The sequence below is a fragment of the Pseudomonas sp. NPDC088890 genome (genome assembly GCF_044900155.1).
Taxonomy (GTDB): domain Bacteria; phylum Pseudomonadota; class Gammaproteobacteria; order Pseudomonadales; family Pseudomonadaceae; genus Aquipseudomonas; species Aquipseudomonas urmiensis.
The window spans coordinates 1-55,192 of the sequence record NZ_JBJDNG010000004.1 but is presented as its reverse complement, the minus strand read 5'-3'; the positions used below and the strand labels follow the sequence as shown (position 1 = coordinate 55,192).

The window sequence follows — 55,192 nt, the reverse complement described above, 5'->3', positions numbered from 1 at the left end:
GAAAAACAAACTTAACAAATCAACCAATCCCGCCGATGCTGGTGGGAATGCGCCGCTGTCCTGGCGCCCCACCCTTCATGGAGAACAACAAAATGAATGAAGTCGTCATCGTCGCCGCCACCCGTACGGCCATTGGCAGTTTCCAGGGGGCGCTGGCCAGCGTGCCAGCGGTCGAGCTGGGCGCTGCGGTGATCAAGCGCCTGCTGGAGCAAGCCGGGCTGGACCCCGCCCAGGTCGATGAAGTGATCCTCGGCCAGGTGCTGACCGCCGGCGCCGGGCAGAACCCCGCGCGCCAGGCGGCGGTCAAGGCCGGCCTGCCGTTCGCAGTACCGGCGCTGACCCTGAACAAGGTCTGCGGCTCGGGCCTCAAAGCACTGCACCTGGCCACCCAGGCGATTCGCTGTGGCGATGCCGAGGTGGTGATTGCGGGCGGCCAGGAGAACATGAGCCTGTCGCCCTACGTCATGCCATCGGCGCGCAGCGGCCAACGCATGGGCCATGGGCAGTTGATCGACAGCATGATCAGCGATGGCCTGTGGGATGCGTTCAACGATTACCACATGGGCATCACGGCCGAGAACCTGGTGGACAAGTTCGACATCAGCCGCGAGCAGCAGGACGCCTTTGCCGCTGAATCCCAGCGCAAGGCGATTGCCGCCATCGAGGCTGGGCGCTTCAAAGATGAAATTACCCCGATCGTGCTGGCGCAGAAAAAAGGTGAGCCGAAAGTGGTCGACCGTGACGAACAACCGCGCGCTGACACCACGGCCGAGTCGCTGGCCAAACTGCGCCCGGCATTCAAGAAGGATGGCAGCGTGACGGCGGGCAATGCCTCCAGTCTCAACGATGGCGCTGCGGCGGTGCTGCTGATGAGTGCGGACAAAGCCAAGGCGCTGGGCCTGCCGGTGCTGGCGAAAATTGCCGGTTATGCCAGTGCCGGGGTCGATCCGGCGATCATGGGCATCGGGCCGGTATCGGCGACCCAGCGTTGCCTGGCCAAGGCCGGTTGGACGCTGGGCGATCTGGACTTGATCGAAGCCAACGAGGCGTTTGCCGCTCAGGCGCTGGCGGTGGGTAAATCGCTGGAGTGGGATGCTGCGCGGGTCAACGTCAACGGCGGCGCGATTGCCCTGGGGCATCCGATTGGGGCTTCGGGGTGCCGGGTGCTGGTCACGCTGTTGCACGAGATGATCAAGCGCGATGCCAAGAAGGGGCTGGCGACCTTGTGCATTGGCGGCGGGCAAGGCGTGGCGTTGGCGATCGAGCGCGAGTGATTTTTCGCCAGTGAGATTTTTGGGGCTGCGTTGCGGCCCCAACAACCCCCAGTTCAGAATCGATCTAAGCCCGCACAACGCAAAACGGGACGCAGTGCGTCCCGTTGTTTTGCTCAACTACCTGTTCAAGCCACCGCCGCACCACGCAGCTCGCGCGCAGCGGCGACCATGTTCACCAGCGCCGCCTCGGTCTCAGGCCAGCCACGGGTCTTCAGGCCGCAGTCGGGGTTGACCCACAGACGCTCAGCGGGAATGCGCTGCGCAGCCTTGCGCAGCAGCTTGACCATCTCCTCACGGCTCGGCACCCGCGGCGAGTGAATGTCGTACACGCCAGGGCCGATCTCGTTCGGGTAGTCGAACTTCTCGAACGCCTCCAGCAGCTCCATGTCCGAGCGCGAGGTTTCGATGGTGATTACGTCAGCGTCCATCGCCGCGATCGACTCGATCACATCGTTGAACTCGCTGTAGCACATGTGGGTGTGGATCTGGGTTTCATCACGCACCCCCGAGGCGCACAGGCGGAAGGCTTCGGTGGCCCACTCCAGGTAATTGGCCCAGGCGCTCTTGCGCAGCGGCAGGCCTTCGCGGAAAGCAGCTTCGTCGATCTGCACGATCTTGATGCCCGCCGCTTCCAGGTCCACCACCTCGTCACGAATCGCCAGCGCCAGCTGCCGGGCCTGCACTTCGCGGCTGACGTCTTCACGCGGGAACGACCACATCAGCATGGTGACCGGGCCAGTCAGCATGCCCTTCATGACCTTGCGGGTCAGGCCCTGGGCATACTTGATCCACTCTACGGTCATGGCTTGGGGGCGGCTCAAGTCACCGAAGATCACCGCCGGCTTGACGCAGCGCGAGCCGTAGCTCTGCACCCAGCCGAAGCGGGTGAACACATAGCCGTCGAGCTGCTCGGCGAAGTACTCGACCATGTCGTTGCGCTCGGCCTCGCCGTGCACCAGCACGTCCAGCCCCAGTTGCTCCTGGATTTGCACCGCGTGGCGGATTTCGCTGTGCATGGCCTCGACATACTCGGCCTCGGTCAACGTGCCCTGCTTGAACGACTGACGCGCCAGACGGATCGCCGAAGTCTGTGGGAACGAGCCAATGGTAGTGGTCGGATACGCCGGCAGGTCCAGCCCCGCCCGCTGCTTGACGATGCGCTGCTCAAAGGCCGACAGACGCTGGCTGTCGGCGGGCTTGATCGCCGCCAGACGGGCCTGCACAGCCGGTTTGTGAATGCGCGGCGAGGCAGCGCGGCTGGCCTGTACGGCGCGGCTGTCTTCCAGTGCGGCGTGCACGTCGGCGGCGCCTGGCTGGTTGATGGCCTTGGTCAGCACAGCGACTTCCTGGCACTTTTGCACGGCAAAGGCCAACCAGCTTCTCAGCTCGGCATCGAGCTGGTCTTCCCGGGCCAGGTCTACCGGGCTGTGCAGCAGCGAGCACGACGGCGCGACCCATAGCCGATCACCCAAACGCTCGGCAGCATGACGCAGCACGTCGAGGGCTTTTTCCAGATCGCAGCGCCAGACGTTGCGGCCATTGACCACGCCCAGCGACAGCACCTTGTAGGCCGGCAGGCGGTCGAGGATGGTCGGGTACTGCTCGGGGGCGCGCACCAGGTCGATGTGCAGGCCATCGACCGGCAGATTCGCCGCCAGGCCGAGGTTGTCTTCCAGGCCACCGAAGTAAGTCGCGACCAGCTTTTTCAGCGGCGCACGCTGAAGGATGTTGTAGACCCGCTCGTAGGCGTTTTTCCAGTTCTGTGGCAGATCCAGCACCAGGATCGGCTCATCGATCTGCACCCACTCCACGCCCTGCGCGGCCAGGCGGTTGAAGATCTCGTCGTACAGCGGCAGCAGGCGGTCGACCAGTTCCAGCTTGTCGAACTCAGTGCCCTTGGTCTTGCCCAGCCACAGGTAAGTCAGCGGACCGAGCACCATCGGCTTGACCGCATGGCCCAGCGCCTTGGCTTCGGCGACTTCCTCGAACAACTGCTCCCAGCTCAGTGTGAACTGTTGCTCGGCGGTGAATTCCGGGACCAGGTAGTGGTAGTTGGTGTCGAACCACTTGGTCATCTCCTGGGCGTGGGCGCCGCCGCAGCAGTTGTCGCTGCGGTCCGTCGCCACGGCGCCACGGGCCATGCTGAACAGGGTGTGCAGGGTCGGCTTGGCGCCGTTTTGGCCACGAAAGCGCTCCGGGATCACGCCGAAGGTCAGCGAGTGGGTCAGGACCTGGTCGTACCAGGCGAAGTCGCCGACCGGCAGCAGCTCGATGCCAGCGTCTTTTTGCGCCTGCCAGTGGGCGGCACGCAGCGCGCGGCCTACGGCGCGCAGGCCGGCTTCGTCGAGTTCGCCTTTCCAGAAAGCTTCCTGGGCTTTTTTCAGCTCACGATCGCGGCCGATGCGTGGAAAACCCAGGTTGTGTGCCAGTGCCATGTGCCTTGTCCCTTAGAGTGGAAATTCAATGAGGGAAGTTTGGCGGTACGGGCATCGTGAGACAAACTCATATAATTTAAGATGATCACGAGATTCATTCATGAGGCGGAGGTATTGGGGCTGCTGCGCAGCCCTTCGCGGGCAAGCCCGCTCCCACAGGTTCACCGCCAGCCGGAAGAACGGCGCGGTACCTGTGTGAGCGGGCTTGCCCGCGAACAGGCCAGACCATTCACCACACCTACCACAGCTACCGCGCCGTTCTTCCGGCTGGCAATGAGCCTGTGGGAGCGGGCTTGCCCGCGAACAGGCCAGACCATTCACCATAACTACCACAGCTACCGCGCCGTTCTTCCGGCTGGCAATGAGCCTGTGGGAGCGGGCCTGCCCGCGAAGAGGCCAGATCATCCACCACACCTACCACAGGTACCGCGCCGTTCTTCCGGCTGGTGGTGAGCCTGTGGGAGCGGGCTTGCCCGCGAAGAGGCCAGATCATCCACCACACCTACCCCAGGTACCGCGCCGTTCTTCCGGCTGGCGGTGAACCTGTGGGAGCGGGCTTGCCCGCGAAGAGGCCAGATCATCCACCACAGGTACCGCGCCGTTCTTCCGGCTGGCAATGAGCCTGCAGGCTTGTCGGGGCGCCGAACCGCCGCGAGGGGCCACAAAGCCGCCCCCGACAATCTCAATGTCTCAACCAAATCACTAAGCTGCGCATCCAGACAAGTACCCACCCCGCACATCGCGCAAAATGCCAGCCTACCCCAGCCAGGTACCCAGCCCGCCATGAGCCAGCTGAAAGACGCCCTGCACGAACACACCTTCGTCTGCGTCATGGAGTTCGTCCCCAAGCCCAGCGCCGAGCGCTTCGCCGCCCTCGAAGCGATCATGGCCCGCAAGCAGCTGTGCGGCTGGCCGCTGACCGTGGCCATCGGCGACCGGGTCGGCAGCCCGCTGGACATGTCGCCTTTGGACGCTTTCAGCTCCCTCGACACAGCCGTTCCCGCCCTGTTGCACTTCTCCGGCAAAGACCGCGAACGCCAAGACCTGCTCGCCCAGCTCAAACGCATGGACAACGCCGGCCTCGACCAGCTGCTGATCCTCACCGGCGACCGCCTCCCCGGCCACCAGCCCGGCCAACGCCCGGTGCGCTACCTCGAATCGGTCGCGGCGCTACAAATCACCCGCCAAGCCCGCCCCGACTGGCTGCTCGGCGCCGCACTCAACCCGTTCAAGTACCACGAGGAAGAAGGCGCCGCGCAATACTTCAAAGCCGAGAAAAAACTCAGCGCCGGAGCGGATTTTCTCACCCTGCAAATGGGCTATGACGACCGCAAGCACCAGGAAGCGCTGCACTGGATGCGCCGCCAGCGCACACCCAAGCCGCTGATCGCCTGCCTGATGGCCCTGACCCACGGCCGCGCCAAGATGCTCGAACACGTGGCAGGCGCGGTGGTCAGCCCCTCGATGCGCGACATCCTCGCGGCCGAGCTGGACGTGTCCAAGGCCTTCGCCCAGACCCGCAGCATCGAGCGCCTGGCGCTGCAGGTGATCGGCTTGAAGTTGATGGGCTATGCCGGCGTGCACCTCTCCGGCATCCATGACCTGGCCCAGTTCCAAGCGCTGGAGCAGGCGCTACACACCCAGCAAGGCGAAATCCACACCCTGGAGCAATGGGCACCCGCCTGGGCTGCCAGCTGGCAAATGCCCGGCTTGCCCGCAGTCACCTTCAACCCACCCGGCGCCCACTGGCGGTTGGGCGAGTCGCGCGTCAGCGCCAGCCGCACAGAGCAAGCCCGCTACCACGTGCTGTCTGGCTTGCACTCACTGTTGTTCGACCGCAGCAACTGGCTCAGCCGCAGCTTCGGCTGGGCCGTCACCCGCCCGGTTTGGCGCACAGCCCAAGGCGCGCGCCTGCTGCACCAGCTGGAACGCAGCATCAAACGCCCCCTGCTCGGCTGCGACACCTGCGGGCGTTGCCGCCTCGAAGACACCCTCTACATCTGCCCGGAAAGCTGCCCAAAAGGGCTGGCCAACGGCCCCTGCGGCGGCACCTCGCTCAACCGCTGCGAGTTCGGCGACCGCGAGTGCGTGCACAGCGTCAAATACCGCACCGCCAAATCCGTCCAGCAAACCGCAGTCCTCACCGACCGCCTGATCCCCTGCATCGAACTCCCCACCCGCCACCAAAGCTCCTGGCCAACCTGGTTCGACCCCACCCTTACAACCACCCCTGAACCCTGTGGGAGCGGCGGTGCGCCGCTGCGACTTGCCCGCGAAGAGGCCCGCCCAGCCAGCCCAAAACCCTCAGCCCATCATCTCAAGCCGGCCCACACCGAACGCCCCGCCGAAATCGACAGCTAACCCGCCCTCCCCCCATCAACGATAAACGGCCCCTGAAAAAGTTGCCGTTTATCCCAGCGCTCCTATATTCACTGAGTCCCTGCCAAGCGGCCCTTTCGAGCGTGAACATGGCCCATGCTGCCCAGTTCATCATTTGCGAGCACTGCGACTGCGTCTACGAAAAGGTCCCGCTCGCCAAGCACCAGAAAACCGTCTGCAGCCGCTGCGCCGGCGTGCTCCAGCGCTACAACGGCCTCACGGTGCAACAGCGCCTGGCGTTGAGCATCACCGCCGCCATGCTCTGGCTGTTCGCCAACTTCTACCCGGTGATGAGCATCAGCATGCAGGGCCTGAAAAACAGCGCAACCCTGTGGGATTCGGTCCTGGCCTTGAGCCAAGGCCCGATCACCTTCATGGCCATGGTCGCCGCCATCGCCATCATCATCGCCCCGGCCTTCCAGCTGGTTCTGCTGACCTGGGTGCTGACCTTCGCCCTCGCCCAGCGCCGCGCCCCCGGCTTCAAGCTGGCCATGCGCTGGCTGGAAACCCTTCGCCCCTGGAGCATGCTCGAAGTGTGCCTGCTCGGCGCCATGGTCGCGGTGTTCAAGCTGGCCGGCATGCTCGACGTACTGCCCGGTATCGGCCTGTTCGCCCTGGCCGCGCTGAGCCTGTTGCTGATCCGCATTGCCGGGCGCGATGTGCGCGACCTGTGGGACCTGCTATGAACCGCCCACCCACCGCCAGCGAACTCAACCTGTGCCTGTGCCACAGCTGCGGCCTGGCCTGCGATATGAGCAACGAGCCGCACCGCTGCCCACGCTGCGACGCGCCTCTACACCGACGCAAGACCAACTCGCTGACCCGCACCTGGGCCTACATGCTCGCCGCCCTGGCCTTCTACGTGCCAGCCAACCTGCTGCCAGTGATGAACACCACCCTGCTCGGCGACGGCGCCGACAGCACCATCATGAGCGGCGTGCTGGAGTTCTGGGAGCACGGCGCGTGGGACATCGCCCTGATCATCTTCATCGCCAGCATCGCCGTGCCCGGGGTCAAGTTCGTCGCCCTGTCGCTGCTGCTGATCACCGTCCAGCGCGGCAGCGACTGGGCGCGCAAGGAGCGCTCCAAGCTGTACCGCTTCGTCGAGCTGATCGGCTACTGGTCGATGCTCGACGTGCTGGTGGTGGCCCTGGTCGCCGCCCTCGTGCAATTCCAAGCGCTGGGCACCATCGAGCCACGCCCGGGCATTCTATTCTTCGGCTTGGTGGTGGTGTTCACCATGCTTTCGGCCATGAGCTTCGACCCCCGCCTGATCTGGGAACCACCCGCCACCAAGGAGCGCACGGATGTCGTCACCCACTGATCAAGCCCCCCGCGAGCCCGCCCGGCCAGAGGTGAAAACCCGCCGCTTCAGCGTCTCGCTGGTGTGGATCGTGCCCATCGTCGCGGTGCTGGTCGGCCTGTCGCTGGTGATCCACCGCACAATGCAGGAAGGCCCGACCATCACCCTCACCTTCAAGACCGGCGCCGGCCTCACCGCCAACAAGACCGAAGTCAAATACCGCAGCGTAGTCATCGGCCACGTATCGGAAGTGGCCCTGAGCGATGATCAGAAAAGCGTCAACGCCACGGTGAAACTGGACAAACAAGCCGAAGGTTTCACCCGCGAAGATTCGCAATTCTGGGTAGTCCGCCCGCGCATTGGCGCCGGGGGCGTGTCCGGCATCGACACCCTGCTGTCGGGCGACTACGTCGGCGCCGACATCGGCCAGTCCAACACCCGCGCCAAGCACTTCACCGGCCTGGAAAACCCACCCCCGATCACCTACGGCGAACCCGGCAAACGCTTCACCCTGCACGCGCCCGACTTGGGCTCGGTGGATATCGGCTCGCCGGTCTACTATCGCAAGATCCCGGTCGGCCAAGTGGTCGCCTACGCCCTGGATGCCGACGGCAAAGGGGTGAACATCGAAGTGTTCATCCACGCCCCCAACGATGCCTACGTGACCGAAAACACCCGTTTCTGGAACGCCAGCGGCGTCGATGTGAATGTCGGCGCCAATGGCGTCTCGGTGAAGACCGAATCGCTGTCCACCCTGATCGTCGGCGGCATCGCCTTCCGCGCCCCCGAGTACAGCCCCAACGACAGCCCCGCCGCCGAAGACAAGACCTACGAGCTGTTCGCCGACCAGCAAACCGCCCTCGCCCCGCCCAACGGCAAGGCTCAGTACTTCACCCTGCGCTTCGACCAGGCCCTGCGCGGCCTCAAGGTCGACGCCCCGGTGGAATTTCTCGGCGTCGAAATTGGCCGCGTGGTGTCGGTGAACCTCGACTTCGACGAAGTCAAACGCAGCTTCCCGGTCAACGTCGGTATCGTTATTTATCCGCAACGGCTCGGCCAGGCCCACGTGAAGATGCTCAAAGTGCTCAAGCACAACCCCGAAGACCTCAGTGCTTCGGTCAAGCTGTTCAGCACCTTCGTCGACAACGGCCTGCGCGCCCAAGCCCGCAGCGGCAATCTGCTCACCGGCCAGCTGTACATCGCCCTGGACTTCTTCCCCAAGGCACCGAAAGTCGCCTTCGACCTCAATGCCCGGCCCATCGCCATCCCAACCATCCCCGGCAGCCTGGAAGTGCTGCAGGAGCAATTGCAGGCCATGGTCGAGAAGATCAACAAACTGCCGGTCGAACGCATCGCCAGCAACCTCGACAGCAACCTGGTCGAGCTGCGCAAAAGCCTCGCCCAGTTCAACAGCAAGACCCTGCCCCGCGTGCAAGACACCCTCGCCCACGTCAGCCAGACCCTGCAATCGGCCAACTCGACCCTGGCCGAAGACTCGCCGCAGCGGGAAAAACTCACCGAAACCCTGGACGAACTCGCGCGCATGTCGCGCTCGCTGCGCGAGCTCTCCGACTACCTCGGACGCAACCCCGAATCGCTGATCCGCGGCCGCCCCGCCAACGCCGCGCCCCTGGACCTGCAAGGCCCACCGCGCAACTGACCGCAGGAGCGAAACCCATGACCCCACGGCACACCCTCCCGCTGCTCTGCACCCTGGCCCTGCTCGCCGCGTGCCGCAGCGACCCGATTGCCTTTCACACCCTGACCCCAGTGCACGCCCCCACCCAGGCCAGCAGCAACGCCGCCGAAGTGGTGATCGAAGGCATCAGCGTGCCGCCGCAGGTCGACCGGGCGCAGATCGTCATTCGCCAAGGCAGCAACGGCCTGGCCATTCTTGAAACCGAATGGTGGGGCGCGAGCCTCAGTGAAGAGCTGCGCAGTGCCCTGGTGGTGCAACTGGGCAACGGCAGCGCGGCGCGCAAAGTGGCGGTGAAGATCAACGTGCAGCGCTTTGACTCGATCCCCGGGCAGTACGCGCTGATCGATGCCCGCTGGCGCCTGCGCGGGGCTGAGGGTGGAGAGATGCTCAACTGCCACAGCCTGCTGCAAACGCCCGCCGGGCCGGAGATCGAGGACTTGGTCCGTGCGCAGCAGAACAACGTGCAAGGGCTGGCCACGCAGATTCGTCAGGCGGCTGGGAATCTGCGCGGGGGGTGCCCTGGCGAGCGTTGAGTCAGCTGCTGTCGGCTAGGGCGTTGTCGCCGGTATCGAGGAGTTTTCCACATTGCTCGCTGGCCAGGCGGCTGATGATGCGGATCGCCTGGTGGATGCCCGCGGTGTTGCGAAAGCTCAGGCGCGGGTTGTGTTCGCACTCGAGCATGTCGTCGTGCTGGACCAGGGCTTCGGCTAGGAGCTCTAGGGTCCAGGTGTAGCTTTGCAGGGTGGAGAGGCGTTCTTGGTCAGGCATGGGGGGCCTGCCTTGGGTTTGCGGTGGGTTGGGTGTGAATGGGATAGAAGCGAAGGCTTCGAGATGCCGGCCGCAGTGGACGGCGGAGAACGAATGCGAGGATTTTGCTCGGTATGCGAGTAGGCATGCATGAGACTCCAAGTTTGATTGGAGCTGCCACGCATCGTCGCCAAACAATTGGGTGGCAGCTGTACGCAGGTTGGCGAACCGGGAACTTGGAACCCGGCAGACCCGAAGGTCTCCCACGCACAGCCGCCATGGCACGAGGCTGCGGGCGCAAAAAAAGCGCCTGCAATCGTGTGGGGCGCTGTTGCGCCAAGTTATCCGAGTCGCCAAACCCGGTCGCGGAATTTGCCGCGACCTCGCCAATTTAGACCTTGAGGCTTGGCGGGGCAAGGGGCAGTGGAGACAGAATTCTCTTTCAATGACGAAGGAAAAAGGTGATCAGCCTTCCAACTATTAAGTCGCCACGTTTTCAGCGGACCAAGCTGCGAACCACCACCAATAGAACCGTTAGGCCCACGACCCCGGAAGCGATCAGCCAGCCTGAGGAAGCCATCGCGTGGAAAAAACTTGGGAAGAATGGAGTTTTCTCTAGCTTGACCAGCGCCAGGCACAGCCATGGCATCAGGACGATGTAAAGCAGAGGAATATAGACGACTGCCTGAAGGACTAGGGTCAGTCCGCCAGCCCAGTCGTTCCAGTGACGAGGGTTAGACATGGTGTGCTTCCTTTTCTTGACTAGGACTTGAGAATCGTCCGCTTCCTGAATGCCTCAGGGCCGATCAATGAGGCCGTGGCGTGAAGGGAAAACGAGCCTAGCAGAAACGGCAAGGGCGCTCAAAATGGGGTTTGGGGAGCATTGCCATTGGATTAGGATTTCTGAAAAGTATATGACTGGTGCGGAGACAGACGGACGGTTGTTGGTCTTGAGATCCCGGTTTTCGCGGGGCTGGAATTTAGTGGATTTTTTGGGTTACCCCATAGGCTATCCATAAAAAATCAGCGAGCTATGGCTTTCAGTGGAATCGAATCGGGAATTGCGTTGGACCCAATGAGGGCTCCGCCCACCTCGTTCAAATGCTAGGGTCTGCGTGAAAAGTCTTGAGACGAAGGTCAGGCACGGCGAAAGCAGCCGAGGAAGCGGAGTTTACGGGTTGTAAATGAGCATTCCGAAGCTGTTTTCAACGCAACATCACCGATGTATCAAGGATTTTCATACAGAGCCTAGCGTTGTACACCGACTGAGAGTGCTTTGGAAGGTCATGTCATCTCAGCGGCAAGTCAAGCGTGCCAATGGAGAATTGCCCGCAGAGATGAATGATGATAAAAGGCTATCACGCATATGTTATAACAACATTCAACTTCATATTCATGGATGAGGATTAGAATGCCTTTGCTCCCTCCGTCTTCCGGAATCCGTTGGAAAAATCATCAAGTTTCCACGCCGACTTTTGAGTTGTCGCCGGTTGAAAAGCCGGACATGTCGCCTTTTTTATTTCATATGACTGGGAAACGGGCGCTCTCTCTAATCCTTGCCGGGACTGGCGATGATGGCTGTGGCTTTTTGAAAGCAATGGTGCCGAAATCCGACCGACAGATCTACAAAGCCGCCGTCGTTTGCTTTACTGAGTCTCCTTCATTTGCGCTTGACTTTTTCAGGTACAGAACATTTGATCGGTGGCAGGGTGATCAGAGGTTCGGAATTGGGTTCGATAAAGGCGCGTTGGTTAAGCTTGGTGTTCGCCCCTGCGTTTACGCTGACCAGAAGCTGAATACCAATATTAATTACCTGCATCATCAGATGGGTGAAATTTCCGGCTCAAATATTGAACCCGAAGTAAAGGAGCGCTTATTGCAAGTCTTAAGGGAGCTTTATCCACTCACAACCCCTATCCTCGAGCACGAATCGCAGCAGGGGTATATGTGGGAGAGAGAGTGGCGTTATTTTGATGGCGATCGCGGTGGTATAAGGTTTCCTTATGAAGCTATAAAGGTAATCTGCTGTCCAGAGGAGGAACAGGAGGAAATTCAGCGGATTTTAGGGCGCGGTAGAAAAATAGCTTTTGTCCGGTCTTGGCTTGAATATGATGAGGTTACTGCCTATTTCAAACGAAGGCAGGGGGGATTGGTTATGCCTAAGCCGGATTATTATACCGACGATAAAGATTTCTATGACGCACTGGTGGAGCAGTTAGACGGTCACTCTGAACTTATTGATCAGCTCCAGGCGTATGATAATTTTGCCACTAGCATGGTAGAGAAAAAGTCAATCCTTGATTCGTTCTTGGGTGAACTGCAAGGCAGTGTGGAAACCATCAAGGCCCACATTCAAAAAATCAAAAATCGGATGGGTTAGGGTCTGTGTGAAAAGTCTTGAGACGAAGGTCAGGCAAGGCGAAAACAGCCGAGGAAGCGGAGTTTACGAGTTGTAAATGAGCATTCCGAGGCTGTTTTCAACGCAGCACCACCGAGTATCAAGGCTTTTCACACAGAGCCTAGGCGAGGAACGGCAGAAAACGACCCATAACTGCCGGTGGCGAAAGGCAACAATTGGCCACAAGTGGTTTAGCAACTGCGCTTCACACCTAAGTAGCCAAAGGGATTGCCCAACCATAAAATGCTGAATGAATGCGCTAAAGGGCGCAAAAGGGGACAGATTTATTTTATAGCGCTTTCACTTTTCTCTGAGTCGCAACAAATAATTCCGCCCCTTACGTTGCCTGACCTAGTCGCTTGATGCTGGCATAACCAGCCTACATCGAACGATGAAAAGTATTAACCCTCCCCCGGCAGGGGTAGATTTTTTGACGTCACCTACACCGTAACAAGTTGAGTTAGCACTCAACCCCTGGGTACAAATAAGCAATTAACGAAATCACATCTTGATTAATTGTAGGACCTAAAAAGGCAACGGTTTTTCTGGATCGTGATCTTTAATTTCCAAGGTGTTTACGTTCAACAACTTTACCGACTTTCCGCCCTGATGAGTATAGACCGCATCTTGATTAAACACGCCCGCCCGATGAGTTAGCTCATATCCTTCACTGATTAATTGATTCCTTACCGTGACAAGCTCTTCACCGCCATACGTATAGTCGAGCTTGTATCCCCCCATTGTTCCTTGGGTTTCAAATCGTTTGGTTGAGCCGAGCTCCTCAAAAAAGTCCTTCGCATCTTTTTGTGATTCCCTCAATTCGAATAGTGCCATCTCTAACAGATGGTGCAGATGAACGTCAGATTCCGCCTCAATAACGAGGGTTAACGTCCTCGCATCACTTTGCTTCATAAAAACTCCTAGAAAAAATGGAACAAATCTATTTTACAATAATATTTAATCACGGGCCGCCAAAGTAACCATTACGGGATCTGACGGATCCTGCAGATTATTTATGGCTGAGTTTTAGAAGCTAGCTGTAACCATCTAAGAGGTCAGCAATACCTTTCTTCTCAAAAAAACCGCACTTGCTGAATGGTTTCGTTATTTCCCATTGCGTGTGTAACTTAGCGATGCAGATCAAATAAATAATACATGCAGGTAGCATGCGTGTGGCAATTGATATGTACTTATTTTTCTCGCTAGCTGGCGCGTTCTCATCAATGAAGGCGAAGAGGTTTCCGAAGCTTTTTATGACGTTAAAACAAATATCCCCATATGTATCGTCAAGCTCTTGGAATGTTTCGCTGGGATCCTGTCCCTCTTCTCTCAGCTTGGAGAATTCTTCTTCAATGAATTCGAATGCCTTGAGACCCATCATGGTTTTTGATCCGTGCGTGACTTCGGCGCCTTTGCATGTATCTAGGCAAAGATTGATTAGGTTGAAAAAAGAGCTTTCGAAAATCTGAATTGCAGCTACTAACCTTTGATCTTCGAAGCTTTCTTTAGCGTCGTCCGCCTGCTTTACGGCAACCGCAGTGGCCTTCCTTTGAAGCGCTAGAGTTTCAATCAATAGTACGGTCGAAATAAAAGTCAGTATGGGGTTTATGTTGCCCCCGATGAAGTCACCCATCGTCCCCAAGCTGCCGCCGTTAAGTGGCTCATCTAAGAGATAGAAATAGATGAAGTATAGGCAACCTAGCAAGGTACTTACTACGACTGTTATATTAACCTTCATTGGCATGCTGGATTTTTTGAATCTGGTGAATGCGGAAATATTTAGTTGACTCATCGTTCAACGTCACGCGTGTCACTTCAGCCCGTAAAGGAATGAACTCGTTGTCGGCTACGCCCCTCAAACTAGCAATTATATCCCGTTTGACTGCCCGCGTGAGCGGCATCGATGGGACGAAGCTGTAGGAGTCCTCATCTAAATCAAAAATTAGCCTGCCTGTGCCTGTTCGCGCGTTGAATCGACTAATGCCGACCACCAGAACCTCTCTCTCCTCGCTTGGAATTTCTTCTTCCAAGTAACTGAGTGATCTTTGGTTGAACACTGCAAGCGGTGTTTGGCCCGCATAAAGTGTCGCCTTGTATCCCTGATTCTTTATCGGTGCGTGAACTTCTTTAAGCGAAGTGGTGAGGCGATGTGTGATATCTTCGCTGAAATACATCTTTCGCGCTTTGGCTTTCGCGGTGCGCCTGGTGATTTCTACATCATTTCCGGTTACTTGGTTGATCGTGTGCTGGAGCAATTGAAGATAGCTTTTTGCACCTAGAATTGTAATTTTTGAAATCGTTTCAGGGGAAGTAAAGGTAACTCTGAATCTTTGTTTGAAAGAGCCTTCGAAACTGGTTTTGAAACGATTCTTGAATCCCTTCGCTGCGGTGGACTTGCTGATGAAGCGCTCGTTGACAATGCCGTGTGTCGCAATAGCGATTGCCTCGGAGATTCCCTGCATAGAGCGGGCGCCGTAATACATGTCGAGACCGTCAAACTCATTTTCGTCTGAGTCATAGACGACCGAAAAATCAAAGTCCATTTAGCTTTATCTCTGTGCTGGCGGTGTTGCACGAAAAATACCTAAACCGTCAAACCCTGTCCAGCGATGGTTTTGGGCTTTCAATCCATTTTTCTAATAAGGATGCGTGTGTTCCTAGTGGCAAGTGTGGTTCCTACTTATCCCGCACAAGAGGATTTTCGTAAGTCTATCTAGCTGGTGTGGAAACACCTCAAGCTTCCGAACGCACTTCCGTTCAGTACTGCAACTGCATCGCTCGATACCATTCAACATGACCGCCGGCGATGCGTCATCGAAGCTTTCCAAGGCGTGGGCAAGTCATGAACCACAGCCGCATTCGTGTGCTGACTCCTGTGGCGACATCCCCAGTTCCGCTTGTGGCAGTGTCCGCCTCCAGCCCCTGCGCCGGTGTGTTCTCCACCTCCGTCAAACGCCTTATCCACGAAATGCCGTTGCTCCAGTACCTCAAACCGGACCCGATCAGATCGACAAGATGGTAGCGTTTGAGGTTGCCCTAACCAGCCCCCTTGGTTGAGTCCGTGAGCATCATGCACCAGATCACCGGCTTCCGTGCTGATATCAGCATTGCGGACGACTGAATCGCCCTTGGTTGCCTAGACACTCTCCAAGCTCAGAAAATAGCGTTTCTCATACTCTACTGGCGACAGCTGCATAGCACTGCTGTGTCGACGCTTGGGGTTATAGAACATCTCGATGTAATCGAAAATATCACTTCGGGCTTCGTCACGCGTTGCGTAGATCTTTCGTCGGATTCGCTCCCGCTTCAAAAGCTGGAAAAAGCTCTCGGCTACGGCATTGTCGTGGCAGTTCCCTCGTCGGCTCATGCTCTGAGCTACTGAACTGACTGCCTTGGTCTGAGTGAATCATCACTTGCTGCTGTGGCTTGCGTCGCCACACGGCCATCAGCATGGCGTCGATGGCCAGGTCGCTGCTCATCCTGGGCTTCATTGACCAACCAATGACCTGGCGGGAGAACAGATTCAGCACTACCGCCAGGTACAGCCACCCTTCATAGGTGCGGATGTAGGTGATATCGGTCACCCAGACTTTATTCGGCTCACTGACCTTGAACTGCCGGGCCAGATGGTTGGGGGATGCCACTGTTGGTTTTCCGCCATAAAACCCAGTACGACGGCGATAGCCCGTTTGCGAACGCAGCCCCTCTGCCTGCATTAAGCGACCGACTCGATTTCGCCCACAGATCTCTCCTAGCTCTCGCAGGTCATCGTGAATCTTGCGATAGCCATACACGCCGCCGCTTTCTAACCTGGCCTGCTTGATCAAGCCAAGCAGGCGCTGATCTTCTTTGGCTCGGGCAGATTGAGGTTCGGCCAACCAAGCGTAGTAGCCGCTAGGATGCACCTTGAAAGTTTGGCAAAGGCGCCGCACCGGGTAATGCGTCGAGTGCTTCTTGATGAAGGCGTACTTCAGTTGCACTCCTTGGCAAAGTACGCGGCGGCCTTTTTTAAGATGTCTCACTCTTCAGTCACGCGCTTGAGTTCAGCGCGAAGCTTGCGCAGTTCGGCTTGCTGGTCATCGTCCTGCTGACGCTGCTCTTGGGGTTTGCTGTAGAGCTTGATCCAGGCGTAGAGGCTGTGAACGGACATGCCCAGGCGCTGGGCAACATCGGCGACTGGCTTGCCTTTCTCGGTCACTTGCTTGACCGCTTCGATCTTGAATTCTTCAGGGTAACGCTGACGACTCATGGCACCTCCTATTTGGGCCTCATTATGAGGTTTGGAGGTGTCTACGAAACCAGGGGCGATTCAGTGGAGCTGGATGTGGTGCCGGAGACAGGAATCGAACCTGCGACCTTCGCGTTACGAGTGCGCTGCTCTACCGACTGAGCTACACCGGCGTGTTGCGCAACGTACCACTGCCGTGGCGGTTTCGCAAATTGCTGGTTTTTAGTCAGATCTTGCTGGGTGCTGAGGGCCTCATCGCGGGGCAAACCCGCTCCTACAGCGGGCTTGGTGGCCGGGGCTTAGCCGGCTTTGCAGCCGCTTGGGGCTAGGTCTTCTTCGATGTTGGTGGTGCAGGTCCAGCCGCTGGCGGCGCGGGTCAGGGTCAGGGTTTTGCCCATCACGCTGGCCGGGCCGTCGGCCAGGGTGCAGGTGATGGCGCCGGTGCCGTTCGCGGCTGTGCCTTGGGCGGTGATTGCGCAGTGCGCGGTGGCGGGTTGGCCGCCGAGGGCCGCGACATCCGTCACGTCCTTGCCTTCGTTCAGGCGCAGGTCCATCGCGGTCTTGAGGGCTGAAATCTCGAGCAGCCCGGCGGCGGCTTTGGTCCGCGATTGGTGGTTGGTGTACATCGGCACGGCGATGGTGGCGAGGATGCCGATGATCGCGACGACGATCATCAGTTCGATCAGGGTGATGCCTTGTTGGCCTTTCATGAACGCGTTTCCTTGTTGATTCGGCTGAGCCTTCATCCACTGTTGGACGCCAGGCTGGCAGGCGCGCAGTAGGCCTTATCAGACACCTTTTGTCACCCCTGCCCGGCTGGACGTCATGTTCGCTGAACTACTCTAGTGACCATCAGGGAAACCCGCCCACACAGGGGCACGGCAAGCTGTTACCGGGCTTGTCGCACGTGCAGCAAGGAGCTTAGCTATGCGCCAAACAACACGGCTTTACGCCTGGCAAGGCATCGATGCCAACGGCGCGCGGGTCACGGGCCAAAGTGAGGGGCGCAGCCCGGCGTTGGTGCGCGCGGGGTTGCTGCGCCAGGGCATCAGTAATGCGCGCTTGCGCCCGGCGGGCGGGCTTGGCTGGCGGTTGCCGGCGCGGCGGGAGAAGGCGGATGCGGCGGGGTTCAGTCGGCAGTTGGCGACCTTGCTCAAGGCGGGGGTGCCGCTGCTGCAGGCGTTCGAGGTGATGGGGCGCAGTGGCGGCGATGAGAGCCTGGGCAAGCTGCTGACGCGATTGAAACAGGATGTGGCGGCGGGCATGGGGCTGGCCGATGCGTTGCAGCGCCAGCCGGGGTGGTTCGATCGGCTGTACTGCAATCTGGTGCGGGTGGGTGAGCAGTCGGGCACGCTCGATGGCCAGCTGGAACAGCTGGCAGACATGCTGGAGCAGCGCCAGGCGCTGCAGCGGCGGGTGCGTAAGGCGATGCTCTATCCGGCGCTGCTGTTGCTGACGGGCTTGGGCGTGTCGGCGCTGTTGCTGCTGGAGGTAGTGCCGCGCTTTGAGGGGCTGTTTGCCAGTTTCGGCAAGGCGCTGCCGGCGTTTACCCAGTGGGTGATCGATTTATCCACAGGCTTTGGGCTGCATGGGCCTTGGCTGGTGGTGGTGTTGCTTTTGCTCGGTGTAGGTGGGCGCCAGCTGTATCGGCGCCATGCCGGGGCGCGCTTGTGGATATCTCGCCGGGCGCTGGGTATTCCGGTGCTTGGGCGGTTGCTCGGGCATGCGGCGATGGCGCGGTTTGCGCGCAGTTTGGGCACGGCGTATGCGGCGGGGGTGCCGCTGTTGGATGCGTTGGGCACGGTGGCGGCGGCGAGTGGCGCCAGCGTGCATGAGCAGGCGATTTTGCGGCTGCGCCAGGGCATGGCCAATGGGCAGGGGCTGCATCAGGCGATGGCAGGGGAGCGGTTATTTCCGCCGCTGTTGGTGCAGCTGACGATGATTGGTGAGTCGAGCGGTACGCTCGACCAGATGCTGGGCAAAGCGGCCAGCCATTATGAGGAACAGGTCAGCCAGGCGCTCGACCAGTTGACCGGCCTGCTGGAGCCAGCCATCGTGCTGATCCTTGGCCTCCTGGTGGGTGGCCTGGTGGTTGCCATGTACCTGCCAATCTTCCAGTTGGGTAGTTTGATCTGAACATGAATCTGTGGACTTTCCTGGCTGTGCAGCCGGTTTACTTCTTGGTGTTGGCTACGGTGCTGGGGCTGCTGGTGGGCAGCTTTCTGAATGTGCTGGTGCATCGTTTGCCGATCATGCTGGAGCGCCAGTGGCAGCGTGAGGCGCAGGAGGTGCTCGACCTGCCCTTGGTCGAGCACGAGCGCTTCAACCTGTCTTTGCCCGCCTCGCACTGCCCGCACTGTGGGCATCGGATTCGGCCGTGGGAGAACATTCCGCTGTTGAGCTACCTGTTGCTGCGCGGGCGCTGCTCGGCGTGCAAGGGGGCGATCAGTGCGCGTTATCCGTTGGTGGAGCTGGCGTGTGCGGGGCTTTCGCTGGTGGTGGCGTGGCACTTTGGGCCGGGGGTGCAGGCGCTGGCGGCGCTGCTGCTGACCTGGTGTTTGCTGGCGTTGAGCTTGATCGATGCTGAGCAGCAGATCCTGCCGGATGTGCTGGTGCTGCCCATGGTGTGGGTCGGACTGATCGTCAATGCCTTCGGCGTGTTTGTGACACTGGATGCGGCACTGTGGGGCGCGGTGCTGGGGTATCTGAGCCTGTGGAGCGTTTACTGGCTGTTCAAGCTGGTGACCGGCAAGGAGGGCATGGGCTATGGCGACTTCAAGCTGCTGGCGCTGATCGGCGCCTGGGGTGGCTGGCAGGTGTTGCCGGTTACGCTGGTGCTGTCGTCGGTGGTGGGGGCGCTGATTGGCCTGTGTTTGCTGCGTTGGCGTAAGGCTTCGTTGGGCACGGCGATGCCTTTTGGTCCGTATCTGGCGATTGCGGGGTGGATTGCCGTGCTCTGGGGTGATGAAATGTACGCCTCATACCTGCAACTGCTTGGATTCTGATGACCACTGCGGCATTTACCCCTTGGATACTGGGCCTGACCGGCGGCATCGGCAGTGGCAAGAGCGCCGCTGCCGAGCGCTTCGTGGAGCTGGGTGTGCACCTGGTCGACGCCGATCAGGCGGCGCGCTGGGTGGTCGAGCCGGGCCGGCCGGCGTTGGCCAGCATCGTCGAGCGCTTTGGCGCGGGCGTGTTGCTGGACGATGGGCAGCTGGATCGCTCGGCCTTGCGCCAGTTGATCTTTGCCGACCCAAGCCAGCGGCGCTGGCTTGAACAGCTGCTGCATCCGCTGATTGGCCAGGAGATCTTCAGTTACCTGGCCAAGGCCGAATCGCCGTATGCGGTGTATGTGTCGCCGCTGCTGATCGAGTCGGGGCAGTACCAGAAGACCCAGCGCGTGCTGGTGATCGATGCGCCGCCAGAATTGCAGGTGCAGCGTACCTTGCTGCGCGATAACACCAGCCCTGAACAGGTGCAGGCGATTCTGGCGGCGCAGTTGGCGCGCGAGGAACGTTTGCGCCATGCCGATGATGTGGTGGTCAATGACCGCGACCTGGCCGGGTTGCACGAGCAGATTGACCGCCTGCACCACTTTTACCTGACTTTACGAGGAGGCCAGCCATGAGCCAGCCGTTGTCCGTTGATTGCCCGACCTGTGGCGCACCTGTGGAATGGAGCGCGAAGAGCCCGAACCGGCCGTTTTGCTCGGACCGTTGCAAGCTGATCGACCTGGGGGCGTGGGCGGCTGAGGAGCATAAGATCCCGGTGGCGCCTGAGGCTGAGGATGACTTGTATTCGGGGGATCTGGAACCGCGGCATTGATGGGTGGTGGGTCAGTTATGGCCCTATCGCGGGGCAAGCCCGCTCCCACGCATTGCGCGCTTGGCTCATCGTGGGAGCCCCTCCCACGCATTGCGCGCTTGGCTCATCGTGGGAGCCCCTCCCACGCATTGCGCGCCTGGCTCATCGTGGGAGCGGGCTTGCCCCGCGATAGGGCCGGCACATCTCAGCTGTCATCCTTCCACGGCGCCTGCAGGTAACGAGTACGGTTAAAGGTCTCCAACCACTCAGGGCAAAACACCACCAAGGCGCTGACCACCATCCCATTGATAAACGCCTCGGGAAAAATGATCAGCCACAGGTAACCGACAAAGTCCGTGAGCCACTCGGGCATGGCAAACCGCCCATCCAGCCACAACAACCCCATCGCCGCCAGCAGGCACAGCAGCGCCGACAACGCCGCGGCAAAGAACCCCGAACAGAAGATATAAACGAACAGGTTACGCGGCTGCGCGCGCTCGACCAGGATGGCGCACACCTCGGTGATCAATACCGGCAGGCCAATGATCAACAGGCCGTTGACCCCAAGTGCCGCCAGATCCTGGCGCCCCAGCGCCATCAGCCCGAGCTGGGCGAAAAACCCTCCAAGCATCGCCAGCGGCCAATCCAGCAACAGGGTCACCGCCGTCATTCCGATAAAGTGATAAGACACGCCGGTATCGAAATCGCGCCTGACCAGCCACAAGGCAAACAGGGCGAACACCGTGCCGAACAGTAGATGCTGGCGGCGCCGATCGGTGAACAGCTCGACCCAGCGGGTACGCGATACCGCCCAGAGCAGTAGCGGAACGTAAGCCACCCAACCCAGGGTTAGGCTGGTGGTGGACAGGACTTGTGCGCTGATCACCTTGACCTCACTCCCCTTTCAGACAGCTTCGAGTCTACACCCTGGGCCGATTCCTACCGGCAAACAACACCTTACCGTCACAGATTAGCGGCTAAGCTTGTGCACATGGATGACTCAGACTACCTGCGCCTGCTTACCATCCAGGCCGAACAAGCCAATGCGTTCCTGTCCAATGCCCGCAAATGGGAACGCGAGCGTTGGGTATGCCAGCGCCTGCTGCAAGGGCTGAACATTCCCTACCGCAACGAAGACTTCACCCCGGCCGGGCAAGAGCCACCCGATGTGCTGTTTCGCGATGCGGCGTTCGAGGTGTTTTTCGTGCTCGATGAAGGCCGCCGGCTCAATGACGAATGGCGCGAGGAGCTGCAGCGCCGGCGTAGTGCGTTTTCCCTGAGCCAACTGGTGCGCCGCGAGGCGCGGCCCCGGCGAATCAGCGCCCAGGAGCTGCTGGTACGCCTGGCGCCAACCTTGCGCAAGAAGGCGCACAACTACCGGGAACGGGGCCTGGAGCTGAACGAGCTGGATATCATCGCTTTTGCCAGCCTCAAGCGCGAGGTGCTGGATTTGAACAGCCACTTTCCGCCGCCCACCGAATATCTGCGCCAGGGCTGGCGCTCGTTGTCGTTGGTCGGCCCGACCTTCGCCCGGGTGCTGTTCGCCCACCCGGATGCGCCGGATTTCCTGCGCGGCAATTTGGGGCGCAGTATTGTGTTCGATGTCGGTATCAGTCTTTGATCCAGTGCCGAGAGTCTTTGCAATGGCGTACACTCGGCGCCAGAGATAGAAAGCATTATCATTCGTTATCAAGACCCTGCGCGAACCCTGTAGCCTTTGCGCAGTCACATGCGTCTACCTGACGAGGCCCACCATGACCAGTCGCCTGAATCCTGAAGATCAGCGTCGCGTCGATGAGTATCTCAAAGCCCCTCAGCATCAAGTTGAGCGCAAGCCGTTTCGGCCCTTGCTGCTCCTGGCGCTGGTGGTTGGGGTGACCATTGGTCTGGGCCTGTTGAGCCGCCTGCTGAGTGGACTGGTGCTATGAGCTGCCTTGCGCTCGCCCTCCGCTCGCCGACGGCGCCGCCCCTTGGGGGCACGAATTCGTTAAACCTTATGAGATATTTCCATGACTCATCGCATCGTGATTGTCGGCGGCGGCGCCGGCGGCCTGGAACTGGCGACCCGCCTGGGTAAAAGCCTGGGCAAGCGCAACAAGGCCGAGATCACCCTGGTCGACGCCAACCTGACGCACATCTGGAAGCCGCTGCTGCACGAAGTGGCCGCCGGCTCGCTGAACTCCTCGGAAGACGAACTGAACTACGTGGCCCAGGCCAAGTGGAACCACTTCAATTTCCAGCTGGGACGCATGAGCGGCCTGGATCGCGAGAGCAAGCAGATCCAATTGGCGGCGACCCTCGATGAAGACGGCCGCGAGCTGTTGCCTGCACGCACCCTGGGCTACGACAGCCTGGTGATCGCCGTGGGCAGCAACACCAACGACTTCGGCACCCTGGGCGCGGCGCAGCATTGCCTGTTCCTGGATACCCGCAAGCAGGCCGAGCGCTTCCATCAGCAGTTGCTCAATCACTACCTGCGCGCTCATGCCGGCGACGTGGCGAGCGAGAAAATCAGCGTGGCGATCGTCGGCGCTGGCGCCACCGGTGTCGAGCTGGCGGCGGAGCTGCATCACGCTGCGCACGAGCTGGCGGCGTATGGCCTGGACAAGATTCAGCCCAAGGACATGCACATCACCATCATCGAGGCCGGCCCACGGGTGCTGCCGGCGCTGCCTGAGCGGATCAGCGTGCCGGTGCACAAGACGCTGGAAAAGCTGGGCATCACCGTGATGACCAATTCTTCGGTCAGTGAAGTGACTGAGGATGGCTTGAAGACTGCCAGTGGCGATGTGATCCAGGCGAGCCTGAAGGTGTGGGCGGCGGGCATTCGCGCGCCGGGCTTCTTGAAGGATATCGATGGGCTGGAGACCAACCGGATCAATCAGCTGGTGGTGCGGCCGACGCTGCAGACCACGCTGGATGACGATATCTTCGCCTTTGGCGATTGTGCGGCCTGCCCGCAGCCGGGCAGCGATCGCAACGTGCCGCCACGCGCGCAGGCGGCGCACCAGCAGGCTTCGATGTTGGTGAAGAGCTTCCAGGCGCGGCTTGAGGGTAAAGCGCTGCCGACTTATGCGTACAAGGATTACGGCTCGCTGGTATCGCTGTCGCGGTTCTCGGCGGTGGGTAACCTGATGGGCAACCTGACCGGTAGCGTGATGCTCGAAGGCTGGTTGGCGCGGATGTTCTATGTGTCGCTGTATCGGATGCACCAGATGGCGCTGTATGGGACGTTCCGTACCTTGATGCTGATGCTCGGCAGCCGGATTGGGCGTGGGACTGAGCCGCGTCTGAAGTTGCACTGATCGTTTGAGATTTTGGGGCCGCTGTGCGGTCCTTCGCGGGCAAGCCCGCTCCCACAGGGATTTGCGCTGTACCTGTGGGAGCGGGCTTGTCGGGGCGCCGAACCGCCGCGATGGGCCGCACAGCGGCCCCAAAAACTACTTAACGACGCGGTAGGTGCTCTGCACAAAGCCACTCTCAAAACTGGTCGTACGCAGGTGCTGCAACTGCACATCCCGCGCCAGCTCGCCAAACAGTGCAATGCCGCGCCCAAGCAACACCGGGATATGGGTAATGGTCAACTCATCCACCCGCCCCTCGCGCAAAAAACCCTGAATCAACTTTCCGCCATCCAGGTACAGGCTCTTCGCCCCAGTAGCCGTCAGATGCTCGAGCAAGGCTGGAATCGGCCCCGGATGCAGCTCTATACCCTCCCCCAAACCAGCAGGCAGCGCCTTGAGCGTTTCGCTCAGCACCACCACGCGTTTGTTCGGATACGGCCACTCGCCAAAGGTCAGCACCTTGTCGAACGTGACACGCCCCATCACCAGGGTGTCGACGCTGGCCATGAACGCCCCATAGCCATGATCGTCACTGGAACTGGTCGCGCCCATCAGCCAGTCGAGGCTGCCGTCTTCGCGGGCAATGAAGCCATCCAGGCTGGTGGCGATGAAAACGCTGGCTTTCAATGGCATGGGCTCGCTCCTTCGGTTGAATACGAAGGCTAGCAAGAGCGGCGGGATAAAATCGAGGCAAAAGAAAAAGGGCATCTCAGTCGAGATGCCCTTTTTACATGGTGGGTCGTGTAGGATTCGAACCTACGACCAATTGGTTAAAAGCCAACTGCTCTACCAACTGAGCTAACGACCCTGAAAATGGTCGGGGTGAGGGGATTCGAACTCCTGACATCCTGCTCCCAAAGCAGGCGCGCTACCGGACTGCGCTACACCCCGAGATTGGCTCCGCGACCTGGACTCGAACCAGGGACCCAATGATTAACAGTCATTTGCTCTACCGACTGAGCTATCGCGGAACTGAACTTCGGTACATCTTTACAGCTTCGAAGTCTGTGTTAGCTTCGATCTCTTTGGCTATCCGCTTTCGCGTTGTCGCTGCTGAGGCCGGCTATTCTACATTCTTCGTTTTGCTTGTCAACCACTTTTTTTCATTCAACTTACTGATTTCTAAGTTGTTTTGCGATCACCGATGTTGCTGGTGATTCGCTTAGTGCCTGACAGCGGGGCGTATATTAGGGGCACTCGAATTTTGATGCAAGCAAAAATTTCAAAATTTTCAGCAAGTTATCAAGAAAGGTGGTGAGGCCTAGGTTTTTCGGGGGTTGGGCGGGCTTCATCGCGGGGCAAGCCCGCTCCCACGCACCCCAGACACGTGAACAGACACGCGCCGTAAATGGCTGTGAGAAGCTTCGTGGAAGCGGGTTTGCCCCGCGATGAGGCCGGCAAAGGCACAAAATATTTTCCAGAACACAAAAAAAGCCCCGCTTTCGCGGGGCTTTTTTTTAGGCAAAGACGATTTCGTTGCCTTCGACCTTGGCGGTAATCGCCGAACCTGGCAAAAACTCGCCTGCCAGGATCAACTGCGCCAGCGGGTTCTCGATCCAGCGCTGGATCGCACGCTTCAGTGGCCGTGCGCCATACACCGGGTCGTAACCGACGGCGATCAGCTTGTCGGTCGCCTCTGGGCTCAGGCTCAAGCTCAACTCGCGTTCGGCCAGGCGGCTGCGCAGACGGCCGAGCTGGATTTCGGTGATGCCAGCGATCTGCTCGCGGCCCAGCGGTTCGAACACCACCACTTCGTCGATGCGGTTGATGAACTCCGGACGGAAGTGGTTACCCACCGCATCCATCACCGCCGCACGCTGCGCCTCACGATCGCCGACCAGCTCCTGGATCTGCGCCGAGCCCAGGTTGGAGGTCATCACGATGACTGTATTGCGGAAGTCCACCGTGCGACCGTGGCTGTCGGTCAGGCGACCGTCTTCAAGCACTTGCAACAGCACGTTGAATACATCCGGGTGAGCCTTCTCGACCTCATCCAGCAGCACCACGGCATACGGCTTGCGGCGCACGGCTTCGGTCAGGTAGCCGCCCTCTTCGTAACCAACATAGCCTGGTGGTGCGCCGATCAGGCGAGCCACGGAGTGTTTCTCCATGAACTCGGACATATCGATACGCACCATCGCCTCTTCAGTGTCGAACAGGAACTCGGCCAAGGCCTTGCACAGTTCGGTCTTACCGACACCGGTCGGGCCGAGGAACAGGAACGAGCCACTCGGCCGGTTCGGGTCGGACAGCCCGGCACGCGAACGGCGTACCGCGTTGGCCACGGCAGTGACCGCTTCGTTCTGGCCGATCACCCGTTGGTGCAACAGCTCCTCCATCTTCAGCAGCTTCTCGCGCTCGCCTTCGAGCATTTTCGCGACGGGGATGCCGGTCCACTTGGAGACCACTTCGGCGATCTCTTCTTCAGTCACCTTGTTACGCAGCAGCTGGTTCTCGGTCTTGCCGTGCTGGTCGACCATCTGCAGGCTGCGCTCCAGGTCCGGGATCACCCCGTACTGCAGTTCGGCCATGCGGCTCAGGTCGCCTTTGCGGCGAGCGGCTTCCAGCTCCTGACGGGCCTGCTCGATCTTTTGCTGGATCTGCGCAGAGCCCTGTACTTCGGCTTTCTCCGAAGCCCAGATCTCTTCGAGGTCGGAGTATTCGCGCTCCAGGCGCTCGATTTCTTCGGTGAGCTTCTCGAGGCGTTTCTTGGCGGCCTCGTCTTCTTCTTTCTTCAGCGCCTGCGATTCGACCTTGAGCTGGATCAGGCGACGGTCGAGGCGATCGAGCACCTCCGGCTTGGAGTCGATTTCCATGCGGATGCGGCTGGCCGCTTCGTCGATCAGGTCGATGGCCTTGTCCGGCAGCTGGCGATCGGTGATGTAGCGGTGGCTGAGCTTGGCCGCTGCGATGATCGCGCCGTCGGTGATGGCCACCTTGTGGTGCACTTCATAACGCTCTTTCAGGCCGCGCAGGATGGCGATGGTGTCTTCCTCGCTCGGCTCTTCGACCAGCACCTTCTGGAAGCGCCGCTCAAGGGCTGCGTCCTTCTCGATGAACTGGCGGTACTCATTGAGCGTGGTAGCACCCACGCAGTGCAGCTCGCCACGGGCCAGGGCCGGTTTGAGCATGTTGCCAGCGTCCATGGCGCCCTCGCCTTTACCGGCGCCGACCATGGTGTGCAGCTCGTCGATGAACAGGATGATCTGGCCTTCCTGCTTGGACAGCTCGTTGAGCAGGCCTTTGAGGCGCTCTTCGAACTCACCGCGGTACTTGGCGCCAGCGATCAGCGCGCCCATATCCAGGGCCAGCAGGCGTTTGCCTTTGAGGCCGTCGGGCACTTCGCCGTTGATGATGCGCTGGGCAAGGCCTTCGGCGATGGCGGTTTTACCCACGCCAGGCTCACCGATCAGCACTGGGTTGTTCTTGGTGCGGCGTTGCAGCACCTGCACGGTACGGCGGATCTCGTCGTCACGGCCGATCACCGGGTCGAGCTTGCCTTCTTCGGCGCGCTTGGTTAGGTCGACGGTGTACTTGTCCAGGGCCTGACGCGACTCTTCGGCGTTGGCGTCATTGACCGCCGCGCCGCCGCGCAGGTTGTTGATGGCGTTCTCCAGGGCTTTTTTGCTCACGCCCTGGCCGAGCAGCAGTTTGCCGACCTTGCTGTTTTCATCCATGGCGGCGAGCAGCACCAGCTCGCTGGAGATGAACTGGTCGCCCTTCTGCTGGGCCAGGCGGTCGGCCTGGTTGAGCAGGCGCGCCAGGTCCTGCGACATGTTCACGTCGCCGGTGGGGTTCTGGATTTTCGGCAGTTGGTCGAGCTCTTTGCTCAACGCCGTGCGCAGGCTGTTGACGTCGAAGCCAACCTGCATCAGCAGCGGCTTGATCGAGCCGCCTTGCTGGTCGATCAGCGCCTGCAACAGGTGCAGAGGCTCGATGGCCGGATGGTCCATGCCAACGGCCAGGGATTGGGAATCAGATAACGCTAATTGCAGCTTGCTGGTTAAACGGTCTATTCGCATGGGGATACCTTCCTATAAGGGCAGGCCGGAGCGATGGATACACCTGATGAAGAAACCTGCCTGAGATAACCAGTAGATTGGGCTGATTGTGCAAGATTCAAGCGTAGCGGGATTGACTGGAGTCAGTCAGGACGTTTCCACGGGCACCGGACCGATATACAAATCCCGTAGAAACAGAATTCAGGAGGTTGCGCCGGCGAGCCACACCAGAGAAGCGAAACGCCCGCCTTGCGGCGTACGTCGATAAGAGAAGAAGCGCGGATCGCTCACCGTGCAAAAACCCCCGCCATAAACAGCAGTGACTCCACGCGCCGCCAGGCGAATACGCGCCAGCTCATAGATGTCGGCCATCAACTTGCCAGGACGCTCCCCCGGCACGAAGGCTCGGGCAGCCTCCGGATGCACCGCAGTGAAGGCATCACGCACTTCCAGCCCGACCTCGAACGCCTGCGGGCCAATGGCCGGGCCGAGCCAGACCAGCACCTGCTCAGCAGGCACTTGCAGCCGATCGAGCGTAGCTTCCAGCACGCCCCCGGCCAATCCGCGCCAGCCAGCATGGGCCGCGGCCACGCGGGTGCCGGCGCGATCGCAGAACAACGCAGGCAGGCAATCGGCAGTCATCACGGTGCAGGCGATACCGGCTTGATCGGTCCAGCTGGCATCAGCTTCGGCAACTATTGCCGGATCGGCATCCGCCACCACCATTCCATGTACCTGCTTGAGCCAGGCCGGCTGGATGGCGAATTGATCGCTCAGGCGACGACGGTTCTCGGCAACCGCTGCCGGGTCATCGCCCACATGGTCGCCAAGATTGAAGCTTTCATAAGGAGGCAGGCTCACCCCACCCTCACGGGTAGTGACGCAGGCGTGCACCGTGGCCGGGGCCGGCCAGTCGGGGCGCAACAACTGCGTCAGGCCGTTCATCCGATAAAGCTGCCGCGGTCGTCTTGCAGCAGGGTCAGCAGCTCGACGAAGTCATCCGGCAGCGGCGACTCCCACTTCATCACCTGCCCGGTGGTGGGGTGCTTCAAGGCCAGGAAGCGTGCATGCAGGGCCTGACGCGGGAAGTGCTTGAGCGCTTGGACCATGTCCTGGTCGGCCGCCGGTGGAATGCGGAAGCGTCCACCGTAAGTCTGGTCACCGACCAGCGGGAAGCCGACGTGGGCCATGTGCACACGAATCTGGTGGGTACGGCCGGTTTCCAGCTTGACCCGCACATGGGTGTGCGAACGGAAACGCTCCAGCACCCGATAGTGGCTGACCGCAGGCTTGCCGCCTTCGGTGACCGCCATGCGCTGGCGCGCGCCGCCGTGGCGACCGATCGGGGCGTCGATCTTGCCACCGGAGGTGACCACGCCAATCACGATGCACTCATAAATGCGGCTGACCGTACGGCTCTGCAGCTGCTCGACCAGTTTGGTCTGCGCTTGCAGGGTCTTGGCCACCACCATCAGGCCGGTGGTGTCTTTGTCCAGGCGATGGACAATGCCCGCACGCGGCACGTTGACGATATCCGGCACGTGATGCAGCAGGGCATTGAGCAGGGTGCCATCGGCGTGGCCAGCCGCCGGGTGCACCACCAAGCCTGCCGGCTTGTTGATCACCAGGATCTGGTCGTCTTCGTAAACGATGTCCAGTTCGATGTCCTGGGCGATCCACTCGCCCTGGGCTTCCTGTTCGGCTTCAAGGGCCAGAACGGAGCCACCATGGACGATGTCGCGGGGACGAACGACCTGGCCATCGACCGTCAGGCGGCCATCTTTGATCCAGGAGGACAGGCGCGAACGCGAGTACTCGGCGAACAGTTTGGCGGCGACCTGGTCGAGGCGTTGACCGCCCAGTTCGGACGGCACCTCTGCGCTAAGTTGAATGATCTCGGACATGCTCGATTCGGCGGGCGCACAGCCTTTGGTTTCAACTGCGCGCTTGTGGTTAAATACGGCTTCTTTTGCCCCGGGGTTAGGCCGGGGGCGCTCATCATAACAGGACGGCACCGCCCAAGACAGCGGCCGTCAAAGGACGCAAGCCGCCATGCAAGTGAAACACCTGCTGCTGATCGCCATCCTCGGGCTCACCGCTGCCTGTTCCTCGAACAAGGAAGTGATTGACGAGAACCTCAGCGAAGCCGAGTTGTACCAGCAGGCGCAGGCCGACCTGGACAACAAGAGCTACACCAGCGCCGTGAACAAACTCAAGGCCCTGGAATCGCGCTACCCGTTCGGCCGCTACGCCGACCAGGCCCAGCTCGAGCTGATCTACGCCAACTACAAGAACTCGGAGCCAGAGGCGGCCAAGTCGTCTGCCGAGCGCTTCATTCGTCTGCACCCACAGCACCCGAACGTCGACTACGCCTATTATCTGAAAGGCCTGACCTCGTTCGACCAGGACCGCGGCCTGCTGGCGCGCTTCCTGCCGCTGGACATGACCAAGCGTGACCCAGGCGCTGCCCGCGACTCGTACAACGAGTTCGCCCAGCTCACCAGCCGCTTCCCCAACAGCCGCTACGCGCCGGACGCCAAGCAGCGCATGATCTACCTGCGCAACCTGCTGGCCTCCTACGAAATCCACGTTGCCGACTACTACCTGAGCCGCCAGGCTTATGTAGCCGCCGCCAACCGTGGCCGCTACGTGGTCGAGAACTTCCAGGAAACCCCATCGGTCGGCGACGGCCTGGCGGTGATGGTCGAGTCTTACCAGCGTCTGCACCTGGACGAGCTGGCTGCCACCAGCCTGGAAACCCTCAAGCTCAACTACCCGAACCATCCAAGCCTGGTCGATGGCAACTTCGAGCCTAAGCAGGACGAGGCTGATGGCCGTTCGTGGCTGTCCAAGGCCACCCTGGGCCTGATCGAGACCGAAACCCCGCTGCCGCCGGGTGAAACCCGCGCCAACCAGGACGTGGTCCGTCAGTTCAAGGATGCCCGTTCGGAAATGCCGCAAGACTTGCTGCCCAAAGACGAGAACGGCGACCCGATCCTGCCGGAAGGTCCGAAAGAAGCCGAGAAAGACCGCTCCTGGTTCAGCTACGCGACCTTTGGTCTGTTCGACTGATTCAGTGCAGCAGCAGAAAGGGAGGCCCAGGCCTCCCTTTTTTCATGCCCGCGTCCTAGACTGTGGCCTCTATTTCTCGACAAGCTGGACACCATGGTTCGCCTACTCTTCTGGATTGCCCTGATCGCCGCCGCGTTCTGGCTGTGGCGCAAATTCAAGCTCAGCCAGCAATCACGCCCTGAGCAGAAGCTCGATGACCCGCTGAAGATGGTGCGTTGTGCGCATTGTGGCGTGCATCTGCCCAATGACCGGGCTTTGCAGCGGGGCGGCCAGTGGTATTGCAGCCAGGCGCATCTGGAGCAGGGGCCTGAGCAGAAGCATTAATTCGGCCGGCCACTCGCGGGGCAAGCCCGCTCCCACGCCAGATCAATGATCTGTGAGCAAACGGGGGAGCGGGCTTGCCCCGCGAGTGCATTCTGACGGCACAGACTTCGGCACATATCTCTCCCCGACCCTTCCACACTATTTACGACCCCTCCCCCGCCGCCACCATTGACCCACCCGAGCAAAGTTCGCTAAATCCTATTTATCCGCATAAATATGAAAAATTAGCAGCCATGCTCAAACCCAAGCGCAAACGCCAGAAGCTCTCCGACATGATCGTCGAATCGGTGAAGCGCTCGATCGTCACCGAGGCCCTGCACCCGGGTGACCGCCTGCCCACCGAGCGCGAGCTGATGGAGCACTTCGAATGCTCCAAGGGCACCGCCCGTGAAGCACTCAAGGCCCTGGAAGTCGAAGGCCTGGTCAGTACCCGCACCGGCCCCAGCGGCGGCGCCTACCTCAATGAAGTCGGCACTGAACCGGCCAGCCGCGCCCTGCGCAACTACCTGCACTTCCAGCACCTGGACGGCGAGCAGGTCTACCAGTTGCGCAAGGTCATCGAAGTGGAGCTGGCGGTGTCGGTGATGGGCAAGCTGAGCGAAGACGACTACGCCGCTCTGCAAGCCAACATCGATTTCTGCAGCGCCCCCGAAGACAGCGAAGAGGGCCAGCGCGAACAACGCCTGGCCGAGCTTGAGTTCCATACCCTGCTCGCGCGCCGCTGCCCCAACCCGCTATTGAGCTTCATGGCGGTGTTTCTCAACGACCTGCTGCGCGACCTGGTGGTGCTGAAAAAAGCCTACCTGCCCAAGCGCCAGCAGTTCGCCGCAGCCAACATCGACTACCACAAGCAACTGTTGCTGGCATTACGCGCCAGCGACGAACAGGCCGTGCGCCGTCTGATGCACGAGCACATGTGCGACGCCGAACACCACATGACCGCGCTCGAAGGCGAGGTCGCCCGCAACTTCCTGCTGGAGTTCGATCACCACCACTGATCCGCCTGGACAGAGGCCTGCGCACAGGCCCAGCCGTACCCGCTTTGTCATTGCCACTCCTGCCTAATAACCACAACCAAGGAGTTACTCATGCAAAGACGTACCCTGCTCAAGGCAGGCCTTGCCCTGGGTGCCCTCGGTAGCCTCCCCCTCGGAGCGCACCGGGCATTCGCCGAAGAGCCGCTGACCTTCTACGGACTGAAGTCGATGTCCGGGGCGTTTGCCAGTTATGGCAAATACGCCGACATGGGTTCGCGCCTGGCCATTGCCGAACACCCGCAATTGCTCGGCCGACCGTTGAAGTACAAGGTCATCGACACCGAGGGCAACGCCGGTAAAGCGGTACGCAAGGTTCAGGAAGCCATCGGCCAGGATGGCGCGCGCTTCTTCCAGGGCTGCACCCTGTCCTCCTCGGCGCTGGCGGTGTCCAAGGAGATTCACAAGGCCGGCGGCGTGTTCATGACCCCGGTCGGCGCCGACGAGATCACCGGCAAGGACTGCAACAGCTCGACCTTCCGCTGGTCGGTGCCGACCTACGGCGCCATTCGCGAAACCCTGGTGCCGATGATCAAGCTGCTGCCCGAGGCCAAGCGCTGGTACACCATCACCCCGCAATACGTGTTCGGCGATGCCCTGCTGGACAACGCGCGCAAGGTGTTCGCCGAGCACGGCATCGAACACATCGGCAACAGCTACCACTCGCTGCAAGAGCAGGAATTCTCCGGCTACCTGACCAACGCCATCGCCTCCAAGCCCGACGTACTGGTGTTGCTCAACTTCGGCAGCCAGTCATCCAACGCCCTGCGCCAGGCGGTCAATTTCGGCATCAAGGAGCGGATGAAAGTGCTGCTGGTGTGGTCGGCCGGCCTGGATCAGTTCCAGGAGCTGGGCAGCGATGTACTTGAAGGCGTCTACCTCGGCGCGCAGTACTGGCACCAGGTCGACACCCCGCTGAACCGCGAGCTGGTCGCAGCCACCCGCAAGGCCTACGGCATCAACCCCAACTACCCGCTGGCCGCCGACTACATCGGCACCAAGGTCATGCTCGAGGCCATCGTCAAAGCCGGCAGCCTCGATGGTGCGGCGGTATCCCAGGCGCTACAGGGCATGCGCTTCCAGGGGCCGACCGGCGAGGAGCTGATCCGCCCCGGCGATCACCAGGTGCTCAAGGACTACTACCTGCTGCGGGGCAAGCCGCAGGCGCAGATGCGCGATGAAGACGATTTGGCCGAGGTGCTCAGCGCCGGCCGCTCGTTCGTCGAGGTCGATCACACCGGTTGCGCCCTGGCCTGAGCCGCGGCGCTGGTCCCATTTTTTGCACAGATGCAGGCGCTCGGCGCGCTGCAGAGGGCACTTCCATGCTCGATTTGTACCTGTTCCAGCTGCTCAACGGCCTAGGGCTGGGGATGATCTACTTCCTCATCGCCGTGGGCCTGACGATCATTTTCGGCCTGCTCAACTTCGTCAACTTCGCCCATGGCGCGTTCTTCTTGCTCGGCGCCTACCTGTGCTACACCGCCGTGGCCCTGACCGGTAACTTCTGGCTGGCGCTGCTGATCGCGCCCTTGGCGGTGGCGGCCCTGGCCTGGGCGGTCGAGCGCGTGCTGATCAAGCGCATCTACCACCTGCCACACACCTTCCAGATCCTCGTCACCCTCGGCATCGCACTGATCATCCAGGAAGCCTCGGTGCTGATCTGGGGCCCGGTCGGCAAGCACATCGCGGTGCCGCCGGAGCTGCGCGGGGTACTGATCGTCGGCGACTTCATCTACCCCTACTACCGCCTGTTCCTGATCGGTTTCGCAGCGCTGATCGGCCTGGGCCTGTGGCTGCTGCTGGAGCGCACCCGCTTCGGCGCCCTGGTGCGGGCTGGCAGTGAAAGCACCGAAACCGTGTCGCTGCTGGGCACCAACATCTTCCGCCTGTTCTCCCTGACCTTCGCCCTTGGCGTTGGCCTGGCCGGTGTCGCCGGGGTGCTGTTCGCGCCGCTGCGCGGTGCCCAGCCGTTCGTTGGCCCGGAGATCCTCGGTATCGCCTTCGTGGTGGTGGTGATCGGGGGCATGGGCTCGTTCGGCGGCGCGCTGGTGGGCGGGCTGCTGGTGGGTGTGGTGCAAAGCATGATGACCAGCCTCTGGCCGCAAGGCGCCAGCCTGATGATCTACGGCGCGATGGCGGCGGTGATCCTGGTTCGTCCCTACGGCCTGTTCGGGAGAGCATGAACATGACTGACAAGAATCCACTGGCAGTGGCCAAGGGTCACGGCCCTGCCCTGCTGTTGCTGCTGATCGTCAGCCTGATCGGCCTGCCGCTGATCTTGCCGTCGGCGACCCTGGCTACCGAGATCCTGATCTTCGGTCTCGCGGCGCTGGCCTGTAACCTGCTGCTGGGCTACACCGGGCTGCTGTCGTTCGGCCAGGGCATCTTCTTCGGCGCGGGCGCCTATGGCGCGGCGCTGCTGATGATCCACCTGCACTGGGGCATGCTCGGCGCGCTGGTCGGCGCGGCGCTGTTCGGTGCCCTGTTGGCGTTGCTGGTGGGCGCCTTGGCGATCCGCCGCAAGGGCATCTACTTCGTCATGCTGACCTTGGCCTTCAGCCAGATGGCGTATTTCCTCGCCTACACCCTGAGCGGCTGGACCGGCGGCGACAACGGCCTGCTCGATGTGCCGCGGCCGAACATCGAGATCGCTGGCCACGTGCTGGTCGACCTGGCTGACCCACGGCACTTCTATGCCTTCGTCGCCGTGTTGTTCTTGCTGATCTTCGCTGGCGCACTGCGGGTGATCCGTTCGCCCTTTGGCAGCACCTTGCTGGCGATCCGCGAGAATGAGACCCGCGCCGCGGCGATTGGCTACGACATCCGCCACTTCAAGATCCTGGTGTTCATGTTGTCTGGCGCCATCACCGGCATCGCCGGGGCGCTGTACGCGATGCTGCTGCACTTCGCGCCGCTGTCGAACATCGACCTGATGATGAGCGAAAACATCCTGATCATGACCATCGTCGGCGGCACCGGCTCGCTGTTCGGCTCGCTACTGGGCGCCGGCGCCATCGTCGTGCTTGGCGATGTGCTGTCGGAGCTATGGCCGCGCTGGCTGATGCTGCTGGGGGCGATTCTGATCCTGGTGGTGGTGTTCATGCGTGGCGGCTTGTGGGGCGGCCTGGCCGACCTGGTCAAGCGTCTGCAACCCTCGCGCACCCTCGATGCCAAGACCAAGGAGACCCTGTGATGAGTGAATTTCTCCTGGAAACCCGCAATCTGCAGTTGGCCTATGGGCCGTTCCGCGCCGTCGATGGGGTAGACCTGAAGGTCCGCGCGGGCACCATCCACACGGTCATCGGCCCCAACGGCGCCGGCAAGACCAGCCTGTTCCACTGCCTGACCGGCGAGCGCCAGGCCACCGCTGGCAAGATCCTGTTCAACGACCAGGACATCATCCGCAAACCCTCCCACGGCAGGGTGGCGCTGGGCATGGCGCGCTCGTTCCAGCTCACCAGCCTGTTCCAGAACCTCAGCGTGCGCGAGAACCTGCGCCTGGCCGCGCAAGGCCGCGATGGCCTCGGTGCGCTGAACTTCTGGCGCAGTGTCGAGCACAAGCGCAGCCACTGGGACACCGCCGACCAGGTGCTGGAGCGGCTCAAGCTCAACGGCCGCGCCGAAACCCTGGCTGGCGAGCTGTCGCACGGCCAGCAGCGGGTGCTGGAAGTGGGCATGTCGATTTGCGCCAAGCCTACCCTGCTGATGCTCGATGAGCCCACCTCGGGCATGGGCATCGATGACATTCCGGTGATGACCGAGCTGATCAGCGACCTGGGTCGCGACCATACCGTGCTGCTGATCGAGCACAACATGAGCATCGTCATGTCGATCAGCCAGCGCATCACTGTCATGAGCCACGGCCAGATCCTGGTCGAGGGCACCCCGGACCAGGTGCGCAACGACGAGCGCGTGCGCACCGCCTACCTTGGAGAGGCCGCCTGATGCTCAGCGTCGATTCGATCCATTCCTACTACGACAAGAGCCATGTGCTCGAAGGGGTCTCACTGAAAGTGGAGGCCGGTGAACTGGTGACCCTGCTCGGACGCAACGGCGCCGGCAAGACCACCACCCTGCGCAGCATTCTCGGCATCGTCCGGCCCCGGCAGGGGCAGATCCAGTTCAACGGCCAGGCGTTGGTTGGCCGCGAGATCTTCGACATCGCTCGCCAGGGCATCGCACTGGTGCCCGAGCATCGCGGGATCTTCCGCCAGCTCAACGTCGAGGAGAATCTCAAGATTGCCGCGCGCAAGGACAGCCGCTGGCAGCTGGAGGATGTCTACGCGATGTTCCCACGGCTCAAGGAGCGCCGGCGCAACAATGGCTTTGCCCTGTCTGGCGGTGAACAGCAGATGCTGGCTATCGCCCGTGCGCTACTCAACGACCCGAAACTGCTGATTCTCGATGAGCCGACCGAGGGCCTGGCGCCGGTGATCGTCGATGAGCTGGTGAAGATCCTGCGGCGGATCAAGGACGAAGGCCTGTCGATCCTGCTGGTGGAGCAGAACCTCAAGGTCTGCGACGCCCTCGCCGACCGCCACTACGTGCTCGAACAAGGCCGGGTGGCCTACCAGGGCAGCGCCGAGCAGTTTCGCGCCGACCCAAGCATCAAGAACCGCTACCTGGCCCTGAGCGCCTAGCCCCGGACGCTGTGCAGACACTACAAAACCCTGTGGGAGCGGGCTTGCCCGCGAACAAGGGCGCAGCCCTTGCCATCCACCGATGAGGCCTGAACCGGCCTCTTCGCGGGCAAGCCCGCTCCTACAGGGTCCCTGCTAAATCCATGAGATTTGCATTAGGAGAGATGGACCATGAATACCCGCATCGATCCCTCGCAACACCTGCTTGGCCAAGGCGCGCTGGTCAGCCGCGAACGCCTGTGGCAATCGTTGATGGACCTGGCCCGCCTGGGTGCCACGCAAAAGGGTGGCGTGTGCCGCCTGGCCCTGACCGACCTCGACCGCCAGGCACGCGACCTGTTCGTGCAGTGGTGCACGGATGCCGGATGTACGGTGAGCGTTGACGCCATTGGCAATATCTTCGCCCGTCGGCCGGGGCGTAATCCTGACTTGCCACCGGTGATGACCGGCAGCCATATCGACACCCAGCCCACCGGCGGCAAGTTCGACGGCTGCTATGGGGTGATGGCCGGGCTGGAGGTGATCCGCACCCTCAATGACCTTGGCCTGAGCACCGAAGCGCCACTGGAAGTGGTGGTGTGGACCAACGAGGAGGGCTCGCGCTTCCCGCCGTGCATGATGGGTTCAGGCGTGTTTGCCGGCAAGTTCGGCCTGCAGGAGACCTTGGACAAGGTCGACGATCAGGGGCTGTCGGTGGGGGCTGAGTTGCAGCGCATCGGCTATGCCGGCCCACGCGTGCCGACCGGGCATGCGGTGGGCGCCTATTTCGAGGCGCATATCGAGCAGGGGCCGGTGCTCGAAGACCTGCGTACCACGATCGGCGTGGTGCAGGGCTGCCTGGGGCAGAAGTGGTTCGACCTGGTGCTGACCGGCGTCGAAGCCCACGCCGGCCCTACCCCAATGCGCCTGCGTAAAGACGCCCTGGTCGGCGCCGCTGAAGTGGTCGCGGCGGTCAACCGCATCGCCCACGCTCACCAGCCGCACGCCTGTGGCACGGTCGGTTGCCTGAACGTGCACCCTGGCTCGCGCAACGTCATTCCTGGGCAGGTGCAGATGACCATCGACCTGCGCCACCTCGACCCCGGCCACCTCGACGCGATGGTCGCCGAGGTGCGCGAAGTGATCGAGGCGAGCGCGGCCAAGCATGGCCTGAGCGTCGAACTCACGCCGACTGCCGACTTCCCCCCGCTGTACTTCGCCGAGCAGTGCGTCGATGCCGTGCGCCAGGGCGCCCGCGAGCTGGGCCTGAGCCATATGGATATCGTCAGCGGCGCTGGCCACGATGCGATCTTCGTCGCCGAGCTGGGCCCTGCCGGGATGATCTTCGTGCCGTGCGAAGGTGGTATCAGCCATAACGAGATCGAGAACGCCGCGCCACAGGATCTGGCCGACGGCTGCGACGTACTGCTGCGCGCCATGTTCCAGGCCGCCAATCAGGGAGCCCATTGAGATGACTGGCAAGACCGCTATCGGCGAACTCACCGCCGTCGAACTGCTCGAGCTGTTCCGCCAGCGCCAGCTGTCACCTGTTGAAGTAGTTGACGATGTACTGGCGCGCATCGATCGCCACAATCCGGCGGTGAACGCCTATTGCCATGTCGACGGCGAAGGCGCTCGCGCCGCCGCCCGCGCCAGCGAACAACGCTGGCAGCGCGGCGAACCCTGTGGCCGGCTGGATGGCGTGCCTGCTTCGATCAAAGACCTGACCCTGACCCGCGGCATGCCCACGCGCAAGGGCTCGCTGACCACGTCGGCGGCTGGCCCTTGGGAGGTGGACGCGCCCTTCTCTGCCTTCATGCGTGAGGCCGGGGCGGTACTGGTGGGCAAGACCACCACGCCCGAGTTCGGCTGGAAAGGCGTCACTGACAATCCGCTGTATGGCATTACCCGCAATCCTTGGGACACGCGCCTGACCGCAGGTGGCTCGTCGGGCGGTGCGGCGGCGGCAGCAGCGCTCAACCTTGGCGTGTTGCATCAGGGCAGCGATGCCGGTGGTTCGATCCGCATTCCCTGTGCCTTCACTGGCACCTTCGGGATCAAGCCGACCTTTGGTTATGTGCCGCAGTGGCCGGCCAGCGCCATGACCCTGCTGTCGCACCTGGGGCCGATGACCCGAACGGTCGATGATGCGGTGCTGATGCTCGATTGCGTGGCTCGGCCCGATCCACGCGACGGCCTGGCCGGGGCGCCGCGGCAGGTGCCGTGGTTGAGTGACGATCAAGATCTGAACGGCCTGCGCATCGCCTACAGCGCCGATTTTGGCTACGTGAAGGTCGACCCGCAGATTCAGGCGCTGACCGCGCAAGCAGTGCAACGCCTGGCACGGTTGGGCGCGCAGGTGGAGGAAGTCGATCCGGGTTTTGCCGATCCGCTCGATACCTTCAACACCTTGTGGTTCGCCGGGGCGGCGCGGCTGGCCAGCCAATTGTCGCCGGCGCAGCGTGACCTGCTCGACCCGGGGTTGCGCTGGATCGCCGAGCGCGGTGCGGATATCAGCCTGAATCAGTACACCGAGGCACTGGAAGCACGGGCTGAGTTGGTGGCGCGGATGAATGCCTTCCATCAGCGCTATGACGTGCTGGTGTCGCCGATGATGCCGCTGGTGGCGTTCGAGGCCGGGCACAATGTGCCGCCTGGGTCAGGCATGGGCCAGTGGATGGAGTGGACGCCGTTCAGCTATCCGTTCAACTTGACCCAGCAGCCAGCGGCGTCGGTGCCTTGCGGGTTTACTCGCGAGGGGCTACCGGTGGGGCTGCAGGTGGTGGCTGGGCGATTTGCCGATGAGCAGGTGTTGCGGGTGTGCAAGGTGTATGAGCAGCATTATCCGAGTCGGCATTTGCAGGCGCCAGTCGTGGGTTAAGCGGTGCCTTCGCCATCGCTATCGCGGGGCAAGCCCGCTCCCACGCCAAGTTGCAAGCCCGCTTACATCAAGTTGCAAGCCCGCTTACGTCAAGTGGCCCTGCGTGGGAGCGGGCTTGCCCCGCGATAGCGATTTCAGCCCAAACGCCCAGCCGGGGCGTACGGCGCGGGATCGATGATCGGCTCGGCACCGGTCAACAGATCGCAAAACAGCTGGCACGATGCTGGCGCCAGCACCAGGCCATTGCGGTAATGCCCACAGTTCAACCACAACCCCTGATGCCCCGGCACCGGCCCGATATACGGAATGCCCTCAGGCGAGCCTGGCCGCAACCCCGCCCAATGCCCCACCACAGTGGCATCGGCCAACGCCGGTAACAGCTCCACCGCCGAGGCTTTCAAGCTTTCAAGCGCATCCTCGGTCGGCGTCTTGTCATAGCCCGCATGCTCCAGGGTACTGCCCACCAGAATATGCCCATCGCGCCGAGGGATCGCATAACGCCCTTTGGCCAGGACCATGCTCGGCAAGAAATCTTCCGCGCACTTGAACAAGATCATCTGCCCTTTGACCGGCTCGACCGGCAACTCCAGGCCCAGCGTGCGCAGCAGATCGCCACTCCAAGCGCCAGCGCTGAGCACCACCTCATCGGCACTGAGCACACCTTCGGCGCTCTGCACGCCAGTGATGCGTCCAGCGTGCTGACAGAAACCTGTGATCTGGCAGTGCTCGCGCAAGCTCACGTTCGGCAGCGCCAGCAGCGCGGCCTTGAGCGATTTGACCAAGCGCGGATTACGCACGTTGGCCACGCCCTCCATGAAGATCGCCCGCTTGAAGCCCGCACCCAGCACGGGCACGGCGTCGTACGCGGCCGAGATATCCATAGCGCTCAGCGGACGCTGCTCGCGCTCGGCCCAAGCCAACGCATCAGCTTGGTCATCGAGGTCGAGCCAGTACAGGCCGGTGGTGTGCACTTCGGGATCGACACCTGTACTGGCGAACAGGCGCTCGCCCAGCTGTGGATAAAAATCCTGCGACCAGTGCGCCAGGGCGGTCACGGCCGGGCTGTAGCGCCAGGGATAGAGCGGCGAGACGATGCCGCCACCGGCCCAGGACGATTCGCGGCCGACTTCGCCTTGATCACATACCACCACCTGGTCGACCTTTGCCGCCAGGTTGAACGCAGTCAGCAGGCCGATCACCCCACCGCCGACAATCACTACTTGCTTGCTCATCTGTCGATCCAACACCTGAAAAAACCGAGATATCCCCGTTCAACCGCCCCAGCAGTCGCGCTCATCGCCCTCGCTGCTGGGGTTGCTGCGCACACCCGCCTGGTCGAGCTGAAAATCGCCACAGCGGTCATGCTCCATCAAGCTACCCGGCAAGCGCCTGGCCAGCAGCCGAAAGCGCTCGTCGTCACGTTGCGCGTGCAGGCTGTAATAGCGGCTGCCGGCGGGCAAGGAAACTAGCTGATGGTCGCTGTCGACGTACTGTCCGCTCTGCGCATGGTGGCGCTCCAGGCGCAAGGCGGCGTCATGCAGCAGGCCGACCACTTCGCTGCGCGCGGCGCGGCGCAACTGGTCGCTGTAACTGGGGTAGGCAATGGCTGCCAGAATGCCGGTGACGGCCACGACAATCAACAACTCGATCAGGCTCAGGCCTTGCTGCATGTCATGGCTCCCTCAATCTCTGCCGCCAGAGGATTCTGTGCAGCGCAGTGGGTTGACCGGCTTCAATCGCGTACACCGCTTCCAGCACCTGCCGCGCGTTGCTCTGCTGACTTACCGCAGTGACCCGATACAAGGTCACCTGCAAGCCTGCCGGCAGGTGCGCGGCCCGGGAGCTCTCGCCCAGGTTCTGCAAAAAGAAAAAGCCGCTGTTGCCAGCTTGCCAGCCGCCCTGCCTGCCTCGTAGGTCGAACGCATCCCCTGGGGGCATGCACGGTTGGCAGGCTGGCGGCGGAGCAAGCACCAGCCGCGCCGCGCCCTCCAGCAGGGCTGCTTCGGCTTGCTCCAGGGCGCGCGCGTTGGCCAGCAACTGACTGGCCAGGCGTGTCTGCAGCAAGCCATCGCTTAAGGCCGAGGCCGCGAGCAAGCCAAGCAGTAAACTGAGCACCAGGCTGATCAGCAGCACCATGCCGCGCTGGCGCTTCATGACTCGGGCAGCCGGTTTCTGAGTGCCACACTGATGCCATGGCGTTGCTCGATGGAAAACTGCGGGTCGAACAGGGTCAATTGCACATCGACACGCTCGCCTTCCTCGCTCGCCACCAGCGTTGCACGCAGGTCTCGGACATTGTCGATCAACGGCTGCGAAGCGCCATTACGCATCAGGGTCAGGCGCGAATCGCGCAGCAGATAGGTATGTCGACTGATGGCAAATGCCAGGGTCTGCTCGCTGCCTGGCTGTGGGCCATTTCTCACCTGCGCCCAGCTTCGGCAGTCGGTCAGCACGGTCCAGGCGGGGCGGCTGCCGCTGCCAGGTAATTGCGCGACTATCAGGCTCAGGCCCTGTCCGCCTTGGATGACCTGCACAGGGCTAGCGAAGGCCGTGGCGAGTGCAGGGTTTTCGAAATGACTCGGTTGCAGGCGCAGGCAGCCGAACATGCCCGTCATGCGGATATCCTGCGCCATGCGCTGCAAGGCCAAGCGGGCATCGTCCTGCAATTGCGCTACAGCGCCTTGCAGCCGCCAGCTCTGCACACTCGCGACGAATACCTGGCTCGCTGCTGCCAAAAGGGTAAGGCCCAAGGCCAATGCCAGCAGCCCTTCGAGCAGGCTGAAACCGTGCTGACGGGCGCTCATAGCTGGCCTTGCAAGTTGATGCCCTGGCGCTCGGCCGTGCCTGCGCCCGGCCAGTGGATATCCACCACCAGCATGTCGCCGGTGTGCACTACCCTGCCCTGGGCCCGTGCGCCCAAGGACGCTTTGACCTGGGCCTGCCACTGAGACAGCGCGCTAGCCTCCAGCCGACCTGCAGCCCTGGCGTTTTCCAGCATGCCTTGCGCCAGGTACACCGCTTGGGTGTCGCGCCGGGCGCTATCGGTGGCCTGCAGTGCACGCAGTTGCAACCCAGCGCTGGCGATCAAGCCCAACGCCAGCACTACTACCGCAATCATGACCTCAAGCAAGGTCATTCCACGCTGCCTCATACGCATGGGTGTGCTCCTTGGGAAATTTCCCGCTAGCTGCCAGCAATCCGGCCGACTAGACCCGTTGGCCGTCGTCCGCAAAGCTAAAGCGAAGCAGTTCCAGGGAGGAATGCAGCGTGAAGCAACAGGGCGTAACACTGATACAAATGATGTTTGCGCTGGCCCTGGCCGGGGTTCTGACACAGCTTGCGGCGCCGGCCTACAACGCAATCAGCAAAGACCTGCAACGGGCAACCGCCGCCCGCGAACTGGCGCAGGCACTGCGCAGTGCGCGCGGCCAAGCCTTGCTGTTGCAACAAGCGGTGGCAGTGCAACCCTTACAGGGTGACTGGGGGATCGGCTGGCGGGTGCTGCGCGTGCACAGCGGTGAGTTGCTGCGCGAGCAACGTCTTGGCACAAACCTGAAGATCGTCGGCAGCTTGGGTAATGAAGTGCGGTTCAGTGCGCAGGGCATTCCATTGCGGGGCAATGGCGGTTTCTTGGGGGGGACGCTGGAGGTCTGCGGCCAGCCCGACGATGCCGAGCGGCGCCAGGTGGTGCTGGCGCCTAGCGGCAGGGTGAGCCTGCGCACAGACGCGGCCGCAAGGCCACTGTGCGCAGGCAGCTGATCAGATCAGCGAACGCACCCGCAGCTCCTTGGGCATGGAGAAGGTGATGTTCTCCTCACGTCCATCGAGCTCTTCGGCGCCAGTGGCGCCCCACGACTTGAGCTGGTCGATCACCCCGCGCACCAGCACCTCGGGTGCCGAGGCGCCAGCGGTGATGCCGATGCGGCCGATACCGTCGAACCAGCCTTGCTGCAGGTCTTCGGCACCGTCGATCAGGTAGGCCGGGGTGCCCATGCGCTCGGCCAGCTCACGCAGGCGGTTGGAGTTGGAGCTGTTCGGGCTACCGACGACCAGCACCACATCGCACTCGTCTGCCAGTTGCTTGACCGCGTCCTGGCGGTTCTGGGTGGCGTAGCAGATGTCGTCCTTGCGCGGGCCGCCGATATTCGGGAAGCGTGCGCGCAGGGCATCGATGACGCGACTGGTGTCGTCCATCGACAGCGTGGTCTGGGTGACGAAGGCCAGGTGGTCAGGGTCGCGCACTTGCAGGCTGGCCACGTCCTTCTCGTCTTCGACGAGGTAGATCGAGCCGCCGTTGCTGGCGTCGTACTGGCCCATGGTGCCTTCGACTTCCGGGTGCCCGGCGTGGCCGATGAGGATGCATTCACGCCCGTCGCGGCTGTACTTGGCCACTTCGATATGCACCTTGGTCACCAGCGGACAGGTCGCGTCGAACACCTTCAGGCCGCGCCCGGCCGCTTCCTGGCGCACGGCCTGGGAAACGCCATGGGCGCTGAAGATGACGATGACATCGTCCGGCACCTGGTCGAGCTCCTCGACGAAGATCGCGCCGCGGTTGCGCAGGTCTTCGACCACGAACTTGTTGTGCACCACTTCGTGACGCACATAGATCGGCGGACCGAAGACTTCCAGGGCGCGGTTGACGATCTCGATCGCCCGATCGACCCCCGCGCAGAAGCCGCGAGGGTTGGCGAGTTTGATTTGCATGCTCAGCTCCTGGCTTACAGGGCCTTCACTGCGAGGATCTCCACCTCGAAGCTCAGGGTCTTGCCAGCCAATGGGTGATTGAAGTCGATGGTCACCTGGGCATCGTCGAAGGCTTTGACTACCCCCGGCAGCTCCGCGTTGGCGGCATCGTTGAAGATCACCAGCAGGCCTTCGGAGAGTTCCATGTCAGCGAACTGCGAACGCGGCATCACTTGCACGTTCTGCGGGTTCGGCTGGCCGAAGGCGTTTTCTGGGGCGACAGTGACGGTGCGCTTGTCACCGGCCTTGAAGCCGAACAGCGCGGCTTCGAAACCAGGCAGCAGGTTGCCATCACCCACTTTGAACACGGCCGGGGCCTTGTCGAACGTGCTGTCGACGGTGTCGCCGTTCTCCAGGTGCAACGCGAAGTGCAGGGTGACTTCGGTGTTCTGGCCAATACGGGTCTCAGTCATGCACAGGCTCCTCGGACTTCTTGCTCTTGAACATATCCAGCGCCAGCATCACCGCACCGACGGTAATGGCGCTGTCGGCCACGTTGAAGGCCGGGAAATACCAGCGGTTCTGCCAGTGCACCAGGATGAAGTCGACCACGTGACCGAGCACGATGCGGTCGTACAGGTTGCCCAGCGCACCGCCCAGTACCAGGGCCAGGGCCACTGCCAGCCAGGTCTCGTTGCGCCCCAGGCGCTTGAGCCAGACCACCAGTACGGCGCTGACCACCAGGGCGATCAGGGCGAACAGCCAGCGCTGCCAGCCGGAACTGTCAGCCAGGAAGCTGAACGCCGCGCCGGTGTTGTAGGCCAGGGTCCAGCTGAAGTAGTCGGGAATCACCACGATCTGCTGGTACAGGCTCAAGGCACCTTCGAAATAGACCTTGGTGGCCTGGTCGATGACCAGCACCACCAGGCTCAGCCAGAGCCAGGCAAGGCGCCCGAAGCGCCCCGCAACAGAGTTAGGCATAGTGGCGCACCTCACCGGAACCGCTCAGGTTGTCGACGCAACGCGAGCAGATTTCTGGATGCTCAGGATTAGCCCCGACGTCGGCGCGGAAGTGCCAGCAACGGCCGCACTTGGCGTGACCGGACTTGACCACTTTGAGCTTCAGGCCTTCGACTTCGGTAGCTACGGCATCGGCCGGCGCCTGTACGAACGGCACCACGCTGGCGGCGGAGGTGATCAGCACGAAGCGCAGCTCGTCGCCCAGCTTGGCCAGATCGGCGCTCAGGCCTTCTTCGGCGAACAGGGTGACTTCTGCCTGCAGGTTGCCACCGATGGCTTTGGCCGCACGCTGGTTCTCCAGCTCTTTGTTGACCGCTGCCTTGACCGCCATGACGCGGTCCCAGTAGGCGCGATCCAGCTCGAAGCCTTCTGGCAGCTCGGACAACCCTTCATACCAGGTGTTGAGCATCACCGATTCGTTGCGCTCGCCCGGCAGGTACTGCCACAGCTCATCGGCAGTGAACGCCAGGATCGGCGCGATCCAGCGCACCAGGGCCTCGCTGATGTGGTACAGCGCGGTCTGGCAGGAACGGCGGGCGACACTGTTGGCGCCGGTGGTGTACTGGCGGTCCTTGATGATGTCGAGGTAGAAGCCGCCCAGCTCCTGCACGCAGAAGTTGTGGATCTTCGAGTAGACGTTCCAGAAACGGTACTCGCTGTAGTGCTCTTCCAGCTCGCGTTGCAGCAGCAGGGTGCGGTCCACTGCCCAGCGATCCAGCGCCAGCATGTCTTCGGCCGGCAGCAGGTCGCGGGCCGGGTCGAAGCCGGACAGGTTGGAGAGCAGGAAGCGCGCAGTGTTACGGATCCGCCGGTAGGCGTCGGCGCTGCGCTGCAAGATCTGGTCGGAGACCGCCATCTCGCCGGAATAGTCAGTGGCCGAAACCCACAGGCGCATGATGTCGGCGCCCAGGGTGTCGTTGACCTTCTGCGGCTCGATGGTGTTGCCCAGCGACTTGGACATCTTGCGGCCGTTTTCATCGACGGTGAAGCCGTGCGTCAGCAGCTCGCGGTACGGCGCGTGGTTGTCGATGGCGCAGCCGGTCAGCAACGAGGAGTGGAACCAACCACGGTGCTGGTCGGACCCTTCCAGGTACAGGTCGGCACGCGGGCCGGTGGCATGGCCGATGTCGTGCGAGCCGCGCAGCACGTGCCAGTGGGTGGTACCGGAGTCGAACCAGACGTCAAGGGTGTCGGTGATCTTGTCGTACTGGTCGGCTTCGGCGCCGAGCAGTTCGGCGGCGTCCAGCTTGAACCAGGCTTCGATGCCCTCTTGCTCAACGCGCTTGGCGACTTCTTCCATCAGTTCAGCGGTACGCGGGTGCAGCTCACCGCTTTGCTTGTCGAGGAAGAACGGGATCGGTACGCCCCAGTTACGCTGACGCGAAATGCACCAGTCGGGACGGTTGGCGATCATCGCGTGCAGGCGGGCCTGGCCCCAGGCCGGAACGAACTTGGTCTCCTCGATGGCCTTGAGCGCGCGCTCGCGCAGGGTGTCGCCGGTGTTTGGCTTGCGGTCCATGCCGATGAACCACTGCGCGGTGGCGCGGTAGATCAGCGGCGACTTGTGGCGCCAGCAGTGCATGTAGCTGTGGCTGATGGTCTCGGTGTGCAGCAGCGCACCGACTTCCTGCAGCTTATCGACGATTGCCGGGTTGGCTTTCCAGATGAACTGGCCGCCGAAGAATTCCAGGCTTGGCACGTACACGCCATTGCTTTGTACCGGAGTGAGGATGTCGTCGTTGACCATGCCATAGCGCTTGCAGGTGACGAAGTCGTCTTCACCATAGGCAGGCGAGGAGTGAACCACACCGGTGCCGGCGCCCAGCTCGACGTAGTCGGCCAGGTAGATCGGCGACAGGCGGTCGTAGAACGGGTGGCGGAAGTTGATCAGTTCCAGTGCCGAACCTGGCGCGGTAGCGATCACCGAGCCTTCCAGGTTGTAGCGCTTGAGGCACGCCTCGACCAGCTCTTCAGCCAGCACCAGCAGACGCTCGCCGGTATCGACCAGGGCGTAGTTGAACTCCGGGTGGATGTTCAGCGCCTGGTTGGCCGGGATGGTCCACGGGGTGGTGGTCCAGATCACGATGGCAGTGGGCTTGGCCAGGCTGGCCAGGCCGAAGGCGGCGGCCAACTTGTCAGCGTCGGCAACCGGGAAGGCGACGTCTATGGTCTGCGACTTCTTGTCGGCGTACTCGACTTCGGCTTCGGCCAGTGCCGAGCCACAGTCGAAGCACCAGTTCACAGGCTTGAGACCCTTGAACACGAAGCCTTGCTTGACGATTTCGGCCAGCGCGCGGATCTCGCCCGCTTCGTTGGCGAAGTTCATCGTCTTGTAGGGATTCTCCCAGTCACCCAGCACACCCAGGCGGATGAACTCGGTCTTCTGCCCTTCGATCTGCTCGGCGGCATAGGCGCGGCACAGCTCGCGGGTCTGGTCGGCGCTCAGGTGCTTGCCGTGGGTGACTTCGACCTTGTGTTCGATCGGCAGGCCGTGGCAGTCCCAGCCCGGGACATACGGCGCGTCGAAACCGGAGAGGGTCTTGGAGCGGACAATCATGTCCTTGAGAATCTTGTTCAGCGCATGACCGATGTGGATCTTGCCGTTGGCATAGGGTGGGCCGTCGTGCAGGACGAACTTGGGACGATCCTTGCCAATCTCGCGCAACTTCCGGTACAGGCCAATGCTGTCCCAGCGCTGCAGGATCTGCGGTTCGCGCTGGGGCAGGCCGGCCTTCATCGGGAAGGCGGTGTCCGGAAGGTTAAGCGTGGCTTTGTAGTCGGTCATTTCAGGCTCTTCGTTAGCGGTTGAGCGTGCCAGTGGGCACGTGCGGCGGCGATGTCCGCGTCGATCGCCGACTTCAGCGCCTCCAGGGAGGCGAATCGCTGCTCTTCGCGCAGCTTTTGGTGGAATTCCACCGTCAGGCGCCGGCCATACAGGTCGCCGGCAAAATCCAATAGATGAATCTCAAGGTGAGGACGCCCGTCACCCGCGACGGTGGGGCGTACTCCGATATTGGCCACACCCGGCCAGACCTTGCCGTCGATCTCGGCGCTGGTCAGGTAGACCCCGCTGAGCGGGACCCGGCGGCGCTTGAGCTGGATGTTGGCGGTCGGCGTACCGAGTTGGCGGGCCAGCTTCTGGCCATGCAGTACACGCCCGGTAATGGTGTAGCGCCGGCCGAGCAGGTGCGCGGCAAGCTCGAAGTCGGCGTTGGCCAGCGCGGTGCGCACTTTGGTGCTGCTCACGCGCAGGCCGTCCTGGACCACGGTATTGGCCGCTTCGACGCTAAAGCCATACTGTTTGCCGGCTTCGACCAGGAAAGCGAAGTCGCCTGCGCGGTCGCAGCCGAAGCGGAAGTCGTCGCCGACCTCCAGGTGGCGAACACCCAGGCCATCGACCAGGATCGCCTTGACGAAGGCATCGGCACTGAGCTTGCTCAGGCGCTGGTTGAAGGCCAGGCACAGCACCCGGTCGATACCCTCGCCGGCGAGCAGCTCGACCTTGTCGCGCAAGCGGGCCAGGCGCGCAGGGGCGGTTTCGGGCGCGAAGTACTCGCGGGGCTGCGGTTCGAAGATCACCACGCAGGTGGGCAGGCCCAGGTCCTGGCCGCGCTCACGCAGGCGCGCCAGGATTGCCTGGTGGCCACGGTGAACCCCGTCGAAGTTGCCAATGGTGGCGACACAGCCCCGATGCTCGGGGCGCAGGTTGTGAAGACCTCGAACCAGCTGCATAACGCGCTTCTTGCTCATAAAGTGGTCGATTATAACCACACCCGGGCGCTGGTGACAGGCAGCAGCGCCATGGGGTGGCGTGGAATGTGAAAAACCGACGCTTGGCCGGTCAGCGCCTCAGTGCAGGGCCTTGCGGGCAAAATGCCGGGGGCGGAAACCGCACAGGTACAGGCAACCAAAATAGGTCACCACGCCCGCTGCGATCAACGCGCCCAAACGCAGGAAACGCTCGAGCATCCCGCCCAGCTCCCAGGCTGGCATGTAGTGCATGCCAGCCAGCAACACCGCTGACATCAAGCCCACCGCCAGCACCAGCTTGAGCAGGAACCGCGTCCAGCCCGGCTGCGGCTGGAACAGGTCCTGGCTGCGCAGCTTCCAGAACAGCAAGCCGGCGTTGAGGCAGGCACCAATGCTGATCGCCAGGGCCAGGCCGGCGTGGGCAAGCGGGCCGACCAGCACCAGGTTGAGCAGCTGGGTGGAGATCAGGGTGAAGATCGCGATCTTTACTGGGGTGCGGATATTTTGCTGGGCATAGAAGCCCGGGGCCAGCACCTTGACCAGAATGATCGCCAGCAGGCCGACCGAATAGGCGACCAGCGCGCGCTGGGTCATGGCCGCGTCGAAGGCGGTGAACTTGCCGTACTGGAACAGTGCCACGGTCAATGGCTCGGCCAGAATCGCCAGGGCCAGGGTACATGGCAGCACCAGCAAGAAGCACAGGCGCAGGCCCCAGTCGAGAATCCGCGAGTACTCATCGCGGTCGCGGTTGGCATAGGTCTTGGCCAGGGTTGGCAGCAAGATCGTGCCCAGGGCCACGCCCAGCACCCCGGACGGCAGCTCCATCAGACGATCGGCGTAGTACATCCACGACACCGAACCCGCCACCAGGAACGAGGCGAAAATGGTGTTGATGATCAGCGAGATCTGGCTGACCGAGACGCCAAGGATCGCCGGCAGCATCTGCTTGAGCACGCGCCACACCCCGCTATCGCGCAGGTTCAGGCGTGGCAGCACGAGCATGCCGATCTTCTTCAGCGCTGGCAGTTGATACAGCAGCTGGGCCAGCCCGCCGGCCAGCACACCCCAGGCCAGGGCCATGATGGGTGGATCGAAGTACGGGGTAAGCAGCAGGGCGAAGGCGATCATCGCGACGTTGAGCAGGGTCGGGGTGAACGCCGGGACCGAGAAACGGTTCCAGGTATTGAGGATCGCGCCTACCAGCGACGACAGCGAGATCAGCAATATATAGGGGAAGGTCACCCGCAGCAGGTCGGTGGTCAGCGCGTATTTTTCCGCGTCATCGACAAATCCAGGCGCGGTGATCCAGACCACCCACGGCGCGGCAAGGATGCCCAGCGCAGTGACCAAAGCCAGGACCAAGGTCAACAAGCCACTTATATAGGCGACGAAGGTACGGGTCGCCTCCTCGCCCTGCTGGGTCTTGTACTCGGCCAGAATCGGCACGAAGGCCTGGGAGAAAGCACCTTCGGCGAAGATCCGGCGTAGCAGATTGGGCAGCTTGAAGGCGATGAAAAAGGCGTCGGTGGCAACGCCGGCGCCAAAAACGCGCGCCAGGATGGTGTCGCGGACGAAGCCCAACACCCGCGAAATCATGGTGATGGAACTGACTGCAGCCAGGGATTTGAGCAGGTTCATCGAAAAATTTTCACGCCGGGGACGGAGGACGCTACTAATGACGTCCAGATGTGCGATACTCCCGCGCCTTCGCAGGGGAGCCAAAATTCCCGAGTTTACAGGTCGCGGCGCAGAAAGGAATATTTCCCTCTCGCGGACCCACCACTCGGCGGAACCCTGCAGGTGGCCTTGACATCCGTCGTATGCATCGGCATGATTCGCGGCCTATTTTGTTTGCTATTTTCCTAAAGTCTTTCAAGGAGCTCGACGGTGGCCAACTCACCTTCCGCCAAGAAACGCGCAAAACAGGCTGAGAAGCGTCGCAGCCACAACGCCAGCCTGCGTTCCATGGTCCGCACCTACATCAAGAATGTAGTTAAAGCCATTGACGCAAAAGACGCCGAAAAAGCGCAAGCCGCCTACACCCTGGCTGTGCCTGTAATCGACCGTATGGCCGACAAAGGTATCATCCACAAGAACAAGGCTGCTCGCCACAAAGGCCGTCTGAATGGCCACATCAAGGCGCTGAAAGAAGCTGCAGCTGCCTAAGCGACGCGCTTGTCCAAAAACCGACCCTAGGGTCGGTTTTTTATTGCCTGTGATTTGAGTCTGGGTCGGCGTCGACCTCTTCGCGGGAAAGCCCGCTCCCATAGGGGCTGCGCTGATGTTAAGTCAGCGCAGATCTTGTGGGAGCGAATGGGCGGTGCTGGGTCTACTTGCCTAGCTGAATCTTTGGCGCCCACTGCAGCCAGGCCTCTTCGGGCTTGTCGAACAAGGCGAAGGTCTGCTGCGGCCGCGCCGGGTTGCCCATCTGCTCACCATCAGGGGTGGCAAAGGCGATGCCGCCGTCTATCAGGGTCTCCAGCGACTCGGTACGTACCGTAGCGCCTTTGAACAGGCCCCAGTCGAAGCCAAAGCCGCTGCTGTTCCAGAACCGGCTGCCGCCGCGCACCAGCGCCGCATAGCGTGGCTCGATGAGGATATGGATCAGTACACGATCAGCACTCTGGCCCAGCTCGAAACCTGTCACCTTACCCACCGCCACTTCGCGATAAGTCACCGGCACGCCCGGCTTGATCGATCCTCGGCGCGGCGCGCTGAGGGTCAGCGGCAGTCCGATCTCCTGCCCCACTACCTCAGGTGCTTGGTCTAGGGCGATGAAATCACGCTGAGGGCCCTGGTTCTTCAGAGCAGGCTGCACTTCCAGATACTGACCGCCGATGAGGGTATCGAGGTTTTCAGTGCGCACCAGGCCCAACGCGGGCTTGACCACCCAGAACTGCGTGCCGACCCGGGTAATGCGTTCGGCGGCTTCGGTAATCCTCGCCCTGAGCAGCACAGCCTGTAGATCATCGGTCAGATCCGTACTTTCGATACTGCCGACATCCAGGCCACGGAAGCGAATCGGCGTACCGGGCTTCAAGCCGTCAGCGCGATCGACGCGAATGGTGATTAGGGTGCCTGCGCGATTCACCGCCTCTTCGCTGTCATGCAGACGGAAACGTGGAATATGCCGCTTGAGCTTCACATCCGGCCTTGGCGTATCGAAAGCGATACCGCCCGCCATGAGGGTCTGCAGCGACTCGCTCTTGACCTTGATCCCCGAAAGCCCACCGGTGAGGGTAATGCCGCTGGCATTCCAGAAGCGGCTCGAACCGTTGACCAGGTTGGCGTACTCCTTCTCGATGTGCACACCGATCAGGATGCGCTTGCTGTTGCGCGCGAACTGGTAGCTCTGCACGCTACCTACTTTGACTTGGCGGTACATCACCGGGCTGCCAACCTCGAGCGAGCCGAGCGTGTCAGCGAACAGCACCATGTGCAAACCTGGGGCTTTCAAGTCCAGTGGCGGCGCTTTGGGCCGGGCTTCGAACTCGCGTTGCGGGCGTGCGCCCTTCTCACCTGGGCGAATGGCGATGTAGTTACCTTTGACCAAGGCTTCCAGACCGGTGATACCGGCCAGGGAAATGGACGGCTTGACCACCCAGAACTGCGTCCCTTCGACCAGATAGTCTTCAGCGAGCGGATCGAGGGTCAGCTCAGCCATTGCACTGGTCAGGTCATCTTCGATTTTCAGGGTCTTCAGCGAGCCAACCTGAATGCCTTTGTACAGCACAGGCGTACGCCCGGCTTGCAAGCCTTCAAAGTCGCTCAGCCGAACCTTGATGCGGATGCCCGCCTGCGCTGCGTCGAAGTCCTCATAGAGGCGGAATGGCAGGCTTGGGTCGGTGGGTGGGCTGTCCTTGCGATGTTCAGGGGTGGCGAATGCGATACCGCCGGCAACGATGCTGCTCAGCGACTCGCTGCGCACTTTGACCCCGGACAGGTCGGCATCGATGCTGATGCCGCTGGCGTTCCAGAAACGCGTGTGTTTGCGCACCAGGCTGGCATAGGCAGGCTGGATGAAGACTTTGACCTCGACGGTGTCCTGGTCATCGGACAGGCGATAGCTCTTCACCCGACCGACCTGGATCTGCTTGTAGAACACCGGGCTGTCGCGGTTGAGCGAGCCGAGCCGGTCGGCCTTCAGAGTCAGGTGCAGGCCAGGCTCGGCATCAGACAGCGGCGGCGCTGCCGACAAGGCCTTGAAGCGCTTGGTCGGCTCGCCCTTGCCGGGGTCGACGGCGATGTAATTACCCGATACCAGTGTTTCCAGGCCCGAGATACCGGCGAGGGTGACGCTCGGCTTGACCAGCCAGAAGCGGGTTCCGGTGGTCAGGTGCTCGTCTGCCGCCTTGTTCATTTCAATGGTGGCGATCACCCCGGTATTGCTGCCCTTGGCATCGAGCACCAAGGCGGTGACCTTACCCACCGGCATACCTTTGTAGATGACTTCGGTCTTGTTGGCGACAATCCCCTCACCCGACTCGAAACGCACTTGAATCTCGACGCCGGCATCGCGATAGGCCTGCCAGCCGAGCCAGCCACCAATGATCAAGGCGATCAGCGGCAGGATCCAGATGGCCGACCAATTCGAAGCTGGGCGGGTTTTAGCCGTAGGCACATCACTCATGGTCGTCATCCGACTCCGTGTTATCCCAGATCAGTCGGGGATCAAAAGTTAAAGCAGCGAGCATCGTCAGAATCACCACAGAGGCGAAGGCGATGGCCCCCAGGTTGGCTTCGACACTGGCGATGCGGCCGAAATTCACCACTGCCACCAAGATGGCAATGACGAAGATATCCAGCATCGACCAGCGTCCGATGAATTCAATGAAGCGGTACATCCATATGCGCTGGCGCGCCGACAAGGGCTGATGGCGCTGCACCGAGTACAGCAAAAGACCAATGCCAACCAGCTTGAAGGTGGGCACCAAGATACTGGCGATGAACACCACCGCAGCAATAGGCAGCATGCCGTGCTTCATCAACGTGATAACCCCGGACATGATGGTGTCCGGACTGCCCTTGCCCAGCGAGCTGACGGTCATGATTGGCAGCACATTGGCTGGGATGTACAGCACCAATGCCGTGATCAGCAGCGCCCAGGTGCGCACGATGCTGTTGGGGCGGCGGGCATGTACGATGGCGCCACAGCGGGTACAGGTCTGCGAAGTCGCATCCGCTTGCTGTCTGTTCAGCTCATGGCATTCATTGCACACCAAAATACCTGCATCAATCGCCCGCATGCAGGTCCTCCCCCGACAAGGCCACCCAGATCTGGTGGGGCGACATCACCACTTCCAGCCAGACCTGAACCAGTAACAGGCTAATGAAACAAAACAGACCCAGGCCGATTGTCAGTTGCGCAAGGTCGACCAATTTGACGATGGCCACCAAAACGCCCATGAAATACACCTCAAGCATGCCCCACTCTTTCAGATGGTGGTAAATGCGGTAGATCAACAAGCCATAACTGCGCCCGATGTTCAGGCGAATGCTCAGCAACACCGCCAATTGGCAGAGCAGCTTGAGCAATGGGATGGCCATGCTGCACAGGAACACCACCACAGCGATCAGCTGCATTTGTGAGTTGTACAGGCCTAATACGCCACTCCAGACAGTGTCATCGGAGGTCTGGCCGAGTAGGTGCAGTTGCATGATCGGCAGGAAGTTCGCCGGTATATAAAGCAGCAAGGCCGTCAGCACCAGGGCCAGGCTGCGATTGACCACGTTATAGCGGTGAGCGTAGAGCTCGTAGCCGCAACGCGGACACAGGGCCTTTTCACCATGCTGCAAGGGCGGCTTGCGCAGCAGCAGGTCGCACTCGTGACAGGCTACGAGTTCGTCCAGGGGTAATTGGGCCAGCACTTCGGGGTCGACAGGGTTGGGCATAAGGGGATCTGAATGGAAGCGTGGGCTCTATTCTAGTGCTCTGACTCCAATTGTGGGAGCAGACGTTTGGCGCTGATGTGTGTCATGGCCTTTACACCGATCTCGTTGTTTGAGGAGTTGAGCGGGCGGGGCAGTTGCTATCGCGGAGCAAGCCCGCTCCCACGCATGCTTCGTCTCAACTGAGTCTGGTATCGATTAGGCTAATTTGGCGGAAGGCGGAAAAGACAAAACCCCTACCTGCTCGCGCAGATAGGGGTTTTGCGAAATGAATCTTGACGATGACCTACTCTCACATGGGGAAA

Annotated in this window: 52 protein-coding genes, 4 tRNA genes and 1 pseudogene; 26 read left to right on the top strand and 31 right to left on the bottom strand. The window is 61.5% G+C overall.

Features of this window, described 5'->3' with window-relative positions; genetic code table 11:
- The first annotated feature begins 92 nt into the window (after positions 1 to 92).
- The gene (locus ACI2JX_RS10490; protein ID WP_404690040.1) at positions 93 to 1,274 is read left to right on the top strand and encodes an acetyl-CoA C-acetyltransferase; all 1,182 of its coding nucleotides are present in this window, start codon (positions 93 to 95) and stop codon (positions 1,272 to 1,274) included.
- A 125-nt stretch (positions 1,275 to 1,399) separates the two neighbouring features.
- On the opposite strand, the gene metE is transcribed toward ACI2JX_RS10490, so the two are convergent.
- Positions 1,400 to 3,709 (bottom strand): 5-methyltetrahydropteroyltriglutamate--homocysteine S-methyltransferase, encoded by a 2,310-nt coding sequence (gene metE, locus ACI2JX_RS10485; RefSeq protein WP_404690039.1) that lies wholly within the window; start codon positions 3,707 to 3,709, stop codon positions 1,400 to 1,402.
- 783 nt (positions 3,710 to 4,492) lie between these two features.
- Between metE and ACI2JX_RS10480 the strand changes: the two genes are divergently transcribed.
- From ACI2JX_RS10480 to ACI2JX_RS10460, 5 genes are all read left to right on the top strand, one after another.
- Positions 4,493 to 6,070, top strand: a complete 1,578-nt coding sequence (locus tag ACI2JX_RS10480; protein WP_404690038.1) for a methylenetetrahydrofolate reductase C-terminal domain-containing protein — start codon at positions 4,493 to 4,495, stop codon at positions 6,068 to 6,070.
- Positions 6,071 to 6,177: 107 nt separating this feature from the next.
- Positions 6,178 to 6,774 carry a paraquat-inducible protein A gene (locus tag ACI2JX_RS10475; RefSeq protein WP_186553718.1) on the top strand — a complete coding sequence of 199 codons (597 nt, stop codon included), beginning with the start codon at positions 6,178 to 6,180 and terminating at the stop codon, positions 6,772 to 6,774.
- Positions 6,771 to 7,412: a paraquat-inducible protein A gene (locus ACI2JX_RS10470; RefSeq protein WP_404690037.1), complete on the top strand. Its 642-nt coding sequence runs from the start codon at positions 6,771 to 6,773 to the stop codon at positions 7,410 to 7,412. Before ACI2JX_RS10475 ends, ACI2JX_RS10470 begins: the two co-directional genes overlap by 4 nt.
- Positions 7,396 to 9,051, top strand: a complete 1,656-nt coding sequence (locus ACI2JX_RS10465) for an intermembrane transport protein PqiB (protein WP_392464073.1) — start codon at positions 7,396 to 7,398, stop codon at positions 9,049 to 9,051. Before ACI2JX_RS10470 ends, ACI2JX_RS10465 begins: the two co-directional genes overlap by 17 nt.
- A 17-nt stretch (positions 9,052 to 9,068) precedes the next feature.
- On the top strand, positions 9,069 to 9,623 hold the full coding sequence (locus tag ACI2JX_RS10460) for a PqiC family protein (protein WP_404690036.1): 555 nt from the start codon (positions 9,069 to 9,071) through the stop codon (positions 9,621 to 9,623).
- A gap of 1 nt (position 9,624) precedes the next feature.
- Here ACI2JX_RS10460 and ACI2JX_RS10455 read toward each other — a convergent pair whose 3' ends face one another.
- Together ACI2JX_RS10455 and ACI2JX_RS10450 are read right to left on the bottom strand one after the other, a co-directional pair.
- Positions 9,625 to 9,858, bottom strand: coding sequence for a hypothetical protein (locus tag ACI2JX_RS10455; RefSeq protein ID WP_186553714.1), 234 nt, complete (start codon positions 9,856 to 9,858; stop codon positions 9,625 to 9,627).
- 475 nt (positions 9,859 to 10,333) lie between these two features.
- Entirely contained in the window at positions 10,334 to 10,579 is a 246-nt protein-coding gene (locus tag ACI2JX_RS10450; RefSeq protein ID WP_404690035.1) for a hypothetical protein, read from the bottom strand.
- 669 nt (positions 10,580 to 11,248) lie between these two features.
- Between ACI2JX_RS10450 and ACI2JX_RS10445 the strand changes: the two genes are divergently transcribed.
- Positions 11,249 to 12,217 carry a hypothetical protein gene (locus ACI2JX_RS10445; protein ID WP_404690034.1) on the top strand — a complete coding sequence of 323 codons (969 nt, stop codon included), beginning with the start codon at positions 11,249 to 11,251 and terminating at the stop codon, positions 12,215 to 12,217.
- Positions 12,218 to 12,760: 543 nt separating this feature from the next.
- Here ACI2JX_RS10445 and ACI2JX_RS10440 read toward each other — a convergent pair.
- The 6 genes and pseudogenes from ACI2JX_RS10440 to ACI2JX_RS10415 form a co-directional block, all read right to left on the bottom strand.
- Positions 12,761 to 13,147 carry a hypothetical protein gene (locus ACI2JX_RS10440; protein ID WP_404690033.1) on the bottom strand — a complete coding sequence of 129 codons (387 nt, stop codon included), beginning with the start codon at positions 13,145 to 13,147 and terminating at the stop codon, positions 12,761 to 12,763.
- A gap of 121 nt (positions 13,148 to 13,268) precedes the next feature.
- On the bottom strand, positions 13,269 to 13,979 hold the full coding sequence (locus ACI2JX_RS10435; RefSeq protein ID WP_404690032.1) for a hypothetical protein: 711 nt from the start codon (positions 13,977 to 13,979) through the stop codon (positions 13,269 to 13,271).
- The gene (locus tag ACI2JX_RS10430; RefSeq protein WP_404690031.1) at positions 13,963 to 14,778 is read right to left on the bottom strand and encodes a hypothetical protein; all 816 of its coding nucleotides are present in this window, start codon (positions 14,776 to 14,778) and stop codon (positions 13,963 to 13,965) included. Before ACI2JX_RS10430 ends, ACI2JX_RS10435 begins: the two co-directional genes overlap by 17 nt.
- Positions 14,779 to 15,371: 593 nt before the next feature.
- Positions 15,372 to 16,484: pseudogene (locus ACI2JX_RS10425) on the bottom strand (IS3 family transposase).
- A 76-nt stretch (positions 16,485 to 16,560) separates the two neighbouring features.
- Positions 16,561 to 16,636 (bottom strand) — tRNA-Thr (locus tag ACI2JX_RS10420).
- Positions 16,637 to 16,762: 126 nt separating this feature from the next.
- Complete coding sequence (locus tag ACI2JX_RS10415) at positions 16,763 to 17,173, bottom strand: pilin (protein WP_368973385.1); 411 nt, start codon at positions 17,171 to 17,173, stop codon at positions 16,763 to 16,765.
- A 217-nt stretch (positions 17,174 to 17,390) separates the two neighbouring features.
- Here ACI2JX_RS10415 and ACI2JX_RS10410 point away from each other — a divergent pair, with 217 nt between their 5' ends.
- Genes ACI2JX_RS10410 through yacG form a run of 4 tightly spaced genes read left to right on the top strand, consistent with a single transcriptional unit; the run spans position 17,391 to position 20,288 of the window.
- Complete coding sequence (locus tag ACI2JX_RS10410) at positions 17,391 to 18,599, top strand: type II secretion system F family protein (RefSeq protein ID WP_404690030.1); 1,209 nt, start codon at positions 17,391 to 17,393, stop codon at positions 18,597 to 18,599.
- Between the two features lie 2 nt (positions 18,600 to 18,601).
- The gene (locus tag ACI2JX_RS10405) at positions 18,602 to 19,468 is read left to right on the top strand and encodes a prepilin peptidase (protein WP_392464082.1); all 867 of its coding nucleotides are present in this window, start codon (positions 18,602 to 18,604) and stop codon (positions 19,466 to 19,468) included.
- Positions 19,468 to 20,091 carry a dephospho-CoA kinase gene (gene coaE / locus ACI2JX_RS10400; RefSeq protein ID WP_404690029.1) on the top strand — a complete coding sequence of 208 codons (624 nt, stop codon included), beginning with the start codon at positions 19,468 to 19,470 and terminating at the stop codon, positions 20,089 to 20,091. Before ACI2JX_RS10405 ends, coaE begins: the two co-directional genes overlap by 1 nt.
- A complete protein-coding gene (yacG, locus tag ACI2JX_RS10395) occupies positions 20,088 to 20,288 on the top strand; it encodes a DNA gyrase inhibitor YacG (RefSeq protein WP_186553694.1) in 201 nt (66 codons plus the stop codon). Before coaE ends, yacG begins: the two co-directional genes overlap by 4 nt.
- Before the next feature lie 184 nt (positions 20,289 to 20,472).
- Here the strand turns inward: yacG and ACI2JX_RS10390 are convergent, their stop codons facing one another.
- Positions 20,473 to 21,153, bottom strand: coding sequence for an energy-coupling factor ABC transporter permease (locus ACI2JX_RS10390; protein WP_404690028.1), 681 nt, complete (start codon positions 21,151 to 21,153; stop codon positions 20,473 to 20,475).
- A gap of 105 nt (positions 21,154 to 21,258) precedes the next feature.
- Here ACI2JX_RS10390 and ACI2JX_RS10385 point away from each other — a divergent pair, with 105 nt between their 5' ends.
- The 3 genes from ACI2JX_RS10385 to ACI2JX_RS10375 all read left to right on the top strand — a co-directional run bounded on the left by ACI2JX_RS10385 (position 21,259) and on the right by ACI2JX_RS10375 (position 23,572).
- Positions 21,259 to 21,888, top strand: coding sequence for a DUF1780 domain-containing protein (locus tag ACI2JX_RS10385; protein WP_119138311.1), 630 nt, complete (start codon positions 21,259 to 21,261; stop codon positions 21,886 to 21,888).
- Positions 21,889 to 22,021: 133 nt separating this feature from the next.
- A complete protein-coding gene (locus ACI2JX_RS10380; RefSeq protein WP_186553692.1) occupies positions 22,022 to 22,195 on the top strand; it encodes a DUF3094 family protein in 174 nt (57 codons plus the stop codon).
- A gap of 81 nt (positions 22,196 to 22,276) precedes the next feature.
- Positions 22,277 to 23,572: an NAD(P)/FAD-dependent oxidoreductase gene (locus ACI2JX_RS10375; RefSeq protein ID WP_312155790.1), complete on the top strand. Its 1,296-nt coding sequence runs from the start codon at positions 22,277 to 22,279 to the stop codon at positions 23,570 to 23,572.
- Between the two features lie 135 nt (positions 23,573 to 23,707).
- On the opposite strand, the gene ACI2JX_RS10370 is transcribed toward ACI2JX_RS10375, so the two are convergent.
- The 7 genes from ACI2JX_RS10370 to rluD form a co-directional block, all read right to left on the bottom strand.
- Positions 23,708 to 24,244, bottom strand: coding sequence for a dihydrofolate reductase family protein (locus ACI2JX_RS10370; RefSeq protein WP_404690027.1), 537 nt, complete (start codon positions 24,242 to 24,244; stop codon positions 23,708 to 23,710).
- Between the two features lie 99 nt (positions 24,245 to 24,343).
- Positions 24,344 to 24,419: transfer RNA gene (locus ACI2JX_RS10365), tRNA-Lys, on the bottom strand.
- Between the two features lie 6 nt (positions 24,420 to 24,425).
- Positions 24,426 to 24,502 (bottom strand) — tRNA-Pro (locus ACI2JX_RS10360).
- Positions 24,503 to 24,506: 4 nt separating this feature from the next.
- Positions 24,507 to 24,582, bottom strand: a tRNA-Asn gene (locus ACI2JX_RS10355).
- A 486-nt stretch (positions 24,583 to 25,068) separates the two neighbouring features.
- Positions 25,069 to 27,633 carry an ATP-dependent chaperone ClpB gene (gene clpB / locus ACI2JX_RS10350; protein ID WP_404690026.1) on the bottom strand — a complete coding sequence of 855 codons (2,565 nt, stop codon included), beginning with the start codon at positions 27,631 to 27,633 and terminating at the stop codon, positions 25,069 to 25,071.
- Between the two features lie 180 nt (positions 27,634 to 27,813).
- Entirely contained in the window at positions 27,814 to 28,557 is a 744-nt protein-coding gene (gene pgeF / locus ACI2JX_RS10345) for a peptidoglycan editing factor PgeF (RefSeq protein WP_404690025.1), read from the bottom strand.
- Positions 28,554 to 29,516, bottom strand: a complete 963-nt coding sequence (rluD, locus tag ACI2JX_RS10340) for a 23S rRNA pseudouridine(1911/1915/1917) synthase RluD (RefSeq protein WP_404690024.1) — start codon at positions 29,514 to 29,516, stop codon at positions 28,554 to 28,556. The genes pgeF and rluD overlap by 4 nt, the downstream gene beginning before the upstream one ends.
- Positions 29,517 to 29,664: 148 nt before the next feature.
- On the opposite strand from rluD, the gene ACI2JX_RS10335 reads away from it, so the two are divergent.
- From ACI2JX_RS10335 to ACI2JX_RS10290, 10 genes are all read left to right on the top strand, one after another.
- Positions 29,665 to 30,684 (top strand): outer membrane protein assembly factor BamD, encoded by a 1,020-nt coding sequence (locus ACI2JX_RS10335; protein WP_404690023.1) that lies wholly within the window; start codon positions 29,665 to 29,667, stop codon positions 30,682 to 30,684.
- Between the two features lie 93 nt (positions 30,685 to 30,777).
- On the top strand, positions 30,778 to 31,008 hold the full coding sequence (locus tag ACI2JX_RS10330) for a PP0621 family protein (RefSeq protein WP_264237184.1): 231 nt from the start codon (positions 30,778 to 30,780) through the stop codon (positions 31,006 to 31,008).
- A gap of 233 nt (positions 31,009 to 31,241) precedes the next feature.
- Positions 31,242 to 32,006, top strand: a complete 765-nt coding sequence (locus ACI2JX_RS10325; protein WP_264237185.1) for a FadR/GntR family transcriptional regulator — start codon at positions 31,242 to 31,244, stop codon at positions 32,004 to 32,006.
- A gap of 90 nt (positions 32,007 to 32,096) precedes the next feature.
- Complete coding sequence (locus tag ACI2JX_RS10320; RefSeq protein ID WP_186553683.1) at positions 32,097 to 33,299, top strand: ABC transporter substrate-binding protein; 1,203 nt, start codon at positions 32,097 to 32,099, stop codon at positions 33,297 to 33,299.
- 65 nt (positions 33,300 to 33,364) lie between these two features.
- Positions 33,365 to 34,225, top strand: coding sequence for a branched-chain amino acid ABC transporter permease (locus ACI2JX_RS10315; protein WP_264237187.1), 861 nt, complete (start codon positions 33,365 to 33,367; stop codon positions 34,223 to 34,225).
- Positions 34,226 to 34,227: 2 nt separating this feature from the next.
- Complete coding sequence (locus tag ACI2JX_RS10310; protein ID WP_264237188.1) at positions 34,228 to 35,235, top strand: branched-chain amino acid ABC transporter permease; 1,008 nt, start codon at positions 34,228 to 34,230, stop codon at positions 35,233 to 35,235.
- Positions 35,235 to 35,987 carry an ABC transporter ATP-binding protein gene (locus ACI2JX_RS10305; RefSeq protein ID WP_312153423.1) on the top strand — a complete coding sequence of 251 codons (753 nt, stop codon included), beginning with the start codon at positions 35,235 to 35,237 and terminating at the stop codon, positions 35,985 to 35,987. The genes ACI2JX_RS10310 and ACI2JX_RS10305 overlap by 1 nt, the downstream gene beginning before the upstream one ends.
- Entirely contained in the window at positions 35,987 to 36,682 is a 696-nt protein-coding gene (locus ACI2JX_RS10300; protein WP_186553679.1) for an ABC transporter ATP-binding protein, read from the top strand. The genes ACI2JX_RS10305 and ACI2JX_RS10300 overlap by 1 nt, the downstream gene beginning before the upstream one ends.
- A 171-nt stretch (positions 36,683 to 36,853) precedes the next feature.
- On the top strand, positions 36,854 to 38,131 hold the full coding sequence (locus ACI2JX_RS10295; RefSeq protein WP_264237190.1) for a Zn-dependent hydrolase: 1,278 nt from the start codon (positions 36,854 to 36,856) through the stop codon (positions 38,129 to 38,131).
- Between the two features lies 1 nt (position 38,132).
- Positions 38,133 to 39,542 (top strand): amidase, encoded by a 1,410-nt coding sequence (locus ACI2JX_RS10290; protein ID WP_404690022.1) that lies wholly within the window; start codon positions 38,133 to 38,135, stop codon positions 39,540 to 39,542.
- Between the two features lie 134 nt (positions 39,543 to 39,676).
- Here ACI2JX_RS10290 and thiO read toward each other — a convergent pair whose 3' ends face one another.
- Genes thiO through pilV form a run of 5 tightly spaced genes read right to left on the bottom strand, consistent with a single transcriptional unit; the run spans position 39,677 to position 42,699 of the window.
- The gene (gene thiO, locus ACI2JX_RS10285) at positions 39,677 to 40,774 is read right to left on the bottom strand and encodes a glycine oxidase ThiO (protein WP_404690021.1); all 1,098 of its coding nucleotides are present in this window, start codon (positions 40,772 to 40,774) and stop codon (positions 39,677 to 39,679) included.
- Positions 40,775 to 40,813: 39 nt separating this feature from the next.
- On the bottom strand, positions 40,814 to 41,212 hold the full coding sequence (locus tag ACI2JX_RS10280) for a type IV pilin protein (protein WP_404690020.1): 399 nt from the start codon (positions 41,210 to 41,212) through the stop codon (positions 40,814 to 40,816).
- A gap of 1 nt (position 41,213) precedes the next feature.
- On the bottom strand, positions 41,214 to 41,696 hold the full coding sequence (locus ACI2JX_RS10275; protein ID WP_404690019.1) for a hypothetical protein: 483 nt from the start codon (positions 41,694 to 41,696) through the stop codon (positions 41,214 to 41,216).
- A complete protein-coding gene (locus ACI2JX_RS10270; protein WP_264237195.1) occupies positions 41,693 to 42,346 on the bottom strand; it encodes a PilW family protein in 654 nt (217 codons plus the stop codon). Before ACI2JX_RS10270 ends, ACI2JX_RS10275 begins: the two co-directional genes overlap by 4 nt.
- Entirely contained in the window at positions 42,343 to 42,699 is a 357-nt protein-coding gene (pilV, locus tag ACI2JX_RS10265; protein WP_404690018.1) for a type IV pilus modification protein PilV, read from the bottom strand. The genes ACI2JX_RS10270 and pilV overlap by 4 nt, the downstream gene beginning before the upstream one ends.
- 110 nt (positions 42,700 to 42,809) lie before the next feature.
- On the opposite strand from pilV, the gene ACI2JX_RS10260 reads away from it, so the two are divergent.
- On the top strand, positions 42,810 to 43,301 hold the full coding sequence (locus ACI2JX_RS10260; RefSeq protein WP_404690017.1) for a GspH/FimT family pseudopilin: 492 nt from the start codon (positions 42,810 to 42,812) through the stop codon (positions 43,299 to 43,301).
- Here ACI2JX_RS10260 and ispH read toward each other — a convergent pair whose 3' ends face one another.
- The 6 genes from ispH to murJ all read right to left on the bottom strand — a co-directional run bounded on the left by ispH (position 43,302) and on the right by murJ (position 50,636).
- Positions 43,302 to 44,249 (bottom strand): 4-hydroxy-3-methylbut-2-enyl diphosphate reductase, encoded by a 948-nt coding sequence (ispH, locus tag ACI2JX_RS10255; RefSeq protein WP_404690016.1) that lies wholly within the window; start codon positions 44,247 to 44,249, stop codon positions 43,302 to 43,304.
- 14 nt (positions 44,250 to 44,263) lie between these two features.
- On the bottom strand, positions 44,264 to 44,701 hold the full coding sequence (fkpB, locus tag ACI2JX_RS10250) for an FKBP-type peptidyl-prolyl cis-trans isomerase (protein WP_186553670.1): 438 nt from the start codon (positions 44,699 to 44,701) through the stop codon (positions 44,264 to 44,266).
- Entirely contained in the window at positions 44,694 to 45,209 is a 516-nt protein-coding gene (gene lspA, locus ACI2JX_RS10245) for a signal peptidase II (protein ID WP_404690015.1), read from the bottom strand. Before lspA ends, fkpB begins: the two co-directional genes overlap by 8 nt.
- Positions 45,202 to 48,033 (bottom strand): isoleucine--tRNA ligase, encoded by a 2,832-nt coding sequence (gene ileS, locus ACI2JX_RS10240; protein ID WP_264237198.1) that lies wholly within the window; start codon positions 48,031 to 48,033, stop codon positions 45,202 to 45,204. The genes lspA and ileS overlap by 8 nt, the downstream gene beginning before the upstream one ends.
- Positions 48,030 to 48,980 (bottom strand): bifunctional riboflavin kinase/FAD synthetase, encoded by a 951-nt coding sequence (ribF, locus tag ACI2JX_RS10235; RefSeq protein ID WP_404690174.1) that lies wholly within the window; start codon positions 48,978 to 48,980, stop codon positions 48,030 to 48,032. The genes ileS and ribF overlap by 4 nt, the downstream gene beginning before the upstream one ends.
- 117 nt (positions 48,981 to 49,097) lie before the next feature.
- Complete coding sequence (gene murJ / locus ACI2JX_RS10230) at positions 49,098 to 50,636, bottom strand: murein biosynthesis integral membrane protein MurJ (RefSeq protein WP_404690014.1); 1,539 nt, start codon at positions 50,634 to 50,636, stop codon at positions 49,098 to 49,100.
- A 249-nt stretch (positions 50,637 to 50,885) separates the two neighbouring features.
- On the opposite strand from murJ, the gene rpsT reads away from it, so the two are divergent.
- Positions 50,886 to 51,164: a 30S ribosomal protein S20 gene (gene rpsT, locus ACI2JX_RS10225; protein ID WP_010220592.1), complete on the top strand. Its 279-nt coding sequence runs from the start codon at positions 50,886 to 50,888 to the stop codon at positions 51,162 to 51,164.
- Between the two features lie 163 nt (positions 51,165 to 51,327).
- Here rpsT and ACI2JX_RS10220 read toward each other — a convergent pair whose 3' ends face one another.
- From ACI2JX_RS10220 to ACI2JX_RS10210, 3 genes are read right to left on the bottom strand one after another with little or no spacing between them, the layout of a single operon-like run.
- Entirely contained in the window at positions 51,328 to 53,628 is a 2,301-nt protein-coding gene (locus ACI2JX_RS10220; protein WP_264237200.1) for a PqiB family protein, read from the bottom strand.
- On the bottom strand, positions 53,621 to 54,244 hold the full coding sequence (locus tag ACI2JX_RS10215; RefSeq protein WP_264237201.1) for a paraquat-inducible protein A: 624 nt from the start codon (positions 54,242 to 54,244) through the stop codon (positions 53,621 to 53,623). Before ACI2JX_RS10215 ends, ACI2JX_RS10220 begins: the two co-directional genes overlap by 8 nt.
- Positions 54,231 to 54,890, bottom strand: a complete 660-nt coding sequence (locus ACI2JX_RS10210) for a paraquat-inducible protein A (RefSeq protein WP_392464105.1) — start codon at positions 54,888 to 54,890, stop codon at positions 54,231 to 54,233. Before ACI2JX_RS10210 ends, ACI2JX_RS10215 begins: the two co-directional genes overlap by 14 nt.
- Positions 54,891 to 55,192 lie beyond the last annotated feature (302 nt).

Excerpts from the sequence above, each read along its gene's own strand:
- ACI2JX_RS10325 (WP_264237185.1), top strand. The coding sequence starts at position 31,242 with ATGCTCAAACCCAAGCGCAAACGCCAGAAGCTCTCCGACATGATCGTC.
- rluD (WP_404690024.1), bottom strand. The coding sequence starts at position 29,516 with ATGTCCGAGATCATTCAACTTAGCGCAGAGGTGCCGTCCGAACTGGGC.
- ACI2JX_RS10380 (WP_186553692.1), top strand. The coding sequence starts at position 22,022 with ATGACCAGTCGCCTGAATCCTGAAGATCAGCGTCGCGTCGATGAGTAT.
- thiO (WP_404690021.1), bottom strand. The coding sequence starts at position 40,774 with ATGAGCAAGCAAGTAGTGATTGTCGGCGGTGGGGTGATCGGCCTGCTG.
- ACI2JX_RS10465 (WP_392464073.1), top strand. The coding sequence starts at position 7,396 with ATGTCGTCACCCACTGATCAAGCCCCCCGCGAGCCCGCCCGGCCAGAG.
- ACI2JX_RS10405 (WP_392464082.1), top strand. The coding sequence starts at position 18,602 with ATGAATCTGTGGACTTTCCTGGCTGTGCAGCCGGTTTACTTCTTGGTG.
- ACI2JX_RS10435 (WP_404690032.1), bottom strand. The coding sequence starts at position 13,979 with ATGCCAATGAAGGTTAATATAACAGTCGTAGTAAGTACCTTGCTAGGT.
- ACI2JX_RS10385 (WP_119138311.1), top strand. The coding sequence starts at position 21,259 with ATGGATGACTCAGACTACCTGCGCCTGCTTACCATCCAGGCCGAACAA.
- ispH (WP_404690016.1), bottom strand. The coding sequence starts at position 44,249 with ATGCAAATCAAACTCGCCAACCCTCGCGGCTTCTGCGCGGGGGTCGAT.
- ACI2JX_RS10270 (WP_264237195.1), bottom strand. The coding sequence starts at position 42,346 with ATGAGCGCCCGTCAGCACGGTTTCAGCCTGCTCGAAGGGCTGCTGGCA.
- metE (WP_404690039.1), bottom strand. The coding sequence starts at position 3,709 with ATGGCACTGGCACACAACCTGGGTTTTCCACGCATCGGCCGCGATCGT.
- murJ (WP_404690014.1), bottom strand. The coding sequence starts at position 50,636 with ATGAACCTGCTCAAATCCCTGGCTGCAGTCAGTTCCATCACCATGATT.
- ACI2JX_RS10295 (WP_264237190.1), top strand. The coding sequence starts at position 36,854 with ATGAATACCCGCATCGATCCCTCGCAACACCTGCTTGGCCAAGGCGCG.
- ACI2JX_RS10290 (WP_404690022.1), top strand. The coding sequence starts at position 38,133 with ATGACTGGCAAGACCGCTATCGGCGAACTCACCGCCGTCGAACTGCTC.
- ACI2JX_RS10220 (WP_264237200.1), bottom strand. The coding sequence starts at position 53,628 with ATGAGTGATGTGCCTACGGCTAAAACCCGCCCAGCTTCGAATTGGTCG.
- ACI2JX_RS10455 (WP_186553714.1), bottom strand. The coding sequence starts at position 9,858 with ATGCCTGACCAAGAACGCCTCTCCACCCTGCAAAGCTACACCTGGACC.
- fkpB (WP_186553670.1), bottom strand. The coding sequence starts at position 44,701 with ATGACTGAGACCCGTATTGGCCAGAACACCGAAGTCACCCTGCACTTC.
- lspA (WP_404690015.1), bottom strand. The coding sequence starts at position 45,209 with ATGCCTAACTCTGTTGCGGGGCGCTTCGGGCGCCTTGCCTGGCTCTGG.
- ACI2JX_RS10275 (WP_404690019.1), bottom strand. The coding sequence starts at position 41,696 with ATGAAGCGCCAGCGCGGCATGGTGCTGCTGATCAGCCTGGTGCTCAGT.
- pilV (WP_404690018.1), bottom strand. The coding sequence starts at position 42,699 with ATGCGTATGAGGCAGCGTGGAATGACCTTGCTTGAGGTCATGATTGCG.
- ACI2JX_RS10475 (WP_186553718.1), top strand. The coding sequence starts at position 6,178 with ATGGCCCATGCTGCCCAGTTCATCATTTGCGAGCACTGCGACTGCGTC.
- ileS (WP_264237198.1), bottom strand. The coding sequence starts at position 48,033 with ATGACCGACTACAAAGCCACGCTTAACCTTCCGGACACCGCCTTCCCG.
- ACI2JX_RS10300 (WP_186553679.1), top strand. The coding sequence starts at position 35,987 with ATGCTCAGCGTCGATTCGATCCATTCCTACTACGACAAGAGCCATGTG.
- ACI2JX_RS10335 (WP_404690023.1), top strand. The coding sequence starts at position 29,665 with ATGCAAGTGAAACACCTGCTGCTGATCGCCATCCTCGGGCTCACCGCT.
- ACI2JX_RS10320 (WP_186553683.1), top strand. The coding sequence starts at position 32,097 with ATGCAAAGACGTACCCTGCTCAAGGCAGGCCTTGCCCTGGGTGCCCTC.
- ACI2JX_RS10415 (WP_368973385.1), bottom strand. The coding sequence starts at position 17,173 with ATGAAAGGCCAACAAGGCATCACCCTGATCGAACTGATGATCGTCGTC.
- ACI2JX_RS10460 (WP_404690036.1), top strand. The coding sequence starts at position 9,069 with ATGACCCCACGGCACACCCTCCCGCTGCTCTGCACCCTGGCCCTGCTC.
- ACI2JX_RS10490 (WP_404690040.1), top strand. The coding sequence starts at position 93 with ATGAATGAAGTCGTCATCGTCGCCGCCACCCGTACGGCCATTGGCAGT.
- ACI2JX_RS10210 (WP_392464105.1), bottom strand. The coding sequence starts at position 54,890 with ATGCCCAACCCTGTCGACCCCGAAGTGCTGGCCCAATTACCCCTGGAC.
- ACI2JX_RS10450 (WP_404690035.1), bottom strand. The coding sequence starts at position 10,579 with ATGTCTAACCCTCGTCACTGGAACGACTGGGCTGGCGGACTGACCCTA.
- ACI2JX_RS10470 (WP_404690037.1), top strand. The coding sequence starts at position 6,771 with ATGAACCGCCCACCCACCGCCAGCGAACTCAACCTGTGCCTGTGCCAC.
- ACI2JX_RS10330 (WP_264237184.1), top strand. The coding sequence starts at position 30,778 with ATGGTTCGCCTACTCTTCTGGATTGCCCTGATCGCCGCCGCGTTCTGG.
- pgeF (WP_404690025.1), bottom strand. The coding sequence starts at position 28,557 with ATGAACGGCCTGACGCAGTTGTTGCGCCCCGACTGGCCGGCCCCGGCC.
- coaE (WP_404690029.1), top strand. The coding sequence starts at position 19,468 with ATGACCACTGCGGCATTTACCCCTTGGATACTGGGCCTGACCGGCGGC.
- ACI2JX_RS10215 (WP_264237201.1), bottom strand. The coding sequence starts at position 54,244 with ATGCGGGCGATTGATGCAGGTATTTTGGTGTGCAATGAATGCCATGAG.
- ACI2JX_RS10375 (WP_312155790.1), top strand. The coding sequence starts at position 22,277 with ATGACTCATCGCATCGTGATTGTCGGCGGCGGCGCCGGCGGCCTGGAA.
- ribF (WP_404690174.1), bottom strand. The coding sequence starts at position 48,980 with ATGCAGCTGGTTCGAGGTCTTCACAACCTGCGCCCCGAGCATCGGGGC.
- ACI2JX_RS10310 (WP_264237188.1), top strand. The coding sequence starts at position 34,228 with ATGACTGACAAGAATCCACTGGCAGTGGCCAAGGGTCACGGCCCTGCC.
- ACI2JX_RS10280 (WP_404690020.1), bottom strand. The coding sequence starts at position 41,212 with ATGCAGCAAGGCCTGAGCCTGATCGAGTTGTTGATTGTCGTGGCCGTC.
- ACI2JX_RS10440 (WP_404690033.1), bottom strand. The coding sequence starts at position 13,147 with ATGAAGCAAAGTGATGCGAGGACGTTAACCCTCGTTATTGAGGCGGAA.
- ACI2JX_RS10410 (WP_404690030.1), top strand. The coding sequence starts at position 17,391 with ATGCGCCAAACAACACGGCTTTACGCCTGGCAAGGCATCGATGCCAAC.
- ACI2JX_RS10480 (WP_404690038.1), top strand. The coding sequence starts at position 4,493 with ATGAGCCAGCTGAAAGACGCCCTGCACGAACACACCTTCGTCTGCGTC.
- ACI2JX_RS10430 (WP_404690031.1), bottom strand. The coding sequence starts at position 14,778 with ATGGACTTTGATTTTTCGGTCGTCTATGACTCAGACGAAAATGAGTTT.
- ACI2JX_RS10305 (WP_312153423.1), top strand. The coding sequence starts at position 35,235 with ATGAGTGAATTTCTCCTGGAAACCCGCAATCTGCAGTTGGCCTATGGG.
- yacG (WP_186553694.1), top strand. The coding sequence starts at position 20,088 with ATGAGCCAGCCGTTGTCCGTTGATTGCCCGACCTGTGGCGCACCTGTG.
- ACI2JX_RS10315 (WP_264237187.1), top strand. The coding sequence starts at position 33,365 with ATGCTCGATTTGTACCTGTTCCAGCTGCTCAACGGCCTAGGGCTGGGG.
- ACI2JX_RS10445 (WP_404690034.1), top strand. The coding sequence starts at position 11,249 with ATGCCTTTGCTCCCTCCGTCTTCCGGAATCCGTTGGAAAAATCATCAA.
- clpB (WP_404690026.1), bottom strand. The coding sequence starts at position 27,633 with ATGCGAATAGACCGTTTAACCAGCAAGCTGCAATTAGCGTTATCTGAT.
- ACI2JX_RS10370 (WP_404690027.1), bottom strand. The coding sequence starts at position 24,244 with ATGCCATTGAAAGCCAGCGTTTTCATCGCCACCAGCCTGGATGGCTTC.